This window comes from Hydrogenophaga sp., from assembly GCF_030651625.1.
Taxonomy (GTDB): domain Bacteria; phylum Pseudomonadota; class Gammaproteobacteria; order Burkholderiales; family Burkholderiaceae_C; genus Hydrogenophaga.
In genome coordinates this window covers 1-52,928 of the sequence record NZ_JAUSCF010000010.1, presented here as the reverse complement: position 1 = coordinate 52,928, position 52,928 = coordinate 1, and the positions used below count along the sequence as shown (strand labels likewise).

Sequence of the window (52,928 nt, the reverse complement as noted above, 5' to 3'; positions counted from 1 at the left end):
GCCAGCGCATGGCCGAGCTGGAGCGCATGGCCGGGGTGGCGCTGGTGCAGCGCACCACCCGCAGCGTGCGCCTGACCGAAGCCGGCCAGCGGCTGGTGGACGACACCCGAAGTTCGTTCGAACACATCGCACAGAGCTTCGAGCAGGTGCGCGACGCGGCCGGCGCCCCTCGCGGGCTGCTGCGGGTGACGGCCCCGGTGGCGCTGGCACGACAGCAGCTGGTACCGCACCTGTCCGGCTTCCTGCGCCAGTACCCTGAAGTGCGGCTGGAACTGGACCTGTCGGATCGCTTGTCGTCACTGGCCACCGAAGGTTTTGACCTGGCCATCCGCCACACCGCCCACCCGCCCGACACGCATGTGGCGTGGAAACTTTGCAGTACCCAATCGGTGCTGGTGGCCAGCCGCGCCTACCTGCGCAGGCACGGCACACCCACGGTGCCGGGCGATCTGGCGCAACACAATTGCCTGCACTACCCGCGTTCGCAGGACACGCCGGTGTGGACCCTGGAGCCGGTGGGCGCCACTGCGGCCAGCGAACGCATCACGGTGCGCGTGTCTGGCTCACTGGCGGCCAACAACAGCGAAGCGCTGCGCGACGCCGCTCTGACCGGACTGGGCATTGCCCTCCTGCCGGATTTCAGCGCTCAGGCCAGCCTGCAGGCCGGCAAGCTGGTGCGCGTGCTGCCCGGCTGGACGCCCGTGGGCTCCTTTGCCGACCAGCTCTACGCCATCCGCCCCTATTCCGCGCATGTGCCACGCGCGGTCACCGCGCTGGTGACCTACCTGCGGGAAGCACTGGCAAATGGTTTTGCCACCAGCTACGACCCGCAGGGCACCGAAGACGTGCTGGCGCACAGAGCACGCACCCAGAAACGGGGGGTCAGGCCGGGTCCTCCGGGCTGATCACATGCCCCTGGCGCGGATCCACCTGTCCGGCCACCAGCGCGTCGATGACCGTTGCCGCCGCCAGAAAGCCTTGTCCGTGAGCGAGCGTGAGCAAGGGTGATGGGCCTTCGGTCACCGTTCGCAGGAAGTCGATCTGGGCATGACCCAGGCGCTCCCTGAACACCGACGCACCCCATTCGGCCATGCGCTTCTGGCCCTGATCGGGCGCGAAGAAAAACGCCGGGCGGGGATCGGGCCACCGGGTGCCCTGGCTGGCCGGGCTGTTCTGGGTGGCGCCCACCACGCAGTCGTGAACCAGGGATGTGCCCAGGCGTTCGCGCACGGCTGTGCGCAGCGCCACGCTGCCGGCAAAGTCCAGGTAGAGGGTCGGTACGTCCGGGGCCAACTGATCAAGCGCGTCGTAACCCAGCACCTGGTGGTAGCAGCGGGTGGATTCGACGAAGGCGCGGTTCGCCTGCGAAGTCAGGCCCACCCGTTCGACCGCGCTGCCGACTTTCAGGCAATGCGCGGTGGCATAGGCGGTCTTGCTCGATGCGCTGCTGATCACGATCCGCCGGGCGCCAAAGCAGTCCTGCGCCTGCAGAAAGTCGGCACACAGAAAAGCCGTGGTGAACAGGGGCCGAACGATCAGTTGCGCATCTTCGAACACCAGCGGCATGGCCGGGTCGTCGGCGCTGCAGCGGCTGTAGAAGTTGTAGATGGGTGAAAGTCGCTGCCTGTGCTCGCTGCCGTCCATGAAGCCCTGGGGTTTGATCGACGCGGCTTTCACCTGCAGCTGGCTGGCGATGGGGAAAAAACCGTAGAAGCGTTCACCCAGCCCGACCCCCTCGGCGCGCGAAGCGATCACATCGCCATAGCCCCAGACGGGCATGTGGCCCCATTCGCTGTCGCCCGTGGGAAAGAAGTCCCAGTAGCGCATGCTGTCACCGAACACCGCGTAGGTGATGTTGTTGGTTGTGAGAGCGAACCGGTGCAGGCCGAACAGCACCTCGCCCGGCTCCAGGGCATTCGGCCCGGGGGTCTGAACGACCCGGCTCTGGGCAATGGCGCTCTTGCGGGTTTGCAGTTGGGCGATGGGGGGCAAATCACGCATGGCGGCCTCGAATCCGGAAGGCCTGCCAGTATCTGCGCGAGAGCCGAACGGTGGTGCCGCGTGCGCGACTGTAGCGCTCTCTGTGAGCCTCAGGAATTTGCGCGTCTGATCAACCCATCAGGCGCTTGAGCGCTTCCTGGTACTTGGCAGCGGTCTTCTCGATCACTTCCTTGGGCAGGCGCGGCGCCGGAGGGGTCTTGTCCCAGGCTTTGCCACCCACCTGTGCCGTCTCCAGCCAGTCGCGCAGGAACTGCTTGTCGTAACTGGGCGGGTTCTGGCCCACCACGTAGCTCTCCAGCGGCCAGTAGCGCGAGCTGTCGGGCGTGAGCACCTCATCCATCAGAACCAGGGTGCCCTTCGCGTCCAGGCCGAACTCGAACTTGGTGTCGGCGATGATGATGCCCTTTTCCAGGGCGATGGCGGCGGCCGCCTTGTAGAGCGCGATCGACACATCGCGGATCTGCACCGCCAGATCAGGTCCGATCATGGCGACCGTCTGTTCGAACGTGATGTTCTCGTCGTGCTCGCCCATGGCCGCCTTGGCCGCCGGCGTGTAAATGGGCTCGGGCAGCTTGGAGGCGTTCTGCAAGCCCTCCGGCAGCGGCACCCCACACACCGACTGGCTCTCCTGGTATTCCTTCCAGCCGCTGCCGGCCAGGTAGCCGCGCACAACCGCTTCCACCGGAATGGGCTTGAGCCGCTGCACCAGCATGGAACGGCCCACCACCTGAGGCACTTCGGCTGGTGTGACCACGCTCTCGGGCGATTCGCCGGTGAGGTGGATCGGGCAGATGTTCAAGCCGTGGGGGCCGAGCTTGTCGAACCAGAACAGCGAGAGCTGCGTGAGCAACTGGCCCTTGCCCGGAATCGGCTCGCCCATGATCACGTCGAACGCGCTGATGCGGTCGGAGGCGACCATCAGGATGCGGTCGTTGCCCACGGCATAGTTGTCGCGCACCTTGCCGCGCGCCAGCAGGTGCAGGGAGGTCAGTGCAGAGGTGTGCAGGGCGGAAGTCATGATCGGGCGCGGGTGAGTGACAGCCAATAAAAAAGCCCGGTGACCGAACAGTCAACGGGCTCCGAACCATTCCTGGGGATTATCGCAGGTTGGCACGAAGCGACTCAACCCGGAGGCCGGGCTGTTTCCCTTCAGCTCCGAAACTGCCGAGAGGCAAATGCCCAGGCCATGCGAGAGGCATCCGGCCCCTTCCCGTCGCTGTACGGCTCACGGGCCGCGCCACCACTCCAGGCATGTGCAAGCCGGTCCACCGCCACCAGCGTGGCGACCGTGCGGCCTTGTCGCTTGAAGTCCGTGACCTGCATCGGATGGCGCTGACCGCGCTGCACCCTGCGCACTTCCCCCGCCTGGGCGTCGGCCGCTTCGGCCCAGACACGCGCAGCCGCCCGACCGTTCTGCGGCGAGACCACGTGGTCGGCTGCACCATGGACCACCAGCAAGGGGGGCCAGCTGGCCGCCACCAGCGGCGGGGTTTCCCGGTGCCCATGCATGGCCCCCAGCGCCGACAGGCCGGAATGCGCCGTCCCCGGGGGAATGCCCGAATGCATCACCACTGCCTTGAAGCGTTCCGGATGCCGGGCCACGAGCAGCGCGGCCATGCTGGCGCCGGCAGACAGGCCAGCCACCGCCACACGGGTGCGGTCGCCCGGATAAAGAAGACAGGCCTGGTCAATCGCATTCATGATCAGTGCCGCCTCGCCATAGGCCCGCCCGTTGTCGGTGGCGAACCAGTTCCAGCAGCCCTGACCGTTGGCGATGCGGTCTTGCTCCGGGTACAGCACCAGAAAACGTTCCCTGGCTGCGAGCTGGTTCATTTTGGTGCTGAGCGCAAAGCGGTTCGCGTCCTGGCCGCACCCGTGAAGCATCACCATCAGAGGAAGGCGCTCGCCGAACGCTATGCCGGGTGGCCGGTAAATCCGGAAGCGCCGCATGCCGGTGGCGCCCATGGCCACACCTGGTGTCCAGGTGCCGCCACCTGGCGCAAGGGTGGATGGAGCCACCAGAGGCGAAGCCCGTCTCCGGGTGGACGCGGTGGACGTGGAGGCCATGCGCGTCATGGTCTTCAGATTGCGCTCAAAGAGCTTGGCCCAGCTGGTGGACCGCTTGCGGGATTTCATCCGGCCCATTCTGTGCCCTGCAGCGGCCATATCGCCTTGGAGGACCTGCACATCCGTGTCCAGGTGTAAGGGCGGCACGCACAAAAAAGGCCGCCTGGCGGCGGCCCTTTTTTTGTGCGGGTAGCGTCCGGGGACTCAGACCACCCGCTGTGCCAGTTCGCCCCTGGCGTATTTCTGCGCCATCACAGTCAGCGACTCGCCCTTGATCTTGCCGCCCTGGCCTTCACAGCCGAATTCCAGGTAGCGCTGCTTGCAGACCTGTTTGGCCGCTTCACGGGCCGGTTTGAGCCATTCGCGCGCATCGAACTTCTCCGGGTTTTCGGCCAGGAACTTGCGCACCGCGCCGGTCATGGCCATACGGATATCGGTGTCGATGTTGATCTTGCGCACACCGTGCTTGATGGCCTCCTGGATTTCAGACACCGGCACGCCGTAAGTCTGCTTCATTTTGCCGCCGTACTGGTTGATGATGTCCAGCAGATCCTGTGGCACGCTGCTGGAGCCATGCATCACCAGGTGGGTGTTGGGGATGCGGGCGTGGATTTCCTTGACGCGAGAAATGGCCAGGATGTCGCCAGTGGGCTTGCGGCTGAACTTGTATGCGCCGTGGCTGGTGCCAATGGCAATGGCCAGCGCGTCCAGTTGCGTGGCCTTCACGAACACGGCGGCTTCTTCAGGGTCGGTCAGCATCTGGGAATGATCCAGTTTGCCCTCGGCGCCAATGCCGTCTTCTTCACCAGCTTCTCCGGTTTCCAGATTGCCCAGGCAGCCGAGTTCGCCTTCCACGGTGACGCCGACCTTGTGCGCCATCTCGACCACCTTGCGGGTGACTTCCGTGTTGTATTCGAAGCTGGCGGGGGTCTTTCCGTCTTCCATCAGAGAACCGTCCATCATGACCGAGCCAAAGCCCAGATCGATGGCACCCTGGCAGATCTTGGGGCTGGTGCCATGGTCCTGGTGCATGACCAGCGGAATGTGCGGATAGGCTTCCATGGCGGCCTGGATCAGGTGCTTGATGAAGGGCTCTCCGGCGTATTTGCGGGCGCCGGCACTGGCCTGCAGGATCACGGGTGCGCCCACCTCGTCGGCAGCGGACATCACGGCCTGTACCTGTTCCAGGTTGTTGACGTTGAAAGCCGGAATGCCGTAGCCATTGGCTGCGGCGTGGTCGAGCAGTTCGCGCATGGAAACGAGTGCCATGGAAATCCCTTTAAAGCGTTGGTAACCCGGTTGTAACTAACCTTGGATTTTACCGCTCATGCTTCGGTGTGAATGGCGTCCGGCGTCAAACCGGGGGCTTTGGGAAAAACGGTCGCAGCTCCTTTCCACCGCGACGCGACAACGTGCTGCGTGAGGCAGCCCCTTCCAGGGGCACCGTGGAACTGGCTTTGCCAGGCCACGGGTGCCATCCCCCTCCAAGCCGAAGGCGCAAGAGAAGGATAGCCGCATCAGCGGTGCAGAGGGTGCACCCCCAGCCCTACACTGCGCGACAGATTTTCAGGGTGTTGGTGCCACCAGGCTGTCCCATGGGCTCGCCCACTGTGATGGCATAGACGTCGCCACTTTGCACAATGCCTTTGGCTTTCAGGTGCGCCTCGGCGTCGGCCAGCGCGGTGTCGCGGTCAGCGCTGGTGTCCATGAGCAGGGGGCGCACGTTGCGGTAGAGGGTCATGCGGCGCTGGGTCATCAGGTTGGAAGTGACGGCGTAGATCGGCATGCGCACGTTGTGCCGGCTCATCCACAGCGCAGTGGAGCCCGAATCGGTCAGGGCCACGATGGCCTTCGCGCCCAAGTGGTGCGCGGTGAACAGCGCGCCCATGGCGATGGACTGGTCGATGCGCTTGAAGGTCTTGCCGGTGAAGTCGGCAGAGAGTTCGCTGTATTCCGCCTTCTCGGCTTCCTGACAGATATTGGCCATTTCCATCACGGTTTCCAACGGATACCTGCCGGCGGCGGTTTCGGCACTGAGCATCACTGCGTCGGTGCCGTCAAGCACGGCGTTGGCCACATCGCTCACCTCGGCGCGGGTGGGCACGGGGTTGACGATCATCGACTCCATCATCTGCGTCGCGGTGATCACCAGCTTGTCCATCTCGCGCGCCATTTTGATCATGTGCTTCTGCAGGCCGGGCACGGCGGCGTTGCCCACTTCCACCGCCAGATCACCGCGCGCCACCATGATGCCGTCGGACACCTTGAGGATGTTGGCCAGTTCGGGAATGGCTTCGGCGCGCTCGATCTTGGCGATCAGCGCCGGCTTGTGGCCCATGCCGGCACCGGCCACGTTGCAAAGCTGGCGCGCCAGCTCCATGTCGGTGGCGTTCTTGGGGAAACTCACCGCCACGTAGTCGGCCATCAGGCCCATGGCGGTCTTGATGTCGTCCATGTCCTTGGCGGTCAGCGCGGGTGCGGTGAGGCCCCCGCCCTGCTTGTTGATGCCCTTGTTGTTGGACAGCTCGCCTCCGAGCTTCACCGTGGTGTGCACCGCCGAGCCGGCCACCCTGTCGATGGTGAGCACGATCAGACCGTCGTTGAGCAACAGGGTGTCGCCGGCTTTCACGTCGCGCGGCAGTTCCTTGTAGTCCAGCCCCACGCCTTCGATGTCGCCGGGTTCGGTGCGTGCAGCGTCCAGCACAAACTTCTGCCCGGGCTCCAGGAGCACCTTGCCTTCGGCAAACTTGCCGACGCGGATCTTGGGGCCCTGCAGGTCGGCCATGATGCCGACCTCTCGCCCGGCGCGCTGGGCCGCCGCACGAACCAGCGTGGCACGGTCGATGTGGTCCTGCGCCGTTCCGTGCGAAAAGTTGAGGCGAACCACGTTGACACCGGCGCGGATCATTTTCTCCAGCAGAGCGGGGTCACTGGAAGCAGGACCGAGAGTGGCAACGATCTTGGTGGCGCGCAATGGCATGAAATTGTCTCCGGGGATTGCACAGCGCCGATCCAGAAATGCCGGGCTGTAATTTGATTTCAATTATCTGTGGAACGGGTTACCAGGAGGTTACAGCCTGAATGGGCACAGGCTGCACGGCATGTTGACCCAGACGCAGGCTCCGCAAAGCACGCTTGTCGGCAGCCGCCCTGATCCATTGGGGAACCGCCTTCTCATCCATTCACAACGCCTGCAGCGAAATTTCGCCCGGCCGGGCAGAGTAACGCACCAGGCTGTGCAGGGCCTCCACTTCCACATGGGCATGACGCCGGCCATACACCGCCGTCTTCAGCCATTCGAGTTCTGCGCTCAACCGATCCTCGTCAGGCAAGGTGCAGAACCACACCCTGGCTTCGGCGTCCCACCGGTAGCCTCTGGCTTTGAGATGGTCTTTGGCTTCGAATGGCGCGCCAGTGGCCCGCAGTTTGAAGCTGGGCTTCAATGCGGCGCCGATCAGTTGCTCCAGGCCTGTGGCTGCCTGTGGACTCACCGGTCTGGACAACACCTGCAGCAATGCGTGACAGTCCACCAGGGCACGATGGGCATCGTAGAACCAGCCTTGGTCCAGCGCCAGGGCGCTCAGCTTGGAAGAGCCTGCGCCGGCCGCTTTCCAGTCGATGTCCGCAAACGAACAGGCCCAGGCCTTGTCCGCAAAGCAAGGGAAGCGGGCTTCCGCAAAGGGGCGGTCGAAGCCGGCGTTGTGCGCCACGATCAGGTTGGCCCGACCCGCCATGGCGGCGACCTGCAGGTCATCCAGCCTTCGGCCTTTGACCATGTCGTCGCTGATGCCCGTCACTTCCTGTGCGATGGCCGGTATGGGCATGCCGGGGTCTTCGAACCCCTCGAAGCATTCAACCGGGCCGAAGGGCATGCCGGACGCCCTGTCCACCTGCACCAGCAGCATGGCCAGCTCGATGATCTTGTCGGTCTGGTGTGAAAGGCCAGTGGTTTCGGTGTCAAGCACCAGCACGTTCTGCGAACCGTGCGCGCTTTGAGGGGTTGCCGACACAGAAGGCGCAGGGCCGTAGTCCGTGACGGGTACGAGTCGGCGCAGGACACGGTAGTTCGCGTCTCGCTCCAGAAGTTGCGCCATGTCTTCCGGGGTCAACGCCTTTGGCGTGGAAACGCGCCTGGCGCGTGCGCGTGCGGGCGCGGGTACGGGTGCCGGAGGGCCTGACGCATCAAACTCGAAACTCGACTGGTTCATCCGTTTAGGGCCTGTTAACACTATTTTTTCAAGATGCGTTGCGGATCAAAAAGGCCATGCGCAAGGCGCGAAACGCAGCCGGGGTCGCCCCCCGGCAAGGCTTCGCAACGCGGTGCATGGCCTTCTTGGCCGCAACCCGAAGGGAATGGGTTGAAAACAGCGCCAATCGTCGTTGCACTCCCAGGCCAGACGCCCAGTCTGGCCGTCGTCGCGCGCCTAGATTGGCGCTGTTTTCAATCCATTCGCACTTGGAAAAATAGTGTTCACAGGCCCTAGCCTACCCGACCCGCGAGGCGACCGTGCCTTTAGCCACGATCCATCATCGCTCACTGCCCGATTTTTGGGCACAGTCCGCCATCCCAGCAGATATGCGCCTTGGGCGCATTGCTCCACCGGTTATCCACACGGTAGGGCACCGCTGCTGTGGACGGATCAGGTTTTGGCTGGCGCCATCGACCGGTCGCCGCTTGATTGAAGACAACAGGGACGACGCCCATGGGTTGCCAGAAGTTGAACTGCGCCGGCTTGCTGCCGGTGCCGTTGGTCAACCCGGCGCGCATCAGCTTCTGCGAACAGTGGCTCGGCCGCCCACCGCCTTCACGCGGTCCCGACCCCTGCATGGGGTTTTTCCACAACGGCAAGTGCGCGCGGCACCTAGCGCTTAACCTGCGCGCAACATTTTCGACCGGAGCGTTCATCACATGCTGATTCGACTCATCTACGCCAGCCGGGCCCGCTCGATGGGGCCCATGGACATCAAGGACATCCTGGCGAGCTCGCGGCGCAACAACACGCGGCTGGGCGTAACAGGCGCGCTGTGCCTGTCCAACGGCATATTCCTGCAGTGCCTGGAAGGCGACCGGATGGTGGTGAACACGCTCTACCACCGCATCTTGCAGGACGCTCGCCACCACGACCCAGCCATTCTGGATTTCCAGGAAATCGTGTCCCGTCAATTCGGCGCCTGGTCGATGGGCCTGGTCAGCACGGTGGTCGACAATCAGGCACTCTTTCTCAAGTACGCCACCGGCGCGCAGTTCGACCCCTACGAGATGCGGCCTGAAACACTGCGTGCGTTCTTCACGGAGCTGATGAACAACACCCGCTGGCTCGCCTGAAACGAACCCCACACACATTTCGTTCGCCGCCCCCGATATGTCGCATCAGCGACTTCGGGCAGCCGGGCGCCACGGGGATGGTCGCTGTGCTGGGTCGATCGAGTCGCACCGCGGTAGCTGCCCGGTTCGGTCCAGCTGGGGACAACATAAACGCAACCAAGATGAGCGCCGTCACAACAACGTCATACATATGTGCAACAGTTCAAAAGTTCTTGAATAATTGCATCACTATCTGGACAGGATCAGACACATGAAAGTAGGCATCAACGGCATGGGCCGTATCGGGCGGCTGGCGTTGCGCGCGGCCATGGGCGCTGCGGAACGCCAGATGGACGACCCACTTGCCGGCAACCGGCTGGAAGTCGTGCACCTCAACGAGCTCAAGGGCGGTGCTGCCGCCACGGCCCATCTGCTCGCCTTTGACAGCGTGCAAGGCAAATGGCGGGCCGACATTGAAGCCGATGACGAAGACGGCATCCGCATCGACCAGCACCGCATGTCGTTCTCATCACACGCAGCACCCGGCGACATACCCTGGGGCGATCTGGGAGTGGACCTGGTACTCGAATGCACCGGCAAGTTCCTCACGCCGGAGACCATCCAGGGCCACCTGGACCGGGGTGCCAGGCGCGTGGTGGTGGCTGCGCCTGTGAAGGTGGGGAATGTGCTGAACATCGTGGTGGGTGTGAACCACACGCTGTACAACCCGGAACGCGACCGCATTGTCACCGCCGCTTCCTGCACCACCAACTGCCTGGCCCCTGTGGTGAAGGTGGTACACGAGGCCATCGGCATTCGCCATGGCCAGATCACCACCTTGCACAATCCCACCAACACCAACCTGGTGGTGGACGCACCACACAAGGACCTGCGCCGCGCCCGCAGCGCGCTCATGAGCCTGGCGCCCACCACCACGGGCAGCGCCACCGCCATCGCGCTGATCTACCCCGAACTCAAGGGCAAGCTCAACGGCCACGCGGTGCGCGTGCCGGCGCTCAATGCCTCGCTGACCGACTGCGTGTTCGAGCTGCAACGCGAGACCTCGGTGAACGAAGTGAATGATTTGTTTGCCACTGCGGCCAAAGGCCCGCTGGCCGGCATCCTGGGCTACGAGACCCGGCCACTGGTGAGCGTCGACTACGCGCGCGACACGCGCTCCAGCATTGTGGATGCGCTGTCCACCATGGTGACCGACGGCACACTGCTCAAGGTCTACGCCTGGTACGACAACGAAATGGGCTATGCCTGCCGCATGGTCGATCTGGCCTGCCACATGCAGGCCACCGGTATCTGATGTTGCCCACCCCCGCGCCGTGCCGGGCGGCACGTCACACCCTTAAAGGGGGCAACCCCTGCGGCCCGGCAAAGCCGGTTCCGCGGGATTCCTGGAGGAGTCACGTGTTACTCATACACCCATGAACGCAGCAGAACGCAACTACGCGATCGTCACCGCCTCTTACTGGGGCTTCACACTCACCGACGGCGCCTTGCGCATGCTGGTGCTGCTGCACTTCTACCAGCTGGGCTATTCGCCCTTCACGCTGGCCTTCCTGTTTCTGCTGTACGAAGCCGCAGGCGTCGCCGCCAACTTCATCGGCGGCTGGCTGGCCACGCGCTACGGCATCACGCGCATGCTTACGGTGGGCCTGGTCACGCAGATCACCGGCTTCACCATCCTGTCGTTCCTGGACCCTGGCTGGAGTGCCGCCCTGTCGGTGGCCTGGGTGGTGCTGGCGCAGGGCATTTGTGGCGTGGCCAAGGACCTCACAAAGACCGCCAGCAAATCGGCCATCAAGGTCACCGCCGACCAGGCGAAGAACCAGGGCGCAGGGCAACTGTTCAAGTGGGTGGCCTGGTTCACCGGCAGCAAGAACGCCATGAAGGGCGTGGGTTTCTTCATGGGCGGCCTGCTGCTGCAGACGCTGGGCTTCCAGCACGCGCTGTGGGCCATGGCCGCGCTGCTGGCGGTTGTGCTGGTGGGCGTGGTGACTTCGCTGCCGCAGATGATGGGCAAGAACAAGGCATCCAAATCGGCCAAGGAACTGTTCGCGAAGAACACCGGTGTGAACGTGCTGGCCGCTGCGCGGGTGGTGCTGTTTGGCGCGCGCGATGTGTGGTTCGTGGTGGGCGTACCGGTGTACCTGTATTCACAGGGCTGGACCTTCACCATGGTGGGCACCTTCCTGGCGGCCTGGACCATCGGCTATGGTGCGGTACAGGCGCTGGCGCCTGCTTTCGTGAAGCGCAGTGATGACGGGCTGAGCACTGAAGTGCCTGCGGCGCGGATGTGGTCGGCGCTGCTGGCGCTGGTGCCCATGGGTCTGGCGGTGGCCGTGGCCATGGAGGCACCGAATCTGCCGTGGATCGTGGTGGGTGGACTGGGGGTGTTTGGCTTTGCGTTCGCCATCAATTCTTCCGTGCATTCCTACCTGGTATTGGCCTATGCCGGTTCAGAGAAGGCCGCCGAAGACGTGGGCTTCTACTACGCAGCCAATGCCCTGGGTCGCTTCACCGGCACGCTGCTCTCAGGCCTTCTGTACCAGTGGGGCGGACTGCTTTACGCGTTGCTGGGCTCGGCCTTGATGCTGACGATCTGCTGGCTCACCACATTGAAGCTGCCGCAGAAGCGGGCGCTTCAAGCTACCGCAGCATAGGAGTCAGCCATGGATGAAGCACAAGCCGTCAAATCCCTCGGTGCACTGGCGCAAGACACGCGCCTGCGCATCTTCCGAGCCCTGGTGGCGCAAGGTCCGCAAGGCCTCACGCCCGGTGAGCTCACCGCGTCGCTGGACGTGGCCTCCACGGCACTGTCGTTCCACCTGAAAGAACTCAGCCACGCGGGCCTGGTTTCGCAAGAGCGCAACGGCCGTCACCTGATCTACCGCGCCGAATTCGCCGCAATGAACGATTTGCTTCAGTTTCTGACTGCGCACTGCTGCCAGGGAGAGCCCTGCGAAGTGACGACAGGTTCCACCGCTGTTCCCCACTGCACCACGTGCTGAAAGGCTCTTCATGAGTACCTCCATCTACAACGTCCTGTTCATCTGCACCGGCAACTCTGCTCGCAGCATCATGGCCGAAGCCATCCTCAACCAGCAGGGTGCGGGGCGCTTCCGCGCCTACAGCGCGGGCAGCCACCCCGCCGGTCAGGTCAACCCGCAGGCCATCGAACTGCTGGAACGCAACCGCTTCAAGACCGCCGGCCTGCGCAGCAAGAACTGGGAAGAGTTCGCTTTGCCAGACGCGCCCCGCATGGACTTTGTGCTGACCGTCTGCGACAAGGCGGCCGGCGAGGTGTGCCCGATCTGGCCAGGACAGCCCATGTCGGCCCACTGGGGCGTGGAAGACCCGGCAGCCGTGAAGGGAAGCGATGAAGCCATTCAGCGGGCCTTTGCCGATTGCTTCATGGTGATGAACCGCCGCATTGCCTTGCTGACGGTGCTGCCCATTGAGAAACTGGACAAGCTTGCGCTCAAGAAAGAGCTCGACAGCATGGGCAAGATCACGGCCTGAACATTCCGTTTTCTTCATCGAAGCCCGGGCGTTCACAGCGCCCGGGCCTTTGCGTTTTTTGATCTGGGGTTTCCCATGGGTTTGTTTGAACGGTATCTGTCGGTATGGGTGGCGCTGGGCATCGCCACGGGTGTGGGGCTGGGCCTGGTCGTGCCCCAGGTGTTTCAGGCCGTGGCGGCCGTGGAATACGCGCAGGTCAACCTGGTGGTGGCCGTGTTCATCTGGGTCATGATTTACCCGATGATGATCCAGATCGACTGGAGTTCGGTGCGAAACGTGGGCAAGAAGCCGCAAGGCCTGCTGCTCACGCTGGTGGTCAACTGGCTCATCAAGCCCTTCACCATGGCCGCACTCGGTGTGCTGTTCTTCCAGTACCTGTTTGCGCCCTGGGTGGACCCGCAATCGGCCAGCGAATACATCGCCGGGATGATCCTGCTGGGTGTGGCGCCCTGCACCGCCATGGTGTTCGTGTGGAGCCAGCTGGTGAAGGGGGACGCCAACTACACACTGGTTCAGGTGTCGGTGAACGACATCATCATGATCTTCGCCTTCGCCCCCATCGCGGCCTTTCTGCTGGGCGTGACCAATGTGACCGTGCCGTGGGAAACGCTGATGCTGGCCACTGTGCTGTACGTGGTGCTGCCGCTGATTGCCGGCATGCTCACGCGCCAGTGGTTGCTCAGGCGCTCCAGCGCTGCGCTGCCCGCCTTTGTGGCCGCGCTCAAACCGTGGTCGGTGATCGGGCTGATTGCCACTGTGGTGCTGCTGTTCGGCTTCCAGGCAGAGACCATCGTGCGACAGCCACTGGTGATCCTGCTCATTGCGGTGCCGCTGGTGCTGCAGACCTACGGGATTTTCTTCATCGCCTGGTGGGGGGCAAAGTGGCTCAAGCTGCCACACAACGTGGCCGGCCCGGCCTGCCTGATCGGCACCTCCAACTTCTTTGAATTGGCCGTGGCCGTGGCCATTTCACTGTTCGGCCTGAACAGCGGCGCGGCGCTGGCCACCGTGGTGGGCGTGCTGGTGGAAGTGCCGGTAATGCTCTCGCTGGTGGCGCTGGTCAACCGCTGGCGCCCTGTGGCTTGACCTCAGAGAGTCCCACATGGAACCCGTCAAGATTTTTCACAACCCGAAGTGCGGCAGCTCGCGCAACACCCTGGCCCTGATCCGCAACAGTGGGGTGGAACCCGTGGTCGTTGAATACCTGAAGACACCGCCCACACGCGACGAGCTGAAGCAGCTGATCAGCGACATGGGCAGCACCGTGCGCGAGGTGCTGCGGCAGAAAGAAGCACTTTACAAAGAGCTGGGGCTGGATGCGCCGCACTGGACAGACGAGCAACTGCTGGACTTCATCGGTGAACACCCCATCCTGATGCAGCGGCCCATCGTCGCGACTGCCCTGGGTACCCGCATGTGTCGGCCTTCCGAAGCGGTGCTGGACATCCTGCCGCAGCCCCAGACAGGCGCCTTCACCAAGGAAGACGGCGCGCGCGTGATCGACGAAAAAGGACAACGTGTCAAAACCGCTGAGTGAACTGCCTCAGGTGGAAGCACCCCATTTCAGGGTGCCCGATCCCGAACGACTCCGACCGACAACGGGCAGCAACCACCCGCCCCGCATCCTGCTGCTCTACGGATCGCTGCGGCCACGTTCGTTCAGTCGGCTGGTGGTGGAAGAATGCGCGCGCATGCTCCATGCCATGGGAGCAGAAGCCCGCGTGTTCAACCCCGGCGGCCTGCCCCTGGCCGACGACGCGCCGGAGGACCACCCCAAGGTGCTGGAACTGCGCGAACTGGCGGCCTGGTCCGAGGGCATGGTGTGGTGCTCGCCCGAGCGCCACGGCGCCATGACCGGCATCATGAAGACCCAGATCGACTGGATTCCGCTTTCATCAGGCGCGGTGCGGCCCACGCAGGGCAAGACGCTGGCGGTGATGCAGGTGAACGGCGGTTCGCAGTCGTTCAACGCCGTGAACCAGATGCGCGTGCTGGGTCGATGGATGCGCATGATCACCATCCCCAACCAATCGTCCGTGGCCAAGGCGTTCCTGGAGTTCGACGACAACGACCGCATGAAACCGTCGCCCTACTTCGACCGCATCGTGGACGTGATCGAAGAACTGGTGAAGTTCACGTTGCTCACGCGTGACGTTTCGCCCTACCTGGTGGACCGTTACAGCGAGCGCAAGGAAAGTGCGGAAGCGCTGATGAAGCGGGTGAATCAGTCGTCGATCTGATGCCTGCACACGGGGCTTGTCCCGGCCAAGCCGGCGGGCAGCGCTGGCGGCAATCACGGGTATACCCTGAGACGATTGCGTGAGCTGACTCCAGACTTACCGGGCAGCATTGACTAAGATCGGCGCACCAAAAAAAATCGAACGACCGTTCTCTTTTTCATCTCGACCGGAAGCCTTCATGAATGCATCACCAGCGCGCCCCTGGCTCGCCTCTTACAAGCAGGTTGGAATTGCTCCCGAGCTGGAGCCCTTGCCCTTTCGCAACCTGGCCGAGCTGGCCCACGAATCCTGCGAACGGTGGCAGGCCGAGAGCAAAGTCAAGGCCGCGTTCAGTTGTGTGGTGCCCAACGGCATGAACGGGCGGCTGAGCTTTGCGCAGGTGGACGAACTCTCGGACGCTTTTGCCGGCTACCTGCGGGCGGTGCTGGGGCTCAAGGCGGGCGAGCGCGTGGCGGTGCAGTTGCCCAACAGCCTGGGCTACCCGGTGGTGGCGCTCGGTGTGTTCAAGGCCGGCTGCGTGCTGGTCAACACCAACCCGCTCTACACCGAAACAGAGATGATCCACCAGTTCAACAACGCAGGCGCGCAGGTGCTGGTGATGGTGGACATGTTTGCCGACAAACTGCCCGCGGTGCTGGCCAAGACCGGCGTCAAGCAGGTGGTGCTGGCCTCGGTGCCGGAGTTCTTTCCAGCCGTTCCAGGTGCCATCGTGCGCGGCGTGCAGCGCTACTGGAACCGCGTGTTGCCACCGGTCACGGCACCGCACATCCGCCTGAATGACGCCCTGGCCCAGGGCCGCGTCTCGCTGGCCAAAACCCCGGCACGCGAATACTGGCAGGGCATTGACCGCCACCAGCTGGCGGTGTTGCAGTACACCGGCGGCACCACGGGCGTGAGCAAGGGCGCCATGCTCACGCACGACAACCTGCTCAACAACATCCAGCAAACGCGGGCCATGGGTCAAAGCCATATGGCGCTCGGCCAGGAATGTGTGCTCACGGCCCTGCCGCTGTATCACATCTTCGCCTTCACGACCAACCTGCTGGGCTTCCTGGCCATTGGCGGCCACAACGTGCTGATCCCCAGCCCGCGGCCGGTGCAGAACCTGCAGCGCGCAATCGAGAACTTCCCCATCACCTGGATGACCGGGGTCAACACGCTGTTCAACGGTCTGCTGAACGAAGAGTGGTTTGTGGCCTACCCGCCCAAGACGCTCAAGGCATCGATCTCCGGCGGCACAGCATTGCACAGTGCCGTGGCCAAGCGCTGGCGCGAGCTCACGAAAACCCCGATCGCCGAAGGCTATGGCCTGACCGAGACCTCGCCCGTGGTGAGCTTCAACCCGCTGACCGGCAACCCGCGCGATGGCAGCATCGGCATTCCGGCGCCTGGCACCGATGTGCGACTGGCAGGTGATGACGGGAACGATGTGGCGGCGGGAGCGCCGGGCGAACTCTGGGTACGTGGCCCGCAGGTGATGCGGGGCTACTGGAATGCCGAAGAAGAAACCGCGAAGGTGATGCACGACGGCTGGTTTGCCACCGGTGACGTCGCCGTGATGGACGAGGCCGGGTTCATGCGCATCGTCGACCGCAAGAAGGACATGGTCCTGGTGTCGGGCTTCAACGTCTATCCCAACGAAGTGGAAGACGTGATTGCGCAGATGGAGAACGTGCTGGAAGTGGCCGTGATCGGCGTGGCCGATGGCAAGACAGGCGAAGCGGTGCGAGCCTATGTGGTGCAGAACCCGGAGCACAGCAAGGAAGTGATGCCGGCCGATGTGCTGGCCCATTGCAAACAGCACCTGGCCGCCTACAAGGTGCCCAAGCTGGTGGTGGTGCGCGACGAGCTGCCCAAGAGCCCGATCGGCAAGGTGCTGCGCAAGGACTTGCGCAAGGCCGTGGCCGAAGAGTTGAACCGGACCTGAAGCTCGTCACATCACACATCACACATCACCTGACCCGAAGGACAACCACTCATGATCTCCGAATTCGAGACCAAGCTGCTGGGCATCATGATGATCGTCATCATGCTCGGCATGGGCGCGTCGCTGACCTGGCGCGACTTCCTCATTGCGTTCCGCAAACCCAAGGGCGTGCTGGTGGGCATTCTTTGCCAGTACGGCATCATGCCGCTGCTGGGCTTTCTGCTGGCGCAGGCGCTGGGCCTTTCGCCCGCCCTCACGGTGGGCCTGATCCTGATGGCCTGCATGCCGGGTGGCACCACCTCCAACATCTTCACCTACTTCAGCAAGGCGGTGCTGGCCTTGTCGATCATGATGACATCGGTGTCGTCGCTGGTGGCGCTGGGCATGGTACCGGCGCTGCTGGAGTTTTACTCACAGATGGCCGGCCTGGAAGGTGATTTCAAAATTCCGGCGGGTAACGTGGCACAGGTGCTGTTTGTGCTGCTGGTGCCGACCGTGCTGGGCATGGTGCTGCGCAAGCTCAGCCCCAACATCGGCGCCACGGTGGAACTGCTGGGCGGGTTCCTGGGCGTGGTGGTGATCCTCTTTCTGCTCCTGACCTGGGTGCCGCGCAACCACATGCTGCTGGCATCCACCCCCTGGTACGTTTTCTTCTCAGCCATCGGGCTGGGGGTGTTCGGCATCACGCTGGGATATGTGCTGGCCCGCCTGTTCAAGCAAGACCCCAACCGCAGCCGCACGATTGCGCTGGAGACGGGCATTCAGAACGGGCCGCTGGCGGTGCTGATCGTCACCCTGACCTTCACCGGCGTCATGCAGCAGGAAGTGCTGCTGATCCCGGTGCTGTATTCGCTGTTCATCGTGATCACCTCAAGCATCATCACGGTGTTCTTCCGCCGCAAGAGCATCCAGGAGGCCCTGGCCCGCGACCGCGCCAAAGACGGCTCAGTGATGGCGAGCTGAGGGCGGCGCGCTCAGGCCCAATTCGCAGGGGGGGGCGGGGTAAGTCCAGAATGCGGCGATTCGGCAACTGCGACTGGACACCAGCAAAGCCAGAACTGTCCTGTGTTCGCAAGTGTCTGGCGCTCTGACGGACCAGCCCCTGAGGGCAAGCCTGCTGCATGAGCACCAAGATAGGTGCCTGCGAGTCTGAGGTCATGGTGCGGCTGGCGGGGATCGAACCCACGACCCTTGGCTTCGGAGGCCAATACTCTATCCACTGAGCTACAGCCGCAACGGCACTGATTCTATCAGGCGAGGCTGTGCAGCAAGGCCGGCGAAGGGCCGGTCGCTATAATCAGAGGCTGTTTGCCGAAAGTGGCTCCGGCCAATCGAAGCACCCATCCAGGCCCCGAATCGCCACCCTTGAGGAAACCATGAGCGACCACGCGCACGAATCTCACACCGGCCCGATCAAGACGCCCGCACAGTTGCTGTGGACATCGTTCTTTTCCTTCGTGGCTCCCATTTTCATCATCATTGGCTTGGTGTACTTCGTCACATCGGGTGAAAAGCCGGCTGCGGGTGCGGTCAACATGGAACTGGCCATTGCCCAGCGCATACAGCCCGTCGGTACCGTGGAATTGCGCGATGCGAACCGCCCACTCCAGGCTGGCGACGCCGTCTACAAGGCGCAGTGCGCGGCCTGTCACGACGCAGGCTTGGCCGGCGCACCCAAGTTCGCCGACGCTGGCGCCTGGGCCGCTCGCATCGGCACCGGCTACGAGGCGCTGCTGAATTCGGTGCTCAAAGGCAAGGGCGCCATGGGTGCGCAGGCAGGCGGCGCCTTCAGCGATGTGGAGCTTGGCCGTGCCGTGGTTCATCTTGCCAATGCTGCGGGTGGCAATTTTGCTGAACCTCAGGCCCCTGAGGCGACTGGGGCCTCCGCAGCCGAACCGACCGCGGAGGCAGCACCAGCAGCAGCTCCTGAGGCCCCTGCACCTGCAACCGAAGTTGCGGCCGCTCCAGCAGCCGCTGCGGCGCCGGCAGTTGCACCGGCTGCATCAGCCACTGTGGCGGCTGCGGCTGGCGAAGCCCTGTACAAGCAAGCATGCGCCGTGTGCCACGTTGCCGGTGTGGCTGGAGCGCCCAAGCTGGGTGACAAGGCCGCATGGGCTGCGCGGCTGGGCCTTGGCGTTGATGGCCTCACCGCCAGTGTGATCAAGGGCAAAGGCGCCATGCCACCCAAAGGCGGGGCTGGAGCAGCATCAGACGCCGAGATCCAGGCGGCCGTGCAGTACATGTTGGCCACGGTGCAGTAACTCGTCAGCACGACGAAACCGTCGCACCCAAGGCCCGTTTGACGGGCCTTTTTTCATTGTGTGTCAGGCCAGATTGCCTTGAACAGCAGGACTTTGGCAACGGGCTGCCTCATGGCGTGTTTTGGGCTCTGCGTTGGGGGCTCAGTTCAAAGCCGTAGCGCTTGGGCAGATCGGCCATACGCACTGCCTCGGGCATCCAGCGACCTGCATCGACATGATCCGCCGCCAGCAACATGTCGGCGGTGTGCACCAGGCCAAATCCCACATCGGTTTCCAGGTAGAGGTGCCCTGCTTCGTCAACCGACACACCCTTCACCTGGGCAGGTTCTCCGGTGTGGGCGTGCACGCTTCCGTCGACGCTCAGTCGCCAGACGAAGGGCGCCGCTTCCAGTTCCACATAGACGCGTTGCGGCCCATTCTGGAAGAACCACAGTCCGCGGTCATCGGCCGCGTAGTTGCGGTGGATGAACTCCACCAGCTTGTCGTGCCTGAGCAGCGAACCCTTGCTGGCAACGACGTCTTCGCCTGGAAGCGCTGCGAAAGGGCCGATGGCCTGTATTCGATCGTCCCGCATGTACCACTGGCCACGCGCGTCCAGACCCAACCACCCGAAACAATGGGGCACGTTGGGCCATTTGGCCATGGCGGCCTTGACGATATCGTCCATGGGGCGTTGCTCCGCGTTCATAAGTGTTTCATCAGCCAGTCCCCGACTGCTTCCGGCATGGCGCGCACGTGTCCGGGCAAACCCAGCCAACCCCCTTCTGGCGCCGGAAAGCCAACATGGCCGCCTTGTGCCGGTTGCCACAAATGCACACTGTGGCTCACCTCGGTTTTTTTGGGAAGCGAATCGGCAGGAACAAAAGGGTCATTGCGCGCATTGAGCGCCAACGCCGGTAGGCGCACCTCGCTCAACACAGGCTTGGCCGATGCCCTCGCCCAGTAATCTTCAGTGCTCTTGAAGCCGTGGAGCGGCGCTGTGAATATGTTGTCGAATGCATACAGGTCCCGTGCGGCCAGCAAGGCGCCGCGGTCAAAAAGCCCCGGGTGCTGCTCCAGCTTCTTCAACGCCTTGGGCACCATGGAGGCCAGAAACATGCGCGTGTAGATCCACCGGTTGAACCCTTTGCCTATGGCATGCCCACCCGCAGCCAGGTCCAGCGGCGAACACACAGCCGCCACGGCCTTCACCTGCGAGGGCACCGATCGGCCCTGCTCGCCAGCCCAGCGCAGCAAGGCATTGCCACCGAGGGAGACACCCACCGCCAGCACGGATCGCTGTGGATTTTCACGGGCGAAACGGTTCAAAATCCAGTCCACCTCGGCGTGGTCGCCCGAATGGTAGGCCCTTGGCGCGTGATTCAGCTCCCCCGAACAACCCCGGAAGTGAGGCACAGCGAATGCCAGCCCCCTCCCCGCAGCAAAGTCGGCAAACGCGACAGCGTACTGGCTGGCCGATGAGCCCTCCAGCCCATGAAACAAGACCAGCAAAGGCGCTTCGTCGGCCACCGCATGGCGAGCCTGGTCGACATCAATGAAATCACCGTCCGGCGTGGTCCAACGCTCACGCATCCATACGGGTGGGGTTCCGGCGTGGCGCCGGGCATACAGCGCAGCCCAGATGGTCTGTGCATGTCCGCCCGGCAGCCACCACGGCGGGCTGTAGTCCCATGCCGGGGCTGGAAGACCTCCGTCCAGCCGATCAACAACTTCTGAAGACATGCTCCGCATGTTCAATGAATCGCCATGGCAACATCAATGCAGCACAGGCTGCGCCGTCATGATTTCAATAGGTTCGGTGCGCGATCCCGGGCTCGCGTGGTGTGCGATGAGGCGCCAGCCCTGTGCGGTCTTGGCGTAGACATTGGTGGCCACCACCCACGCGTGCTGCGGCCCATCGTCGCCCATGATCTCCACCCTTTCCACCACGCTGTGCACGCTGCTATGCCCCGCATCAAGGCGACGCACTTTCTCAGGGTGTGCCAGCACGGCACCGTTGGCGAACATGGCGTCGAAGGTGGCCCGGATGGCCGCATGACCGACCACCCGTGGCCCGCCCGGCTGCACACAGACAATTTCGTCGTCGTCCGCCCAGCAAGCCATGAGCCGATCGATATCGGCATGCTGGAGGGCGTCGTAAAAAGCAGCTTCGGTGTCGTCTGCCGTGCCTGGGGGCAATTTTGGTTTGCGCATGCGGTGTATTCTGCAGCCTGTGGGTCTGTGCCAGACAATCCGCCGGTTGTTCTTGAGTGTCTCGCCAATCTCCGGGGTGATGCTCGGCAAAGTGCCCACGCTGATCATTCGTCTTGAGAGGCCATCAGGCCAGGGAGGTTTCATGCGCATGTCTGTCCGTTCTTTCGGTGTCTGGGCAACTGCCCTTCTTCTGCTCACTGGCTTGAGTGGTTGCGGCTACAACGACTTTCAGCGACTGGACGAGCAGAGCAAGTCGGCCTGGTCCGAGGTCTTGAACCAGTATCAGCGCAGAGCCGACCTGATTCCCAACATCGTGGCCACTGTCAAAGGTGAAGCCAACTTCGAGCAGGAAACCCTGACCAGGGTGATCGAGGCACGCTCCAAGGCCACTTCCATCCAGATGACGCCCGAAATGCTGAACGACCCCGCTGCCATGCAGCAGTTCCAGGCGGCGCAGGGTGAAATCTCCAGCGCGCTGAGCCGGCTCATGGTGGTGGTGGAGCAGTACCCCAACCTGAGAGCCAACCAGGGCTTCAGCGATTTGCGCGTGCAACTTGAAGGCACCGAAAACCGCATCACCGTCGCTCGCAACCGTTACATCGAGGCCATACAGGCCTACAACGTGCTCTCTCGCAGCTTCCCCACCAACCTGACAGCCATGGTGCTCGGATACCAGCCCAAGGCCAACTTCCAGGTACAGAACGAGGCGGCGATTTCGACCCCGCCCACGGTTGACTTCAACAAGCAATGAACCGGCTGCAGATCGCTGGCACGCGCTGGCGCATCATCTGGTTGATCGGGTTGTGGCTGGGCCTGTGCGCCTGCACGGCCGCCGCGCAAGGCGTTCAACCGGTGCCGGAGCTTCGAGCCCGGATCATGGACCAGACCGGTACGCTGGATGCAGCCCGCCTTGACGCCATCGAGCGCAAGCTGGAAGCCTTCGAGCAGACCAGGGGCTCACAGGTGGTGGTGCTGATGGTGGAAAGCACGGCGCCCGAAGACATCACCGACTACACCCAGCGCCTGGGCGATGCCTGGAAGATCGGTCGCAAGGACATCGGCGACGGCGTGCTTTTCGTCATTGCCAAGAACGACCGCCGCCTCCGAATTGCCACCGCCAAGTCGCTGGAAGGCGCCATTCCCGATCTGATGGCCAGGCGCATCATTGACGAAGCGGTCACACCGGCCTTCCGGAACGGGGATTTTGCAGGGGGTATTGATGCCGGCGTTGATCACATCCTCGCCCGCATTGCTGGAGAGGATCTGCCACTCCCCCAGGCTTCGGGGCCGACCGTGGGGCCGGCATGGGCCGACCTGCTGATCTTCATGGTGTTCGCCGTGCCCATGGTGTCGGCCGTGCTGCGCAGCCTGTTTGGAAACAAGATCGGCACCTTGCTGACCGGATTCGGATCGGGCGGACTGGCCTGGCTGCTGACCTCTGTTTTCTGGATAGCCGCAGGCGCCGGACTGCTCGGCATGCTGGCAGCCCTCTTCCTTCAAAATCTGCCCGCACAGGGCACTGCCGGGGGCGGAAGGAGCGGCCGGGGTGGCGGCTGGGGTGGGCATGGCGGCGGCTTCGGTGGGGGCATGGGTGGCGGTCGGGGCGGCGGCTTTGGCTCAGGAGGCGGTGGCAATTTCGGGGGCGGCGGCGCCTCGGGTCGCTGGTGATCAGATTTCCGCCATGAACAAGTTTCTGCGTTTGCTCAGGCACCGCTGGTTTGACGCATCGGATGTTCTGCGTGCGGTCCCAGATGGGATGGCCGAGCGCCTGGCTCTGCGGGTCGCGGCCAGCGAGCAGCGCCACACAGGGGAGATTCGTCTTTGCGTGGAGGCCTCTCTGTCCATCGCTGACCTCTGGCGCATTTCGCCTGAGACCCCGCTATCCCAGGTGGTGCGCGATCGGGCGCTGGAATGGTTTGGGCGATTGGGCGTCTGGGACACCGAAGACAACAATGGTGTGCTGATCTACCTGCTGCTTGCCGAACACACCATCGAAATCGTGGCCGATCGCGGGCTCTCCCGGCGCGTGTCTGCAGGTGACTGGCAAGGCATGGTGACGCGCCTGGGTGAACAGCTGCGCAAGGGCGCATTCGAAGATGGTTTGACCCATGCCCTGTCGGAAGTGTCGGCCATGCTGGTCACGCACTTTCCTGTTGATCAGGACGATACCCACCGTGCCGATCGACCCAACCAACTGGCCAATTGCGTCGTGCGGGTGTGAGGGGAACTACTCCCGCTGCGCTATGCGCGCGGTATTCCGATGCCGTATCCGTTGCCCGCCGCGTGGCCGGGCTGAGCAGTTCGTGGGCGCCAAAAAGGGGGGCACGCACAAAAGGGCCGCGCATGATTGAGCCGAAGGCGAGGTTACGCGCATCCCGAGCGCAATGACCCGGATTTCAAATCGCCAAAGAAAGGCAGGTCGGGCCCCAGGGCGGGATCCGGCCGAGGCAAGCATGCGGAGACGGGCCAGCCATCATCCACAAGCCTTCATCCCACTCCTATGCCCAGAATGTCAAGGGAGTAAAGGTACTGCCTGCCAAGAGCGTGATGAGAACACTAAGGGATGTCGCGACGGCTGATTTTGGCGCGGCTGTTCATCACCACTTGCAACTCCTGCTGCAATGCCTTGTTCATCTGGGCGAAGGTCTTGAGTTTGCGAGTGGTCTCGCGCAAACGGTCGGCCATGCGCTTGGAAATGGCCAGCAGCAGCTTGGCCCCGACACGCGGCTGGTCTTTCAGAAGCCGCATCAGCGCTGTGCGCGACAGGACCGCCGCTGCAATGTCGGTGGTGGCGGTGCAGGTGGCAGAACGTGGTGCACCGTCCAGCACGCCCATTTCGCCGATCAGATGACCCGGACCAATGATGTTGACCACCACGCTTTCCTGCATGCCGGGAAGATCATTTTCCACAGCGATGTCACCTTCAAGCACCAGCAGCATGTAATCGTTGTGCTGGACTTCCCCTTCGCGAATGAACACGGTGCCGGCCTTGATGCGTTTAGGGCGCATGTAGCCCACCACCTTCATGGCATCGGCCAGGGTCAGGTCATCCAGCGCGGATGGCGTCACGAGCATGCGCGCTGCAACCTCCTCCGGTGCGAGTTCGGGGTTCTCAAAGATCGATGTCATGGATGCTCCGCGCCGCTACGCTCAGGGGTGGGCAGCTCCGCCGGTGGCTGCACGATGGGAATATGAGATCTCTATTGTCGCGGCTGGGCAAATTTCACAGTGCGGGCCGTTGCTTTTGCGTAGATTGACCACGGCATCAATAGATGAATTCACGCCGTCTTGTGAAGCGATGGCTGTGGATGCATACCCGGTCTGCCGCCTCAAAACGACTGACATGGGGACAAAAAAAGACCGGCATGCAGCCGGTCTTTTGACGTCCACGCGATGACATCGCTCACTTCTTCTGGCGGTATTTGCGCAGTGCGGCAATCTGGGCCGCCATGACCGCCAGTTCAGACGTGGCCTTGGCCAGATCGATGTCGCTCTTGGCGTTTTTCAAGGCTTCTTCTGCCTGCTTGCGTGCATCGGACGCCTTGGCTTCGTCGAGATCTTTGCCGCGGATGGCGGTGTCGGACAGCACGGTGATGTGATTGGGCTGCACCTCCAGGATGCCGCCCGCCACAAAAACAAACTCTTCGCCGCCCTCGGCCTTTTCGATGCGCACGGCACCGGGTTTGATGCGGGTGATGAGCGGAATGTGTCCGGGCAGAATGCCGAGCTCGCCCGCTTCACCCGGCAATGCCACGAACTTGGCCTCGCCGGAAAAGATGGAAGCTTCTGCGCTGACCACATCGACGCGGATGGTGCTCATATGTACTCCAATAAAAAAGGTGAGTGGAAAGCAAGCAGCGGGGTGGCTGGCCAGGCGGCGCGCGCAACCGTACTGTGGGGTACGGTGAGCACGGCAACAACGCCAGACGCCCCGGTGCGCCGCTTTACGCCACCTTTTTGGCCTTCTCGAAGGCTTCGTCGATCGTGCCGACCATGTAGAAGGACTGCTCTGGCAAGTGATCGCACTCTCCAGCGGTGATCATCTTGAAGCCGCGAATGGTTTCGGCCAGCGTCACATACTTGCCTGGCGAGCCCGTGAACACTTCGGCCACGTGGAACGGTTGCGACAGGAAACGCTGGATCTTGCGGGCACGTGCCACGGCCAGCTTGTCTTCCGGTGCCAGTTCGTCCATGCCCAGAATGGCGATGATGTCGCGCAGTTCCTTGTAGCGCTGCAGCGTGTTCTGCACGGCACGGGCGGTTTCGTAGTGCTCCTGGCCCACGACCAGCGGGTCCAGCTGACGGCTGGTGGAGTCCAGCGGATCCACAGCGGGGTAGATACCCAGCGATGCAATGTCACGGCTCAGCACCACGGTGGAGTCCAGGTGGGCAAAGGTCGTGGCGGGCGACGGGTCGGTCAAGTCATCGGCAGGCACGTACACGGCCTGGATGGAGGTGATCGAGCCAACCTTGGTGGAGGTGATGCGCTCTTGCAGACGGCCCATCTCTTCGGCCAGGGTTGGCTGGTAACCCACGGCAGAAGGCATGCGACCCAGCAGAGCAGACACTTCGGTACCGGCCAGGGTGTAGCGGTAGATGTTGTCCACGAAGAACAGCACGTCACGGCCTTCGTCGCGGAACGACTCAGCAATGGTCAGGCCGGTCAGGGCCACGCGCAGACGGTTGCCTGGGGGCTCGTTCATCTGGCCGTAAACCATGGCCACTTTGGACTCGCCCAGGTTCTCCAGGTTCACCACGCCGGAGTCGGCCATCTCGTGATAGAAGTCGTTGCCTTCGCGGGTGCGCTCACCCACACCAGCAAACACCGACAGACCGCTGTGGGCCTTGGCGATGTTGTTGATGAGTTCCATCATGTTCACGGTCTTGCCCACGCCGGCGCCACCGAAGAGGCCCACCTTGCCGCCCTTGGCGAACGGGCAGATCAGGTCGATCACCTTGATGCCGGTTTCCAGCAGTTCCTGCGAAGGGGACAGCTCGTCGTATGCAGGCGCCTTGCGGTGGATGGGAGCGGTCAGGCTCTGATCAACCGGGCCGCGCTCGTCAATGGGTGCACCCAGCACGTCCATGATGCGGCCCAGAGTGGCTTTGCCCACGGGCACAGTGATGTTGGCATGGGTGTTGGTCACCAGCATGCCGCGGCGCAAGCCGTCGGACGAACCCAGCGCAATGGTGCGCACCACGCCGTCGCCCAGCTGTTGCTGAACTTCCAGCGTCAGGGCAGAGCCTTCCATTTTCAGCGCGTCGTAAACGCGCGGCATTTCGTGGCGCGGAAACTCCACGTCCACGACGGCGCCGATGCACTGAACGATCTTGCCTTGTACTTGAGACATGATGGATACCTTTTAATTTCTCTGAATTCTGTTGAACGGCTGCTTCAGACCGCTGCGGCGCCGGCGACGATTTCCGAAAGTTCTTTCGTGATCGCTGCCTGACGGGTCTTGTTGTAGACCAGTTTGAGTTCGCTGATGACGCTACCAGCGTTGTCGGTGGCGGCCTTCATGGCCACCATGCGCGCAGACTGCTCGGACGCCATGTTTTCCGCCACGGCCTGGTAGACCTGGGCTTCCACGTAGCGCAACAGCAGCTCGTCGATCACGGCGGGTGCGTCCGGCTCGTAGACATAATCCCAGTCGCGGCCACCGGCGTTGTCCTGGAGCGTGCCGGCGTTGAGCGGCAGCAGCTGCTCAATCACAGACTCCTGCTTCATCGTGTTGATGAACTTCGTGTAGCACACATAGACGGCGTTCACGCGGCCATCGGTGTACGCGTCGAGCAACGTCTTGACCGGACCGATCAGCTTCTCCAGATGCGGCGTGTCGCCGAGGCTGGTCACGCTGGACACCACTTTGGCACCAATGCGGTTCATGAACCCCAGGCCCTTGTTGCCGATGGCAACGACTTCAGCGGTCTGTCCCTGTGCCTGCAGCTCCTTGAGCTGGGTCGTCACGGCACGCAGCACGTTGGTGTTCAAGCCGCCGCACAGACCCTTGTCGGTCGTGACCACCACAAATCCGGCGACTTTGGCGTCGTTGGTCTGCATGAAAGGGTGCGTGTACTCGGGGTTCGCACGGCTCAGGTTGCCCGTGATCTGGCGCACTTTTTCGGCGTAAGGCCGGGCCGCACGCATGCGGTCCTGCGCCTTTCGCATTTTGGAAGCGGCGACCATTTCCATGGCTTTGGTGATCTTCTTGGTGTTTTCCACCGATTTGATCTTGCCGCGTATTTCCTTGCCTGCTGCCATTGTGTTTCCTTTAAGAAGTCAATGGGCCGGATCAGTAGGTGCCGGTTTTCTTGAAGTCGGCGATGGCTGCTGCCAGTTGGGCTTCCGCGTCCTGGCATTCCTTTTTGAACGCCTTCTTTGCGTCGCTGTCATCTGCCTTGGCGGGCTTGACATCCCACTTGGCGCCGTTCTTCTCCATCGTGGCCAGCATGTCCGCGTGCTTGTCTTTCAAGAAAGCATGCATGCCGTTTTCAAACGAGAGCACCTTCTTGACTTCGATGTCGTCCAGGTACCCTTTGTTCACGGCGAACAGGGTCGATGCCATCAGACCGATCGACTGGGGGCTGTATTGCGCTTGCTTGAGCAACTCGGTCACGCGGGCACCGCGGTCGAGCTGCTTGCGGGTGGCTTCGTCAAGGTCGGAAGCGAACTGCGCGAAGGCGGCCAGTTCACGGTACTGGGCCAGGTCGGTACGGATACCACCGGACAGACCTTTGATCAGGTTGGTCTGGGCCGCACCACCCACACGCGACACCGAGATACCGGCATTGATGGCGGGACGGATACCGGCGTTGAACAGGTTGGTCTCCAGGAAGATCTGGCCGTCGGTGATCGAGATCACGTTGGTGGGCACGAAAGCGGACACGTCGCCGGCCTGCGTTTCGATGATGGGCAGTGCGGTCAGCGAACCGGTCTTGCCCTTGACTTCACCCTTGGTGAAGGCTTCGACGTAGTCGGCGTTCACACGGGCTGCACGCTCGAGCAGACGGCTGTGCAGATAGAACACGTCGCCAGGATAGGCTTCGCGGCCTGGTGGGCGACGCAGCAGCAGCGAGACCTGGCGGTAGGCCACGGCCTGCTTGGACAGGTCGTCGTACACGATGAGCGCGTCTTGACCGCGGTCGCGGAAGTACTCGCCCATGGTGCAGCCAGAGTAGGCAGACAGGTACTGCATGGCGGCGGATTCAGAGGCCGAAGCGGCCACGACGATGGTGTAGTCCATCGCACCGGCCTGCTCCAGCGCACGCACCACGTTCTTGATCGACGAGGCCTTCTGACCAATCGCGACATAAACGCAGGTCATGTTCTGACCCTTCTGGTTGATGATCGCATCAATGGCCACAGCGGTCTTGCCGGTCTGGCGGTCACCGATGATCAGCTCGCGCTGGCCACGGCCCACAGGCACCATGGAATCGATCGACTTCAAGCCGGTCTGCACCGGCTGGTCCACCGATTTGCGGGCAATCACGCCTGGAGCGACCTTTTCGATCACGTCGGTCATCTTGGCGTTGACTGGGCCTTTGCCATCAATGGGCTGACCCAGGGCGTTGACCACGCGGCCGATCAACTCGGGGCCCACCGGCACTTCCAGAATACGGCCCGTGCACTTGACGGTGTCGCCTTCGGAGATGTGCTCGTACTCGCCCAGAATCACGGAGCCGACGGAATCGCGCTCCAGGTTCAGGGCGAGGCCGAAGGATGGCACGCCATCCTTGTTGGCCGGGAACTCCAGCATTTCCCCCTGCATCACGTCCGACAGGCCGTGCACGCGAACGATACCGTCGGTCACCGAGACCACGGTACCCTGGTTGCGCACATCGCTCGCTGCGCCCAGCCCCTCGATGCGGGACTTGATCAATTCAGAGATTTCGGCGGGATTGAGTTGCATGACTCTTTCCTTCTTTCGTTAATTGGTAAGCAGGCGGACCCAGCGAATCAGCCGTCAGGCTGTCAGGGCCATCTTCATTTGTTCCAGCCGGGCCTTGACGGAGGTGTCGAGCACCTCGTCACCGACCACCACGCGAACGCCACCGATCAGATCGGGCTGCAGCTGGACCTGCAGGTTGAGCTTGCGACCGAATCGCTTTTCAAGCACGCCAGACAAATCGGCCAGCGAGGCGGCATCGATGTCGAATGCACTGAACACGGTGGCGTCAAAAGCGCCCAGTTGGGCGTTCTTGAGCACCTTGAACTGCTCGGCAATCTCAGGCAACACGTTCAGGCGGCCGTTGTCGATGACGGTGCGCAGGAAGTTTTGCGCCATCGCAGGCAGTGCGTTCTTGAGCACACCAGTGACGACGCCATACACCTGATCCGTGGTGGCATTGGGGTTGGCAGCGAACTGGCGCAGCTGTTCGTTGGAAGCAACAGCGGCCAATTCGTCGAGCCAGACGGCAGCGCCTGCAGCGTCTGAGCCCGCCGCCTTGAACAGCGCTTCCGCGTAGGGTCGGGCGATGGTTGCAATTTCAGCCATGGTCTACCTGTGGTTGCCTGCGAGGGTGAATGCGGAATGCGAAGGAAGAACCGGTCAGAGCTCGGTCTTCAAGCGACCCAGCAACTCGGCGTGAACGCCGGCGTTGACTTCGCGCTTGAGAATCTGCTCTGCGCCTTTGACGGCGAGCGCGGCGACTTCTTCGCGCAATGCCTCGCGTGCCTTGAGCACCTGGGCCTGGGCTTCCTGATGGGCAGCCGCCACGATCTTGGCGGCTTCATCGGTTGCTCTGGCCTTGGCCTCTTCGATCACGGTCTGGGCACGGCGTTCGGCATCTGCCAGGCGCGTCGCGGATTCGTTGCGCGACTGGCTCAACTCTTCCTCCACCCGTTTGTTGGCCACGGCCAGTTCGGCTTTGGCTTTCTCGGACGCGGCCAGACCTTCGGAAATCTTCAACGCACGCTCATCAAGTGCCTTGGCAATCGGGGGCCACACGAATTTCATCGTGAAGAGCACCAGAATCGCGAAAACGATGGCCTGCGCAAAGAGGGTTGCATTGATATTCATCGCAACGCCTTTCTGTGTTTTGACAAGAGTGGTGACGCACTTGCTGCCGCCAAACCGGGTGGTCGTGGTGACGGCGCATGGCCATCACCTTTACAAACCACCGCCGTATGGGGGGACAGCAAACCCGATTACAGCGTGAAGGGGTTGGCGAAGGCGAACAGCAGGGCAATGGCCACACCGATCAGGAAGGCCGCGTCAATCAGACCGGCCAGAATGAACATCTTGGTCTGCAGGTCGTTCATCAGTTCAGGCTGACGTGCAGACGATTCCAGAAATTTGCCGCCCATCAGCGCGATACCGATGGATGCGCCAACGGCGCCCAGACCGACGATGAGACCGCAAGCCAGTGCGACAAGACCCAGAACGTTTTCCATGATGACTCCTATGTGGTGGAAGTAAGTTGAGAAAGAAAAGAACGAAACGAAAACGGGAACGGCAGCGCCGAAAATCAGCGCGCGTTAGTGAGCGTCATGCGCCTGGCCGAGGTAAATCAGAGCCAGCATCATGAAGATGAACGCCTGCAAGGTGATGACCAGAATGTGAAAGATGGCCCACACTGTACCGGCGATGAGATGCCCGACGAAGAACAGGCCCCCGCTGAGCGACAGGGCGGCGTAACCACCCAGCAGCGCGATCAGCATGAACACCAGTTCACCCGCGAACATGTTGCCAAACAACCGCATGCCATGCGACACCGTCTTGGCAACGAACTCGATCATCTGCATCAGGAAGTTGACCACACCCAGCAGCAAGGCCCAGATCGGATTCTTGCTGGTGCCAAACGGTGCGCTCACAAGTTCATGCGCCCAGCCACCCAGGCCCTTGATCTTCACGTTGTAGTAAATGCACAGCAGCAGCACAGACACCGACAGACCCAGCGTGGTGGAAAGGTCAGCGGTGGGCACCACGCGCAAATAGTCGGGGTAACCCATGGCCGGGCCAGCAATGTGCCACGCGGAAGGCAGCAGATCCACTGGCAGCAGATCCATGAAGTTCATCATGAAGATCCAGCAGAACACCGTGAGAGCCAACGGCGCAATGACCTTGCGGCTGGTGGCATTGTGGATCACGGACTTGGCCTGGGTGTCGACCATCTCTACCAGAATTTCAACGGCTGCCTGGAAGCGCCCCGGCACGCCGGCAGTGGCCTTGCGCGCTGCCAGCCACAAAACAAAACACACCAGTGCACCCAGAATCACATTCACCACCACCGAATCGATGTTGATGACCGAGAAATCCACGATGGACTCCTGCTTCTTGTTGCTCAGGTGGACCAGGTGGTGACGGATGTACTCACCTGGGGTAGGACCGATTCCTTCAGTAGCCATGTTCGTTCGCGCCAATCAACCGTTATTTATCGTTTGAACGCCCGGTCTGGACCCAGAGCCCAAACCAGTACACCTTGAGAGCCAACACCAGGCCGATCAAAAGACCCACCCAACTGAGGTCCGGCACCACCATCGGGGCCGACCACAACATGCCGACCGCCAACAGAATCTTGACGCCTTCCCAAAGCAGAAAACCGGCAAAGGCGGCCTGCGCAAACCCCGCCAACATGCGGGCGATTGCACTCGACGTGATGCCGTAGACCATCAGGGCCGAAGGAATCACCACCGAGGCCGCACCGTACAGGACCGACCAGCCAACCGAGGCCGATTGCGTCAGCAACCAGGCCACCGCTCCCGCTGCCAGTCCCACCAGCAACTGCCATCCAACCAAGCGCCACAGGGACACTGCAGGCTGCCTGGCCCGCCACTGTCGCGCCTGTTCACGCGTCAGTGGCTTGAATTCGTCTTCTTGCGACCCATCTTCCCATTCGCGGTCCCTGTTGTCTTTCGCCTCTATCGGGGCTGTCTGTGCCCTCGGCATTCTGGTCATGGCGGATTACAAGCAGGTTACAAATGTGAACATCTTCGCAAAGCCGCTCATTATACGTAGAAACCCCAGCGTGCCGTCAAGCCGCCGGGCCGGAGCACTCCTGCGCCCTGATGCCGTCCGATAATTGCGCACATGATCGTTTCCGGCGCGACCGCACCCCCGTCCCTTCCTGAGAGCTTGTGCTACCTGAACGGGGCGTATACCCGTGTCTGCGATGCCAAGATCAGTGTTCTGGATCGCGGCTTCATTTTTGGCGACGGGATCTACGAGGTGTTGCCCGCTTACGAGGGCCGCATTTTCCGCTTTGATCAACACATGGCCCGCCTGGAGCGATCGCTTGCAGAACTGCGCATACCCAATCCGATGGGCAGCGAAGAATGGCTCGCCATCGCACGCAAGTTGATTCAGTCGCTCAGCGGCTCCGCGAACCAGATCATCTACATCCAGGTCACGCGGGGCGTGGCTCCGCGCGATCACGTCATGCCGCCAGGCCTGAGCCCCACGGTGTTCGTGATGATCAGCGAAATGAAGCTGGCCTCGCCCGCCCAGCGCGAACATGGTGTTGCCTGCGTGAGCGCCGACGACTTCCGCTGGCAAAAGGCGCACATCAAGAGCACCAGTCTGCTCGGCGCTGTGCTTGCCCGCCAGATCAGCGCCGATGTGGGTGCGGTGGAGACCGTGATGTACCGAGACGACTGCCTCAGCGAAGCTGCCGCCAGCAACGTCTGGGTGGTGAAAGATGGTGTGGTGATGGGGCCACCCAAGGACAACCTCGTGCTCGAAGGCATCCGGTTTTCACTGATTGAAGAGATCTGCCGCGAAGAGGCCATCCCTTATCAGCTGCGGCGCATTTCGCGCGAAGAGGTGCTCGGCGCCGATGAGCTCTTGCTGTCTTCGGCGACAAAAGAGGTCTTGCCCATCACCACACTCGACGGAAAGCCTGTGGGAAACGAAGGCACCCGCGGTCGCCCCGGGCCAGTGTATGAGCGCCTCTACGCGGGCTATCAGCGCGCCAAAGCCACGCAATGCATTTGAGGCCATCTGAGGAATGAGCATGGAACAGCCCCAAGAGATCCCGCCCGATCAGTCACTCATCGAGTACCCCGTGCACTTCCCTATCAAGGTGATGGGCGCGAACACCCCCGAATTCTTGGCCGCCATGGTGCACATTGCGCGGGCGTTCGACCCGGCGTTTGACGAAAGCAAGGTGGAGCAGCGGCCCAGCAGGGCGGGCAACTACCTGGGCCTCACCTTGACGGTTTTCGTGTCCAGCCGCGAACAGCTCGATGAGCTGTACCGCACACTCACCACACATCCCTTGGCGAAGTATGTGCTCTAGGGCATGTTGACGATCCGTCATCTCGGCCTCGCCGACTACCCGCCTGTCTTCGAAGCCATGCAGGCGTTCACCCTTGAGCGCAGGCCAGAGACCGCGGATGAACTCTGGGTCTGTGAGCACCCGCCTGTGTTCACCCAAGGCCTGGCAGGCAGCCAAGACCATCTGCTGTTTCCCGGTGACATCCCGGTGGTGAAAACCAATCGTGGGGGGCAAGTGACCTACCACGGGCCAGGACAGGTGGTGGTGTATCCGTTGATCGATCTTCAGCGCGCAGGCTATTACGTGAAGGAATTCGTCTACCGCGTCGAAGAAGCGGTGATCCGCTCGCTCGATCATTTCGGCGTGACGGGACATCGCGTGGCAGGCGCCCCCGGCATCTATGTGCGGCCGGACGACCCGGCCAGCCATGCCCTGCTGCCGCAGAGGCCACAGAAAACGCTGTCCGGTGCAGAGCGCAGCGAACCCGACTTCACCGGCCTGGGAAAGATTGCCGCCCTGGGCATCAAGGTGAGCCGGCATTGCACGTACCACGGTGTGGCGCTGAACGTGGCCATGGACCTGCGGCCCTTTGAGCGCATCAACCCTTGCGGGTATGCCGGTCTCAAAACCGTGGACCTTTCTACAATCGGGGTGACTGCTTCCTGGGATGAAGCGGCTCAGGTTCTGAGCCAGAAGCTTGCAGCCACCCTTGCCCCCTGATCCAACCAGCGCCACCGGCGCTCCTGCCATGACCCGCACAGACTCTTCTCTGGCCACCGACCACCCTGCGGCCGCAGACACCGTTCGCGCAGCCCAGCCGGCCGCAACCTACGACGCCTCTGCCAAACAGAAGAGCCAGGCCAAGACCTCGCGCATTCCGATCAAGATCGTGCCTGCCGAGACGCTGAAGAAACCGGACTGGATCCGCGTGAAGGCAGGCAGCCCCAGCACCCGCTTCTACGAAATCAAGGACATCCTGCGCGCCAACAAACTGGTCACGGTGTGTGAGGAGGCCAGTTGCCCCAACATCGGTGAATGTTTTGGCAAGGGCACGGCGACTTTCATGATCATGGGCGACAAGTGCACCCGCCGCTGCCCGTTCTGCGACGTGGGCCATGGCCGCCCGGACCCGCTGGACGTGAACGAACCCGAGAACCTGGCCAAGACCATTGCCGCGCTCAAGCTCAAGTACGTGGTGATCACCAGCGTTGACCGCGACGACCTGCGCGACGGCGGCGCGGGCCATTTCGTGGAATGCATTCGCAGGACGCGCGAGCTCTCACCCGGCACGCAGATCGAGGTGCTGGTGCCCGACTTCCGCGGCCGTGATGAACGCGCCCTGGAGATCCTGAAGGCCGCGCCACCCGACGTGATGAACCACAATCTGGAAACCGCGCCGCGCCTCTACAAGGAAGCGCGCCCGGGCTCCGACTACGCCTTCAGCCTGAACCTGCTCAAGAAATTCAAGGCCTTGTTCCCGAATGTGCCCACCAAAAGTGGCCTGATGGTGGGCCTGGGCGAGACCGACGAAGAGATCCTGCAGGTGATGCGGGACATGCGCGCGCATGGCATCGACATGCTCACCATTGGCCAGTATCTGGCTCCCAGCGGCCACCACCTCCCGGTGCGCCGCTATGTGCACCCGGACACCTTCAAGATGTTCGAGACCAAAGCCTACGAAATGGGATTCACCCACGCCGCCGTGGGCGCGATGGTACGAAGCAGCTACCACGCCGACCAGCAGGCGCACGGGGTGTTGGCGGCAGCGGGGAAAAGCTGATCTGGTTGACTCTCTTCAGTCTCTGTAGGGCCCGCACTGGCCCTCGGGGCTGGCGATCTCATTGCAGTGATCGAAGGCTTCCGGCTTGATGCCTCCCCCCACGGTTCGAAAAGGACCAAAACACGCCTCACTTTCGCGGTACAGGCGCCACCTGGTTGCGCAATCTGAAGAGGCGGTCACGCGTTCAACAGGTCGCTTGACCGGCGGCGTCGAAAGCGGAGGAGCTGGGGCCTCCTGCACTGCCGATGGCGCGACTTTGTCGTCCCGGGCGCGTGCCTTTTCAAGATCCACTCGCTGTTCGGCCTCTCGCTGCTGTTCTGGCGTCAATTCGTATTGCCGGGAATCAATGCGGGTGGCAGTGTCCTTGTATCTGTCTGGAACCACGTCGGACAGGTGCGTGCGACCGCTCTCATCGACCCAGCGGTAGATGTCGGAAGCTTGCGTTTGTCCAAGCCCCAAGAAGAGAACCAAGAGCAGGCAACTTCGTGTGCGCATGCGACTCCCCGTCAAAGAAACCCGGGTGGGATGCAGAAGACGACCGGTGCATCGGACGCTCCCAACCACATCCCTTTCTTCAGGCCAATGTAGCAAGAAGCCAGACCTTTCGGAAGGGGCCACAGCACCGTACAACGGTGCCGGGCCACCACCCATGCAGTCGCACACTGAGCGCCTGTCCTTCAACTCGGCCCGTGTACATTCCTGCCGATGCAGTACCGTGACGTGAAAACCCATGCAGCCCGGGCAGCGCTGCCCGACGCCGATGGCCATTGCGGGCGGCACTTTCTGCAGTGCAATGTGCACGCCGTCGGCGGCTGGCCCCCATGCCGTCCTTCCGGGTTTGTTGAGATGTTGCCCAGGGTTTCATTGAGGCACGGGATCTGCCCACCTCTTCCGTAGCAAATCTGCAGCCTCATGCTTCGTCAATCCATGTTTCCGATGGCTCTTTCATGAACGCCAACCTCTTCGCCCTGAGCGCCATCGTGCTCTGGGCATCGCTCGCCGCGCTTGGCGTGTCCCTGTCGCATGTTCCCGCCTTTCTGCTCACGGGACTGGCGCTGCTCGCGGGCAGCCTGATCGCTCTGCCCCTGTCCCGGTTCGACCTGCGCCAGTGGCGAGTGCCGTTGCCCACGCTCGCTCTTGGCATCTATGGCCTGTTTGGTTTTCACTTCCTGCTGTTCATCGCGCTGCGCCATGCGCCACCGGTACAGGCGAACCTGGTCAACTACCTCTGGCCACTGGGCATCGTGGTGATGGCACCGCTGTTTCTGCCCGGCGTGTCCCTCACCGCGCGACACCTGCTGGCGGCCTTGATGGGTTTTGCCGGGGCCGCGCTGGCCATTCTGGGTGGACGCTCGGACGGCGGTTATGGGGTGGTCTGGGCCTGGGGCTATCTGCCCGCGCTGGGTTCGGCCTTCATCTGGGCCAGCTATTCACTGCTGACCCAGCGCGTACGGCGCTTTCCCACGGCCGCCATCGGCAGCTTTGCGCTGGCATCGGGCCTGTTGTCGCTGCTGTGCCATGCCTGGCTGGAACCCGCCACCACGCTGTCAATGCGGGACGGTGTCCTCATCGCCTTGCTGGGGCTGGGTCCGCTGGGCGGTGCGTTTTTTCTTTGGGACGCGGCGCTCAAGCGAGGCGACGCGCGACAGATCGGCGTTTTGAGCTTTCTGACGCCGCTGCTGTCCACGCTCACGCTGTTGTGGATGCGGGAAGAAACGCCCAGTGTGTCGGTGGTGCTGGGTGCGGTGATGATCATCGCCGCTGCGGTGATGGCGACCTTCAAGGGTCGCTCGGTTTCTGCCTGAAGTCACGCTCAACTGACCTGGATTGAGAGGGCGCTTGTCAAAACCGCTCAGGCCACCTCGAGATCAGTCTGTCATCAGGGCGGCAGGGTCATCCGCAGACAACACATTCTGCGCCCACGCCTGCAGCCTAGACGTGTCGCAACGCAGAATCTGCTGCTTGACGGCCAGAATCTGCGAGGGGTGCATGGAAAAACTCCGCAGGCCCAGCCCCAGCAGCAGGCGCGTCATCGTGACGTCGCCCGCCATCTCGCCGCACACACTCACGCTCTTGTCCCACGCTTGGCATTGCGCAATGGTGCCGGCGATGAGTTGCAACACGGCCGGATGCACCGGGTCATAGAGATGGGAGACCGCTTCGTCGGCGCGATCGATGGCCAGCGTGTACTGGATCAGATCGTTGGTGCCGATGGACAGGAAGTCGAAATGTCTCAGAAACAAGGGGACGGTGAGCGCGGCGGCGGGCACCTCGATCATGGCACCCATGCGCAACGGGCCATAAACCATGCCACGCGCGTCCAGCTGTTCGCGGGCCTTGTCCACCAGGGCCAGGGTCTGGCGAATCTCACCGGCGTGCGCCAGCATGGGTATCAGCAGGTTGACCGAACCGTGTGCCGCTGCCCGGAGGATGGCGCGCAACTGCACCAGGAACATGGCGGGTTCGGCCAGGCTCCAGCGAATGGCACGCAACCCCAGTGACGGATTGAGGTGATCGTCAGCGGGCCTTGTGCTTCGGTCCAGCGGTTTGTCGGCGCCCACGTCCACGGTCCGGATGGTCACGGGCAGCCCCTGCATGCCCTCGGCCGCGCGGCGGTAGGCCTGGTACTGCTCTTCTTCGTCGGGCAGCTTGCCATTGCGACCCATGAACAGGAATTCGCTGCGAAAAAGGCCCACGCCCACAGCGCCGGCCTTGAGTGCGCCCACGGCGTCTTCGGGTTGTTCGATGTTGGCCAGCAGTTCGATTTTTTGCCCGTCCAGCGTGACGGCCGGTGTGTTCTTCAATCGAGAAAGTCGTTCACGCTCGACCTCGCCCTGACGCTGTTTGGCACCATACTCTGCCAGCAGCACGGGGGATGGATCGATCACAACGACACCCGCGTCGCCATCAATGATGACCCAGTCATCCTGCCGGATCACCTGGCTGGCCGACCGCGCACCGACCACGGCGGGTATGTCCATGCTGCGGGCGACGATGGCGGTGTGGCTGGTCTTGCCACCGACATCGGTCACGAAACCGGTGAACACGCTTTGCTTGAACTGCAGCATGTCGGCAGGAGAAAGGTCGTGTGCGATCAGCACAAGGGGAATGTCGTCCACTGCGTCCGCAAGAGCCTGCGGGCCGGCACCTTTCACAGGCGGAGCGACCACCGGTGATGCCACGCCGCGCATGGTCCGCAGCATGCGCTCCACCACCTGCTCGAGATCGGCCTTGCGCTCCCTCAGGTAGGGGTCTTCCATTTCGTCGAACTGGCGGGCAATGATCTCCAGTTGCGCGGTCAGTGCCCACTCGGCGTTGTAGTGGCGCTCCAGAATCCAGTGCTTGACGCCGCTGATCAGCTGTTCGTCCTGCAGCAGCATCAGGTGCACGTCAAGCAAGGCAGTGAGTTCGGGATGGGCGTCGTTCGACCCCAGTTCATGAAGACCCTGCTGCACACGCCCGATCTCTTCGGCCACGGCATTGCGCGCAGCCCGCAGGCGTTCAATCTCGACCAGGCACTGGTCGGCCGGCACGAAGTAGTGCGCCACATCCAGGCGACTGGACGAGACGATGACCGCGCGCCCGATCGCCACGCCACGCGATACCGCGAGTCCGTGAACGACAAACGTCATGGCCTGACCTCTGGTGCGTAACGGCACCCGCTCAGCACACGACCAGGAATGGTGGCGCGTGTGGCGCCTTCGGAAAAGGTCGGCGCGATCACACTCACTCTCCTTCGCCGAACCTGTCGTTGATGAGTGCGATCAGTGCGTCCATGGCGACCTGCTCGTCAGGACCCGTGGTCTCCACTTCGACCGTGCTGCCCATACCGGCAGCGAGCATCATGACGCCCATGATGCTCTTGGCGTTGACGCGGCGATCGCCGCGCGACATCCAGACCTCGCTGGCGAAGCTGCCAGCGAGTTTGGTGAGTTTGGCCGAGGCGCGTGCATGCAGCCCCAGCTTATTGCTGATGGTCACGGTGGTCTTGATCATGGGTGGCTCGTCGGGCCTGGTTCTGAGGTGCGGTAACGGCCACCTGGATCACGCCCTGGGTGGCACCAATCATCGCGCGCGAAACCAGCGCGTCCAGCGATTCGTGACGGTACGACACCGTGCGCAGCAACATGGGCAGGTTCACCCCTGCAATGAGCTTGGATCGCACCCCATCGACCAGCTTCTGCGCCACATTGCAGGGCGTGGCACCGAACACGTCGGTCACGACCAGGGCTTGCGGCGAGGTGGACTGGCGCATCATGGCGCGCGCCTGAGCCAGCGTTTCTTCGGGGGGCATGTTGGGTTGAACATCGAGTGCGATCACCGCATCGGTCGCGTCCGGAAACACATGCAGCACGCATTGGCGCAAGGCCGAAGCCAGCGGCGCGTGGGCAATGATGAAGATGCCGTTCATGGGCGTGAGTTTAGGGCAAGGGATGCTCTTCAACACCCCGGCCGTACACGCAGCTGTCGCAGACCAACTCAATACTTTCGCCAGACCGGCATTTCCTCACTGAAGCACGACCAGGAATGCAGCCAATGGCGTGAGGACCGATGCAATGGAAGGGCATTTTTTTGCCTATGCGTGCGCACGCTGCCGGTAGGCGCGAAGAAAACCCAGGTAAGCAAGCACACAACAGAACCCAAAGATGGCCACGGCCCCCCGATACTGCGCTGGCTCGCTCCAGCCCAGGAGTGCGAGCGCATCGATCAGCAGACCGATGCCCCACTGCACCACAAAAACACCGGCAAAGATCGCGAGGTTGAAAGCCGAGAGCGCCCGCCCGGCCGCTTCGGCCGGCAAAGCCAAGGCCACGGCGGGCTGCGACAGCGCCACAAATGTGCTGCTGACGCAAAACAGCGCCCACAAGAGCCACCCCGCTCCCTCGCCCAACCACACGATGGACAAGAGCACGCCGAAGCTCAAGGGCAGACCCCAGGCGATCAGGCGCTCCGGCGCCAGCCCTCGCCGCGCCAGTCGGGGATTGATCACGCCCCACAGCCAGAAGGCCGTGAGCATGGACAGGTTGATGCCGAACAGTCCCGCTGCCGCCTGCTGGGCCGAGTAGCCGGCCACGTTCACCATCCAGGGGCCTGCCCAGAGGGTCTGCACCGCCACCATGCCCCCGTAATTGACAAAACCGATGGGCAGCATCTGGCGGAAATAGGGATGGCGCCAGATCAGGCCATATCCCTTCGATGACGCAGCAGGAGGCTCAGTGTCGGAGCCGGGCGTGGCGCCGGAGGTGCGCCACGCAGGCACAGCGACGGCAATGGCCACCATGGAAAAACCGATCAACACGGCCAGTGCCCAGAACAGACCGCGCCACCCGGTCATGGGCATGAGCCACTGCACCGGCAGCGTCGCCGCCACCATGCCCAGCGAACCGGTCATCAGCATCCAGGAGTTGGCGCGCAACTGCGTGGCCGGGTTCAACCAGCGCCGGTAGCCGGTCAGTGGTGCCATGAGACAGGCGCTGACCCCCATGCCGGTGAGCACGCGTGCTGCCAACAGCCCCGCGAAACTGTTGGCCATGGCGAAGGCTGCGCAACCCAATACAGCGACCGAAAGAAAACCGAGAATCACCTTGCGCGGTCCGTGCCGGTCCAGCCAGTTGCCCAGTGGCAACTGGGTCAGCGCAAATCCAAAAAAATAGCCCCCTGCCAGCAAGCCCAGATCGCTGGCATTGAGCGAGAGCTCAACACTGAGCGTGGGCGACAGGGTGGCGGTGATGGCACGGACCAGCGCCGACAGGAAATAGGCGAGCGCAAAAGCCAGGAACACAATGACGGCGGCATTGGGTGCAAGCTGTTCACCACTGGCCGGTGTGGCCATGGGTGTTGAGGCACCCACTGTTCGTCGCTCTGGGGCTGGTGCGCCCTGACGTACGCTGCGCTGGTCGTCTGTCTTGTCATCCGACTTCATGGCAGCCGAAGCCCCTCAAAGAACGGGGTCAACGCCTCATCCGGAAGCGTCGGGCCGTAAACCGCAGCCTGAAAGACCTGTGTGCCTTTGGCGAAATAGGCACCCCGTATTTGCGTGGTCTTGCCCTGCGGGTCTTGTCCTGTGGCTTGAAGGCCCAGCAGATGCTGTGCACCTTTCACTTGTACAGGCCACTCGGTGTTCACGTCGCTTGCGGTGGCCGGGTCCACCCGGATCGCCGCCAGGGACCCGGCACGCCAACCTGCGAGTATCTCGGGCACGCGTGCTTCCCCGGTCACATCTGCCCAGGCCACAACGAACGTTCGCCCTCCCGCTTCGCAGTTGTGCATGTGCATCCGGGTGGGCGCTCCGGCCAGCGGTACTGTGCGCTCTACCAGTTCAGGCTTGCACGGCATGAGCGCCTGCAGGGGTGTTCCGTTCGGGCGCAGGTCACGCCAGTTGAAGGTGGGGCTGCAGGCTCCGAGCAACAACAAACCCATGACGACAGGAAAAGTGGCGGCAAGCGCGCGTGAAGGACGGACCGGACCAAAGGATCTGGAATGCATAGGGCTCGGGGATGCAACGGGCAAGCGACTCGGCATGGGCGACCACCATTTGGGGCCACGTCGAGCACAATCGGGGGATGAACGCTCTGGATGGTATCCGCATACTCGATTTGTCGCGCGTCCTGGCCGGCCCGTGGTGCACGCAAACTCTGGCCGATCTCGGCGCCGACGTGGTCAAGGTTGAGCGCCCGCCTGGCCCCAGCCATCCCGGTGGTGACGATACGCGCGGCTGGGGGCCGCCCTTTTTGCGCGGTCGCGATGGCGACGACACCGCTGAAGCCGCCTATTACCTGGGCGCCAACCGCAACAAACGCTCCATCACCTGTGACATCGCCAACCCGGAGGGCCAGGCGCTGATCCGTGAAATGGTCCGGCACGCACAGGTGTTCGTCGAGAACTACAAGGTGGGCGACATGGCCCGGTACGGCCTCGACTACGCCACACTGAGTGCCATCAACCCCAGCCTGGTGTACTGTTCGATCACCGGCTTCGGGCAGACCGGCCCCTACAAGGACCGCGCCGGCTACGACTTCGCCATCCAGGCCATGGGTGGTCTGATGAGCGTGACTGGCGAGCGCGACGACTTGCCCGGGGGTGGTCCTCAGAAAGTGGGCGTGGCCGTGGCGGATCTGTTCACCGGCCTTTACGCCACCGTGGCGATTCAGGCTGCTCTGCGGCACGCTGAACGCACAGGCCAAGGGCAGCACATCGACATGGCCCTGCTCGACACCCAGGTCGCGATGCTCGCCAACCTCGGCGCCAACTACCTCGTGCGCGGCAAGGAAGACGGCAAGGTGCCCGGCCGGGCCGGCAATGCCCACGCCAACATCGTGCCCTACCAGGTGTTTGAGGTGGCACCCGACGCCGCTGGGCAGGCCCAGCACATCATCCTGGCAGTGGGCAACGACAGCCAGTTTGCGAAGTTCTGTGAAGTGGCAGGGCACACCGAACTGGCCATGGATGAGCGCTTCGCGCGCAACCAGAACCGGGTGCGAAACCGGACTGTGCTCGTACCGCTGCTGGAGGCCATTCTGAAAAAGACGACCAAGGCCGACTGGCTGTCCGCGCTGGAAGCTGCAAAAGTACCCTGTGGACCCATCAACAACCTGGCCGAAGTTTTTGCCGACCAACACGTCGTGTCACGGGAGATGGTGCAGCGTTGGACCCACCCCCTGGCCGATACCGTGGATCTGGTCGCCAGTCCGATGAAGCTCAGCGGCACGCCCGTGCGTTCCGACCTTCCGCCGCCGCTGCTGGGTCAGCATACCGGTGAAGTGCTGGCCGACTGGCTCGACGCGTCTGAGGCGCGATGTTCGGAGCTTCGCAAGCGCGGCGCGATCTGACCGGATTGCACCGCAGTTTCACACCCGACACACCACCCATACCCGCCATGACAGAACAAGCATCCACCGTAGCCAGGCCCAAGCCATCGGCCTTGCCCTTGCCTACTTCGTTGAAAGCTGCAGCGAGTCGCGCCGCTGGCAAGGGGCAGCCGCTGGTGGTGATGACAACGCTCGAGGGCTGCCCCTACTGCGAAGTGGTGCGCAACCACTACCTCTTGCCCATGTTTATCTCGGGTGAGATTGAGGCAGTGCAGATCGATGTATTGGACAAGCGCCGCAATCTCCAGAATTTCGAAGGTGAGCTCACTTCCCCGGCCGAACAGGCACGCACATGGAAAGCACGATTCACTCCGACCGTGCTGTTTTTTGATGCCCGGGGTCAAGAGGTTGCCGAGCGCCTGGTGGGGATGGCCCTGCCCGATTTCTACGGCGCTTACCTTGACGCGCGACTCCGTGAAGCACGTGCCAAATTCAAGTGAACAGGATCTGATTCGTTCAGCGTTGGTATGTTCAGCAGGATTTCCGACTGCACCAGAACTTTGATGGTGCAGCGCACTCAACCAGAATAACCATCCCCGGAACAGCGGGTGTCACTCAGAACCTTCGGCTTGGGGTCCGCTGGCCCAGGCCCCCAGCCTCATGGAAGTGCCAATGCCTTTGTTTTCTTCACTTGCATCCCATCGACGCTCTTCGCTGCGCCTTTTGGCTGGCATCGGCATCGCCGCAGCGTTGGGGCTGGTCGGCTGCGCAGGCAAAGAAGCCGCGCCAGCGTCCACTTTTGTTCTTCTCGATGGTTCATCCACCACGACCGCCGACCTCAAGGGCAAGGTCATGCTGGTGAATTTTTGGGCCACCACTTGCGTCACGTGCGTCAAGGAAATGCCCGCACTCGCGTCCACGTACAACAAATACCAGAGCCAGGGGTTTGAAACGCTGGCCGTCGCCATGGACTACGACCCACCAGCATGGGTCGTGAACTTCGCTCAGACCCGCCAGCTCCCGTTCAAGGTGGCCATCGACAACACGGGTGAGATCGCGCGCGCCTGGGGCGACGTGAGACTCACCCCCACCACCTTCCTGATCGATCGCCAGGGTCGGATTGTCAAACGCTATGTGGGTGAGCCCGATTTCACCGCACTGCACCAATTGATCGAAAAATTGCTGGCTCAGACCTGAGGCTGTGTGCAGCCCCTCTTCGTGAAAGAGCCGAACCCTTTCGAGTCCGGCTCGTTTATGAACACCAGGGAGATCGATTCGCTGTTGTTCAATCCTTGCGGTAGACGTCGTGACAGGCCTTGCACGATTGACCTACGGCACCGAACGCCGCCTTCACCGCGTCAAGGTTTCCGGTCTTTGCCGCAGCTGACAGCTTGGCTGTCTCGACCTGCAGCTTCTCGGCGCCCTCTTTGAACTTGACCTGTTCGGTCCAGATTTCTGGCTTCGCACGGGTATCGCCCTTGTCTGTGCCCGCCAGAAAGCCCTCCCATGGAAGTGCGCTCATGGTTTCCACGATGGCCGCGCTGTTGGCCGCTGCCGTGGCGTCGAAAGGAACCCTGCCATTGGCCATGGCTCCGATGCGGCTGAAGTGGGTCCCCATGACTGTGAACGCGGCTTTTCGGTATTTGACGGCGTCGTCCGGTCTCTGAAACTGCGCGACTGCGGGCGCTGCCAGCGACGCGATGAGGGCGCCTGCGGCAAGGGATGCGAAGACTTTCATGGTTTCTCCTGATGGGGGTTGGAGGTTTCGGGCGGCTGGTTTCCCATCGCCGTGATCCCCGTTTTCTCTTCAAAGTTCCACGGGAACCCTTTTCCTGTGTATCTTCTCGGACATGTTTCTTGGTTTCTCAGCGCCCAGTTGGACATGAACATGCACGCCATCCGAGTCTGGGATCTTCCCACCCGCTTGTTTCATTGGTCGCTGGCGGCCTGTGTCATCGGCCTCGTGGTCAGCGGCAGTGTCGGTGGCAACTGGATGAACTGGCATTTGCGACTGGGCTACGCCGTCTTGACGCTGCTGCTGTTTCGCCTGGTGTGGGGCTTTGTCGGCGGCCATTGGTCCCGTTTTTCGAGTTTTCTTTTTGGCCCTGGGGTCTTGATCGCCTACCTTCGGGGTCGGTCAGAGCCGGTCCACCGGGTCGGTCATACGCCCCTGGGAGCACTTTCGGTTTTTGCGCTGCTTGCTGTGCTGCTGGTGCAGGTGGGTTCTGGCCTGATCAGCGACGACGAGATCGCTTTCTTCGGACCGCTGGTGGGATGGGTCTCAGGCGACACGGTGCGCTCTGCCACCAGCTACCACAAGAACGTTGGCAAGTTCCTCATTCTCGGTCTGGTGCTTCTGCATCTGCTGGCCATCGCGTTCTACAAGGTCGTCAAGAAACAAGGTCTTGTGCAGCCCATGCTCCTGGGTGACAAGAAGGTCGATGAAGCCGTCCCTGCGGCAAAAGACACCCTGGGCACCCGCCTGCTCGCTCTCGTGGTTCTGGTTGGCTGTGGCCTCGTGGTCAACTGGGTGGTCGGGCAAGGCGGTGGTTTCTGAGACTGGGACGGATTCCTGGGTGGCGTTGTGTGGGGTAGACTGCATTCCCGCTGCGCAAGCACCTCAGCACCGACTGTGAACGCGACACCTCAACTCATCCTGAAGCCGGCCCTTTCCACCGACGAGACCGAGGCGGCCCGCGCGCTGTTCATCGACTACCAGGCCGATCTGGGTATCGATCTCTGTTTCCAGGGCTTCGCCTCAGAGTTGGAAAATCTTCCAGGCGAATATTCGGAACCCTCGGGTGCGCTGGTGCTGGCGTTTGTGGACGGCATGCCGGCAGGCTGCTGCGCGCTGAGACCTCTGGTGCACAGCGATCATTTGAATGCCTGCGAAATGAAACGACTCTTTGTGCGCCGGGCGTTTCGCGGCTTTGGACTGGGGCGGCTGCTCGTGGAGGAGGTCATCTCGCGCGCCCGTCTGGCGGGCTACACCACCATGCTGCTTGACACGCTCAGCGACATGGAGTCGGCCCGTGCGCTGTACCAGGAAGCAGGCTTCTACGAGGTGGCGCCGTACTATCACAACCCCATCGCAGGAGCGCATTACCTCAAGGTCGACCTGTAGCAAGGCCAGATCGAGGGAGGTCAAGCAAGCAGGCTCGGGCCTCCGAAAGCCTGCTTGAAGGTCAGAGGGCCTTGACCTGGGCCAGCAACGTGGCGGCGTCACTCACTTCGAATTTGCCGGGCGCCTCGATGTTCAATGTCTTGACGACACCGTCGCGCACCAGCATGGAATAACGGTTGCTGCGCAAACCCATGCCACGCCCGGTCAGGTCCAGGGTCAGGCCGGTGGCCTTGGCGAAGTCGGCACTGCCATCCGCAAGCATGCGGACTTTTTCACCGGTTTTCTGGTCACGCGCCCATGCACCCATCACGAAAGCATCGTTGACGCTCAGGCACCAGATTTCGTCCACCCCCGCCGCTTTCAGTTCATTGAAGGCTTCCATGTACCCTGGAACATGCTTGGCCGAACAGGTCGGTGTGAATGCGCCAGGCAGGGCGAACACTGCGATGGTCTTTCCTGCACTCGCCGCTTTGGTGTCCACGGGGTTCGGGCCGATGCTGCAGCCGTTGCCCTCGACTTCGCTGTACTCCATCAACGTGGTTGCCGGAATCTGTTCACCAATCTGAATCATCTGCTGCTCCTCTGGGTTCGGTTGGCCTGCAAGGCCTGTAGAAAGGACCTGACCCATACGGGTCCGGAAAAAGAAAAAGCGACCGAGATTGTCGGTCGCTTTTCGGTATCGCGCTGAGGTCAGCGCAACAGCACTTAAACCAGCGCTGCCTTTTGCACCAGTCGGCTGGCCACCCAGTTCTTGGTCTTCGACAACGGACGGCTTTCAGTGATCTCGATCAAGTCGCCCATCTTGTACTCGCCGTTTTCGTCGTGCGCGTGATACTTGCTCGACTTGGCCACGATCTTGTCATAGAGCTCGTGCTTGACGCGGCGCTCCACCAGCACCGTCACGGTCTTGGCACGCTTGTCACTGACCACCTTGCCAACCAAGGTGCGCTTGAGGGATGTTTTAGCTTCCGTCATGGTTTCGCTCCTTATTTGCCGGCTGCCGCAGCACGCTGCTGCTCGGCCAGAATGGTCTTGGCACGGGCAATGGCGCGACGCGTCTCGCCCAGCGTGGCATTGTTGTTGAGTTGTTGCGTGGCTTTCTGCATGCGAAGGCCGAAATGGGCCTTCTGCAGTGACTTCACCTCGGCCTCAAGGCCAGCAACATCCTTTTTGCGCAATTCAGCAGTTTTCATCTTGAGTTCTCCTGAATCACTGGCCCAGCAAGCGCGTCACAAACGTGGTGCGCAGGGGGAGTTTGGCCGCAGCCAGGGTGAAAGCTTCACGGGCCAGCTGTTCGGGCACGCCAACGATTTCATAGAGCACCTTGCCGGGCTGGATTTCGGCCACGTAGTACTCGACCGAACCTTTGCCGTTGCCCATACGGACTTCGGCAGGCTTGTTCGAAATTGGCTTGTCCGGGAACACGCGAATCCAGATTCGGCCGCCACGCTTGACATGGCGGGAGATCGCACGGCGTGCGGCCTCGATCTGACGGGCTGTGAGGCGGCCGCGGTCGGTGGATTTCAGACCGAAATCGCCAAAGGCCACGGTCGCGCCACTGGTGGCGACACCCGTGTTACGGCCTTTTTGCTCTTTACGGTACTTGCGACGAGCAGGTTGCAACATGTTTATTCTCCTTTGCCGTCCGCAGCTGCAGGTGCGGGTGCGTCTTTGCGAACGCGCTTAACGGCGGGTTTGGTATCGGCGCCATCGGTGGCAATGGCGGGCTTGTCGCTGCCATCGGCCGGAGCGGCATTGGCGCCAGGGCGGCGAACTGCGGCGCGGGCAGGAGGACCTGCTGGACGCTCGCGGCGCGGACCACGTGGACGGCGATCTTCTTCGGAGCGAGGGGCTTCAGCGGCCACAGGCGCATCATTGCGACCCAGGGTATCGCCCTTGTAGACCCAGACCTTGACACCAATGATGCCGTAGGTGGTCTTGGCTTCGGACGTGCCGTAATCGATGTCGGCGCGCAGGGTGTGAAGCGGCACGCGACCTTCGCGGTACCACTCACAACGAGCAATTTCAATGCCGTTCAAGCGACCCGACGACATGATCTTGATGCCTTGTGCACCCAGACGCATGGCGTTTTGCATCGCACGCTTCATGGCGCGACGGAACATGATGCGCTTTTCCAGCTGCTGCGTGATGCTGTCGGCAATCAGTTTGGCATCGATTTCGGGCTTGCGCACTTCTTCGATGTTGACCGCAACCGGCACGCCCAACTTGGCGGCCAGTTCTTTCTTCAGCTTCTCGATGTCCTCGCCTTTCTTGCCGATCACCACGCCCGGACGTGCCGAGTAGATGGTGATGCGTGCGTTCTTGGCGGGGCGCTCGATCACGACGCGCGAAACGGCGGCGTTCTTCAGCTTGCCCTTGAGGTACTCGCGAACCTTGATGTCTTCGGCCAGCATGCCGGCGAAATCGCGGTTGCTTGCGTACCAGCGGCTGGCCCAGTTGCGCGAAACTGCGAGGCGGAACCCGGTAGGGTTGATTTTCTGTCCCATATTCCTGTGACCTCTTCAGTTGCCAACCGTCACGTAGATGTGACACGTGGGTTTGCTGATGCGGTTGCCGCGGCCTTTGGCGCGGGCCGAGAAGCGCTTGAGCGTGGTGCCTTGTTCGACGTAGATGGTTGTCACCTTCAGTTCGTCGATGTCGGCGCCATCGTTGTGTTCAGCGTTGGCGATGGCCGATTCGAGCGCCTTCTTGACGATGCCAGCGGCTTTCTTCTGCGTGAACGCCAGAATGTTCAGTGCCTGGTCGACCTTCTTGCCACGAATCAGGTCGGCAACCAGTCGGCCCTTGTCCACCGACAGGCGCACGCCTCGAACGACAGAGCGGGTTTCTGTTGTCATGGTTAATCCTTACTTCTTGGCTTTTTTGTCGCCCGGATGACCCTTGAACGTGCGGGTCAGCGAAAACTCGCCGAGCTTGTGGCCGACCATCTGGTCGGTGATGTACACGGGTACGTGCTGCTTGCCGTTGTGCACGGCAATGGTCAGGCCGATGAAGTCGGGCAGGATCATGGAGCGGCGCGACCAGGTCTTGACCGGCTTTTTGTCCTTGGTGGACTGGGCCTTTTCAACCTTGGCCATCAGGTGATGGTCAACGAAGGGGCCTTTTTTGAGTGAACGAGTCATGATGTCAACCCTTACTTCTTGCTCTTGCGACGCGACACGATCATGGACTGCGTACGGCGGTTGTTGCGGGTACGGTAGCCCTTGGTCAGGTTGCCCCACGGATCCACCGGCGCGCGACCTTCACCGGTCTTGCCTTCACCACCACCGTGCGGGTGGTCGATCGGGTTCATCGCGGTACCGCGAACGGTCGGGCGAATGCCCATGTGACGCTTCACACCGGCCTTGCCCAACTGGCGCAGGCTGTGTTCCTGGTTGGACACTTCGCCGATGGTGGCGCGGCAGTCCACGTGGACCTTGCGGACCTCGCCGGAGCGCATGCGAACCTGGGCGTAGATGCCTTCGCGGGCCAGCAGCACGGCAGAAGCACCAGCAGAACGGGCGATTTGTGCGCCCTTGCCGATTTGCAGCTCGATGCAGTGGATGGTGGAGCCCACCGGGATGTTGCGGATCGGCAGGGTATTGCCCACACGAATCGGCGACTCCGAGCCGGACAGCAGGGTGGCACCCACTTCAACGCCACGTGGGGCGATGATGTAGCGGCGCTCGCCGTCGGCGTAGCACATCAGCGCAATGTGCGCCGTGCGGTTCGGGTCGTATTCGATGCGCTCAACCTTGGCCGGGATGCCATCTTTGTCACGACGGAAGTCGACGACGCGGTAGTGGTGCTTGTGACCACCGCCCTTGTGGCGAACCGTGATGTGACCGTTGTTGTTGCGGCCGGCTTTCTGGAACTGAGGCTCCAGCAGCGGCGCAAAACCTTCACCTTTGTGGAGGTGGTCACGCGTGACCTTCACCATGCCGCGACGGCCTGGTGAGGTGGGTTTCATCTTGATGACAGCCATGATTAAACGCCCTCCCCGCCGAAGTTCAGTTCCTGACCCGGCTTGAGGGTCACATAGGCTTTGCGCACGTGGTCACGGCGACCCATAGTCTTGCCGAAACGCTTCGCTTTGCCCTTCTGGTTGAGCACGGACACACCCGCGACTTCCACCTTGAACATCATTTCCACTGCGGCCTTGATCTCTGGCTTGCTGGCATCGCGCAGCACCTTGAACAACACAGCGTTGGATTTTTCAGCGACCATGGTGGCCTTTTCCGACACGATGGGCGCAACCAGCACCTGCATCAGTCGGCCTTCGTCGTATTTCGTGACGCTCATGCGAACATCTCCTTGAGCTGGTCGATGGCGCCCTTGGTGACGATCACCTTCTTGTAGTGCACCAGCGACACCGGATCGGCGTAGCGTGGCTCGACGATCAGAATGTTGGGCAGATTGCGCGAAGCCAGGTACAGGTTTTCGTCGACTTCTTCGGCGATCACCAGAACCGACTGCAGGTTCATGGTCTTGAACTTGTCGGCCAGCTGCTTGGTCTTGGGCGAGTCCACCTTCATGGAATCCACCACGGCCAGACGGCCTTCACGCACCAGTTGCGAGAAGATGGAGGCCATGCCGGCGCGATACATCTTCTTGTTGATCTTCTGGGTGAAATTTTCGTCCGGGCTGTTCGGGAAAATGCGACCGCCTCCGCGCCAGATGGGCGAGGAAGTCATACCGGCGCGCGCGCGGCCGGTGCCTTTTTGCTTGAACGGCTTCTTGGTCGAGTGCTTGACCATCTGACGGTCTTTTTGCGCACGCGTACCTTGGCGGGCGTTGGCCTGATAAGCCACCACCAGTTGGTGAATCAGCGATTCGTTGTAGTCGCGACCAAACACGGTTTCGGGCACGTCCACATTTGAAGATGCCTGACCCTGGTCATTGAGGAGTTCAACTTGCATCAGTTTGCTCCCTTGTTGACTTTGGCTTTGATGGCGGGACGCACGGTCACGAAGCCACCGGGGGCGCCAGGCACGGCACCGCGGATCATCAGCAGCTGACGGCTTTCGTCAACACGGAAGATGTCCAGGTTCTGGATGGTCTTGGTGACATCACCCATGTGGCCGGTCATTTTCTTGCCAGGGAACACGCGACCTGGATCCTGCGCCATCGAGATCGAGCCGGGCACGTTGTGCGAACGGCTGTTGCCGTGCGAAGCGCGCTGGGACTTGAAATTGTGGCGCTTGATGGTGCCGGCGAAGCCTTTACCGATCGAGGTACCTTGCACATCCACCTTCTGGCCAGCCGCGAAGATCGCGTTGGCAGCCACCACGGCACCGGGCTGGTACTGTGAAGCCACATCGGAAGCGACGCGAAATTCCTGGATGATTTCGCCCGCTTCGACACCGGCCTTGGCCAGATGTCCCGCTGCGGGCTTGGTGACGCGGGATGCGCGACGCGACCCGAAGGTCACCTGCAGCGCGTCATAGCCATCGTTGGCTTGAGTTTTGACTTGTGTCACACGGTTGTTCGACACGTCGACCACCGTGACAGGAACTGCGTCCCCGTCATCGGTGAACAGGCGCATCATGCCCACCTTGCGACCCAACAACCCGAGGGAGTTGCTAAGACTCATTGTTTTCTCCGTTCCCGACTTCAATTGGCCGGGGCTGATGGTGCATCGATTTCCCCGAAGGGCACCGACACGTTTTAGACACACGGCCCGCATCATTGACAGACCGCATCGGCAAAGCCGAACTCACCGGACCGAAATCCGGAAAAGCCTGCCAGTATAACCAGCAGGCTCTGTTTTGGCAAGCAAGCTCCCAAAAACCGCCGGCGCGTGTGGCCTCAAAGACCTTGCGCCGGGCCGCCCCAGGCAAGGTCAGCCCCCTCGGGGGGCAGCGACCCGCGCAAGCGGCGGTGCGTGGGGGCCACAGACCTTGCGCCGGGCCGCCCCAAGCAAGGTCAGCCCCCTCGGGGGGCAGCGACCCGCGCAGTGGCGGAGCGTGGGGGCTGCTGCTTACTGAAGCTTGATCTCTACGTCCACACCGGCTGGCAGATCGAGCTTCATCAGGGCGTCCACCGTTTTGTCGGTCGGGTCCACGATGTCCATCAGACGCTGGTGCGTGCGGATTTCCAACTGATCGCGGCTCGTCTTGTTGACGTGGGGCGAACGCAGGATGTCGAAACGCTTCATGCGCGTCGGCAGGGGCACGGGGCCCTTGACGATGGCGCCGGTGCGCTTGGCGGTGTCGACGATCTCAGCGGCAGAGGTATCGATCAGCTTGTAATCGAAGGCCTTGAGGCGAATGCGGATTTTTTGCTTGGAAGACATGTGGATGCTCCTTAAGCAAGAATCTTGGCCACGACGCCGGCGCCAACGGTACGACCACCTTCGCGGATGGCGAAGCGCAGGCCTTCTTCCATGGCGATGGGGTTGATCAGCTTCACAGTGATCGACACGTTGTCACCCGGCATGACCATTTCCTTGCCTTCTGGCAGCTCGATCGAG

Annotated in this window: 64 protein-coding genes, 1 tRNA gene and 1 pseudogene (1 of these 66 running past the window's edge); 25 read left to right on the top strand and 41 right to left on the bottom strand. The window is 62.3% G+C overall.

Translation table 11 applies throughout. From position 1 onward, the window contains the following. Positions 1–905, top strand: partial view of a LysR family transcriptional regulator gene (locus Q7V46_RS04480; protein WP_304912314.1) — the 3' portion only. 130 nt of this gene lie to the left of the window's left edge; the window shows 905 of its 1,035 coding nt (coding positions 131–1,035); its start codon lies beyond the left edge, outside the window; the stop codon is at positions 903–905. On the opposite strand, the gene Q7V46_RS04475 is transcribed toward Q7V46_RS04480, so the two are convergent. The 7 genes from Q7V46_RS04475 to Q7V46_RS04445 all read right to left on the bottom strand — a co-directional run bounded on the left by Q7V46_RS04475 (position 883) and on the right by Q7V46_RS04445 (position 8,824). After that, positions 883–2,001 (bottom strand): DUF2855 family protein, encoded by a 1,119-nt coding sequence (locus Q7V46_RS04475; protein WP_304912313.1) that lies wholly within the window; start codon positions 1,999–2,001, stop codon positions 883–885. The genes Q7V46_RS04480 and Q7V46_RS04475 overlap by 23 nt on opposite strands. A 109-nt stretch (positions 2,002–2,110) precedes the next feature. Beyond that, a complete protein-coding gene (locus Q7V46_RS04470) occupies positions 2,111–3,019 on the bottom strand; it encodes a phosphoribosylaminoimidazolesuccinocarboxamide synthase (RefSeq protein ID WP_304912312.1) in 909 nt (302 codons plus the stop codon). Positions 3,020–3,150: 131 nt separating this feature from the next. Next, positions 3,151–4,137: a PHB depolymerase family esterase gene (locus Q7V46_RS04465; protein ID WP_304912311.1), complete on the bottom strand. Its 987-nt coding sequence runs from the start codon at positions 4,135–4,137 to the stop codon at positions 3,151–3,153. Between the two features lie 135 nt (positions 4,138–4,272). Further along, positions 4,273–5,337, bottom strand: coding sequence for a class II fructose-bisphosphate aldolase (gene fba, locus Q7V46_RS04460; protein WP_304912310.1), 1,065 nt, complete (start codon positions 5,335–5,337; stop codon positions 4,273–4,275). A gap of 277 nt (positions 5,338–5,614) precedes the next feature. After that, positions 5,615–7,048: a pyruvate kinase gene (pyk, locus tag Q7V46_RS04455; protein WP_304912309.1), complete on the bottom strand. Its 1,434-nt coding sequence runs from the start codon at positions 7,046–7,048 to the stop codon at positions 5,615–5,617. 202 nt (positions 7,049–7,250) lie between these two features. Next, positions 7,251–8,276, bottom strand: coding sequence for a 3'-5' exonuclease (locus Q7V46_RS04450; RefSeq protein WP_304912308.1), 1,026 nt, complete (start codon positions 8,274–8,276; stop codon positions 7,251–7,253). Positions 8,277–8,602: 326 nt separating this feature from the next. Then, on the bottom strand, positions 8,603–8,824 hold the full coding sequence (locus Q7V46_RS04445) for a hypothetical protein (RefSeq protein WP_304912307.1): 222 nt from the start codon (positions 8,822–8,824) through the stop codon (positions 8,603–8,605). Between the two features lie 153 nt (positions 8,825–8,977). Here Q7V46_RS04445 and Q7V46_RS04440 point away from each other — a divergent pair, with 153 nt between their 5' ends. The 10 genes from Q7V46_RS04440 (at position 8,978) to Q7V46_RS04395 (ending at position 18,037) form a co-directional block, all read left to right on the top strand. Next, positions 8,978–9,394, top strand: a complete 417-nt coding sequence (locus Q7V46_RS04440; protein WP_304912306.1) for a BLUF domain-containing protein — start codon at positions 8,978–8,980, stop codon at positions 9,392–9,394. Positions 9,395–9,644: 250 nt separating this feature from the next. Next, positions 9,645–10,688 (top strand): ArsJ-associated glyceraldehyde-3-phosphate dehydrogenase, encoded by a 1,044-nt coding sequence (locus tag Q7V46_RS04435; RefSeq protein ID WP_304912305.1) that lies wholly within the window; start codon positions 9,645–9,647, stop codon positions 10,686–10,688. A gap of 121 nt (positions 10,689–10,809) precedes the next feature. Further along, on the top strand, positions 10,810–12,048 hold the full coding sequence (gene arsJ, locus Q7V46_RS04430) for an organoarsenical effux MFS transporter ArsJ (protein WP_304912304.1): 1,239 nt from the start codon (positions 10,810–10,812) through the stop codon (positions 12,046–12,048). Positions 12,049–12,057: 9 nt separating this feature from the next. Beyond that, positions 12,058–12,396 carry a helix-turn-helix transcriptional regulator gene (locus Q7V46_RS04425; RefSeq protein ID WP_304912303.1) on the top strand — a complete coding sequence of 113 codons (339 nt, stop codon included), beginning with the start codon at positions 12,058–12,060 and terminating at the stop codon, positions 12,394–12,396. Between the two features lie 10 nt (positions 12,397–12,406). After that, the gene (locus Q7V46_RS04420) at positions 12,407–12,907 is read left to right on the top strand and encodes an arsenate reductase ArsC (protein WP_304912302.1); all 501 of its coding nucleotides are present in this window, start codon (positions 12,407–12,409) and stop codon (positions 12,905–12,907) included. Positions 12,908–12,982: 75 nt separating this feature from the next. Continuing rightward, a complete protein-coding gene (gene arsB / locus Q7V46_RS04415) occupies positions 12,983–13,993 on the top strand; it encodes an ACR3 family arsenite efflux transporter (RefSeq protein ID WP_304912301.1) in 1,011 nt (336 codons plus the stop codon). 16 nt (positions 13,994–14,009) lie between these two features. Continuing rightward, complete coding sequence (gene arsC, locus Q7V46_RS04410) at positions 14,010–14,444, top strand: arsenate reductase (glutaredoxin) (protein WP_304912300.1); 435 nt, start codon at positions 14,010–14,012, stop codon at positions 14,442–14,444. After that, on the top strand, positions 14,425–15,147 hold the full coding sequence (gene arsH / locus Q7V46_RS04405; protein ID WP_304912299.1) for an arsenical resistance protein ArsH: 723 nt from the start codon (positions 14,425–14,427) through the stop codon (positions 15,145–15,147). Before arsC ends, arsH begins: the two co-directional genes overlap by 20 nt. 178 nt (positions 15,148–15,325) lie before the next feature. Continuing rightward, a complete protein-coding gene (locus tag Q7V46_RS04400; protein WP_304912298.1) occupies positions 15,326–17,074 on the top strand; it encodes an AMP-binding protein in 1,749 nt (582 codons plus the stop codon). A 51-nt stretch (positions 17,075–17,125) separates the two neighbouring features. Next, positions 17,126–18,037, top strand: a complete 912-nt coding sequence (locus Q7V46_RS04395) for a bile acid:sodium symporter (RefSeq protein ID WP_304912297.1) — start codon at positions 17,126–17,128, stop codon at positions 18,035–18,037. A gap of 195 nt (positions 18,038–18,232) precedes the next feature. On the opposite strand, the gene Q7V46_RS04390 is transcribed toward Q7V46_RS04395, so the two are convergent. After that, positions 18,233–18,308 (bottom strand) — tRNA-Arg (locus Q7V46_RS04390). 142 nt (positions 18,309–18,450) lie between these two features. Here Q7V46_RS04390 and Q7V46_RS04385 point away from each other — a divergent pair. Further along, positions 18,451–19,335 carry a cytochrome c5 family protein gene (locus Q7V46_RS04385; protein WP_304912296.1) on the top strand — a complete coding sequence of 295 codons (885 nt, stop codon included), beginning with the start codon at positions 18,451–18,453 and terminating at the stop codon, positions 19,333–19,335. 109 nt (positions 19,336–19,444) lie between these two features. On the opposite strand, the gene Q7V46_RS04380 is transcribed toward Q7V46_RS04385, so the two are convergent. Genes Q7V46_RS04380 through Q7V46_RS04370 form a run of 3 tightly spaced genes read right to left on the bottom strand, consistent with a single transcriptional unit; the run spans position 19,445 to position 21,528 of the window. Continuing rightward, complete coding sequence (locus Q7V46_RS04380) at positions 19,445–20,002, bottom strand: DUF2946 family protein (protein ID WP_304912325.1); 558 nt, start codon at positions 20,000–20,002, stop codon at positions 19,445–19,447. Between the two features lie 17 nt (positions 20,003–20,019). Then, complete coding sequence (locus Q7V46_RS04375) at positions 20,020–21,057, bottom strand: YheT family hydrolase (RefSeq protein ID WP_304912295.1); 1,038 nt, start codon at positions 21,055–21,057, stop codon at positions 20,020–20,022. 33 nt (positions 21,058–21,090) lie between these two features. Continuing rightward, on the bottom strand, positions 21,091–21,528 hold the full coding sequence (locus Q7V46_RS04370) for a nuclear transport factor 2 family protein (RefSeq protein WP_304912294.1): 438 nt from the start codon (positions 21,526–21,528) through the stop codon (positions 21,091–21,093). Positions 21,529–21,670: 142 nt separating this feature from the next. On the opposite strand from Q7V46_RS04370, the gene Q7V46_RS04365 reads away from it, so the two are divergent. The 3 genes from Q7V46_RS04365 to Q7V46_RS04355 are packed head-to-tail and all read left to right on the top strand — an operon-like array spanning position 21,671 to position 23,749. After that, positions 21,671–22,279 carry a LemA family protein gene (locus Q7V46_RS04365; protein WP_370690279.1) on the top strand — a complete coding sequence of 203 codons (609 nt, stop codon included), beginning with the start codon at positions 21,671–21,673 and terminating at the stop codon, positions 22,277–22,279. Further along, a complete protein-coding gene (locus tag Q7V46_RS04360; protein ID WP_304912292.1) occupies positions 22,276–23,196 on the top strand; it encodes a YgcG family protein in 921 nt (306 codons plus the stop codon). Before Q7V46_RS04365 ends, Q7V46_RS04360 begins: the two co-directional genes overlap by 4 nt. 13 nt (positions 23,197–23,209) lie before the next feature. Next, the gene (locus Q7V46_RS04355; RefSeq protein WP_304912291.1) at positions 23,210–23,749 is read left to right on the top strand and encodes a TPM domain-containing protein; all 540 of its coding nucleotides are present in this window, start codon (positions 23,210–23,212) and stop codon (positions 23,747–23,749) included. 335 nt (positions 23,750–24,084) lie between these two features. Here Q7V46_RS04355 and Q7V46_RS04350 read toward each other — a convergent pair whose 3' ends face one another. From Q7V46_RS04350 to Q7V46_RS04305, 10 genes are all read right to left on the bottom strand, one after another. Next, on the bottom strand, positions 24,085–24,657 hold the full coding sequence (locus Q7V46_RS04350) for a cyclic nucleotide-binding domain-containing protein (protein ID WP_304912290.1): 573 nt from the start codon (positions 24,655–24,657) through the stop codon (positions 24,085–24,087). A 274-nt stretch (positions 24,658–24,931) separates the two neighbouring features. Next, positions 24,932–25,348: a F0F1 ATP synthase subunit epsilon gene (locus tag Q7V46_RS04345; RefSeq protein ID WP_304912289.1), complete on the bottom strand. Its 417-nt coding sequence runs from the start codon at positions 25,346–25,348 to the stop codon at positions 24,932–24,934. A gap of 124 nt (positions 25,349–25,472) precedes the next feature. Then, positions 25,473–26,879, bottom strand: coding sequence for a F0F1 ATP synthase subunit beta (atpD, locus tag Q7V46_RS04340; protein WP_304912288.1), 1,407 nt, complete (start codon positions 26,877–26,879; stop codon positions 25,473–25,475). 44 nt (positions 26,880–26,923) lie between these two features. Then, positions 26,924–27,790: a F0F1 ATP synthase subunit gamma gene (gene atpG / locus Q7V46_RS04335; protein WP_304912287.1), complete on the bottom strand. Its 867-nt coding sequence runs from the start codon at positions 27,788–27,790 to the stop codon at positions 26,924–26,926. 31 nt (positions 27,791–27,821) lie between these two features. Next, positions 27,822–29,438, bottom strand: a complete 1,617-nt coding sequence (gene atpA, locus Q7V46_RS04330; protein ID WP_304912286.1) for a F0F1 ATP synthase subunit alpha — start codon at positions 29,436–29,438, stop codon at positions 27,822–27,824. A 54-nt stretch (positions 29,439–29,492) separates the two neighbouring features. After that, the gene (locus Q7V46_RS04325) at positions 29,493–30,023 is read right to left on the bottom strand and encodes a F0F1 ATP synthase subunit delta (protein ID WP_304912285.1); all 531 of its coding nucleotides are present in this window, start codon (positions 30,021–30,023) and stop codon (positions 29,493–29,495) included. A 54-nt stretch (positions 30,024–30,077) separates the two neighbouring features. Beyond that, positions 30,078–30,548 carry a F0F1 ATP synthase subunit B gene (locus tag Q7V46_RS04320; RefSeq protein WP_304912284.1) on the bottom strand — a complete coding sequence of 157 codons (471 nt, stop codon included), beginning with the start codon at positions 30,546–30,548 and terminating at the stop codon, positions 30,078–30,080. Between the two features lie 128 nt (positions 30,549–30,676). Further along, a complete protein-coding gene (gene atpE, locus Q7V46_RS04315; RefSeq protein ID WP_304912283.1) occupies positions 30,677–30,922 on the bottom strand; it encodes a F0F1 ATP synthase subunit C in 246 nt (81 codons plus the stop codon). Positions 30,923–31,006: 84 nt separating this feature from the next. Further along, positions 31,007–31,876: a F0F1 ATP synthase subunit A gene (gene atpB, locus Q7V46_RS04310; RefSeq protein WP_304912282.1), complete on the bottom strand. Its 870-nt coding sequence runs from the start codon at positions 31,874–31,876 to the stop codon at positions 31,007–31,009. Positions 31,877–31,898: 22 nt separating this feature from the next. Next, positions 31,899–32,426, bottom strand: coding sequence for an ATP synthase subunit I (locus tag Q7V46_RS04305; protein WP_304912281.1), 528 nt, complete (start codon positions 32,424–32,426; stop codon positions 31,899–31,901). Positions 32,427–32,558: 132 nt separating this feature from the next. On the opposite strand from Q7V46_RS04305, the gene Q7V46_RS04300 reads away from it, so the two are divergent. From Q7V46_RS04300 to lipA, 4 genes are read left to right on the top strand one after another with little or no spacing between them, the layout of a single operon-like run. Further along, the gene (locus Q7V46_RS04300; protein ID WP_304912280.1) at positions 32,559–33,461 is read left to right on the top strand and encodes an aminotransferase class IV; all 903 of its coding nucleotides are present in this window, start codon (positions 32,559–32,561) and stop codon (positions 33,459–33,461) included. 19 nt (positions 33,462–33,480) lie between these two features. After that, positions 33,481–33,765, top strand: coding sequence for a DUF493 family protein (locus Q7V46_RS04295; RefSeq protein WP_304912279.1), 285 nt, complete (start codon positions 33,481–33,483; stop codon positions 33,763–33,765). A 3-nt stretch (positions 33,766–33,768) separates the two neighbouring features. Continuing rightward, a complete protein-coding gene (gene lipB / locus Q7V46_RS04290) occupies positions 33,769–34,464 on the top strand; it encodes a lipoyl(octanoyl) transferase LipB (RefSeq protein ID WP_304912278.1) in 696 nt (231 codons plus the stop codon). A gap of 28 nt (positions 34,465–34,492) precedes the next feature. Next, positions 34,493–35,524 carry a lipoyl synthase gene (gene lipA, locus Q7V46_RS04285; RefSeq protein ID WP_304912277.1) on the top strand — a complete coding sequence of 344 codons (1,032 nt, stop codon included), beginning with the start codon at positions 34,493–34,495 and terminating at the stop codon, positions 35,522–35,524. 15 nt (positions 35,525–35,539) lie between these two features. Here the strand turns inward: lipA and Q7V46_RS04280 are convergent, their stop codons facing one another. Beyond that, on the bottom strand, positions 35,540–36,019 hold the full coding sequence (locus Q7V46_RS04280) for a DUF4124 domain-containing protein (protein ID WP_304912276.1): 480 nt from the start codon (positions 36,017–36,019) through the stop codon (positions 35,540–35,542). A gap of 452 nt (positions 36,020–36,471) precedes the next feature. Here Q7V46_RS04280 and Q7V46_RS04275 point away from each other — a divergent pair, with 452 nt between their 5' ends. Continuing rightward, positions 36,472–37,329, top strand: a complete 858-nt coding sequence (locus Q7V46_RS04275) for a DMT family transporter (RefSeq protein ID WP_304912275.1) — start codon at positions 36,472–36,474, stop codon at positions 37,327–37,329. 63 nt (positions 37,330–37,392) lie between these two features. On the opposite strand, the gene ptsP is transcribed toward Q7V46_RS04275, so the two are convergent. From ptsP to Q7V46_RS04250, 5 genes are all read right to left on the bottom strand, one after another. Further along, on the bottom strand, positions 37,393–39,156 hold the full coding sequence (ptsP, locus tag Q7V46_RS04270) for a phosphoenolpyruvate--protein phosphotransferase (RefSeq protein ID WP_304912274.1): 1,764 nt from the start codon (positions 39,154–39,156) through the stop codon (positions 37,393–37,395). A 94-nt stretch (positions 39,157–39,250) separates the two neighbouring features. Then, the gene (locus tag Q7V46_RS04265; RefSeq protein ID WP_304912273.1) at positions 39,251–39,520 is read right to left on the bottom strand and encodes an HPr family phosphocarrier protein; all 270 of its coding nucleotides are present in this window, start codon (positions 39,518–39,520) and stop codon (positions 39,251–39,253) included. Then, positions 39,489–39,935, bottom strand: a complete 447-nt coding sequence (locus Q7V46_RS04260) for a PTS sugar transporter subunit IIA (RefSeq protein ID WP_304912272.1) — start codon at positions 39,933–39,935, stop codon at positions 39,489–39,491. The genes Q7V46_RS04265 and Q7V46_RS04260 overlap by 32 nt, the downstream gene beginning before the upstream one ends. Before the next feature lie 165 nt (positions 39,936–40,100). Further along, positions 40,101–41,357: a nitrate/nitrite transporter gene (locus Q7V46_RS04255; protein WP_304912324.1), complete on the bottom strand. Its 1,257-nt coding sequence runs from the start codon at positions 41,355–41,357 to the stop codon at positions 40,101–40,103. Between the two features lie 86 nt (positions 41,358–41,443). Then, positions 41,444–41,944: a hypothetical protein gene (locus tag Q7V46_RS04250; RefSeq protein WP_304912271.1), complete on the bottom strand. Its 501-nt coding sequence runs from the start codon at positions 41,942–41,944 to the stop codon at positions 41,444–41,446. 143 nt (positions 41,945–42,087) lie between these two features. Between Q7V46_RS04250 and Q7V46_RS04245 the strand changes: the two genes are divergently transcribed. From Q7V46_RS04245 to Q7V46_RS04235, 3 genes are all read left to right on the top strand, one after another. Beyond that, on the top strand, positions 42,088–43,353 hold the full coding sequence (locus Q7V46_RS04245; protein ID WP_304912270.1) for a CaiB/BaiF CoA-transferase family protein: 1,266 nt from the start codon (positions 42,088–42,090) through the stop codon (positions 43,351–43,353). Positions 43,354–43,400: 47 nt separating this feature from the next. Further along, entirely contained in the window at positions 43,401–43,832 is a 432-nt protein-coding gene (locus Q7V46_RS04240; protein WP_304912269.1) for a thioredoxin fold domain-containing protein, read from the top strand. A 172-nt stretch (positions 43,833–44,004) separates the two neighbouring features. Next, positions 44,005–44,529: a TlpA disulfide reductase family protein gene (locus tag Q7V46_RS04235; RefSeq protein ID WP_304912268.1), complete on the top strand. Its 525-nt coding sequence runs from the start codon at positions 44,005–44,007 to the stop codon at positions 44,527–44,529. A gap of 88 nt (positions 44,530–44,617) precedes the next feature. Here Q7V46_RS04235 and Q7V46_RS04230 read toward each other — a convergent pair whose 3' ends face one another. Further along, complete coding sequence (locus Q7V46_RS04230; RefSeq protein WP_304912267.1) at positions 44,618–45,070, bottom strand: cytochrome c; 453 nt, start codon at positions 45,068–45,070, stop codon at positions 44,618–44,620. A gap of 150 nt (positions 45,071–45,220) precedes the next feature. Between Q7V46_RS04230 and Q7V46_RS04225 the strand changes: the two genes are divergently transcribed. Continuing rightward, complete coding sequence (locus tag Q7V46_RS04225) at positions 45,221–45,889, top strand: cytochrome b/b6 domain-containing protein (RefSeq protein ID WP_370690278.1); 669 nt, start codon at positions 45,221–45,223, stop codon at positions 45,887–45,889. Between the two features lie 75 nt (positions 45,890–45,964). Beyond that, on the top strand, positions 45,965–46,456 hold the full coding sequence (locus Q7V46_RS04220; protein WP_304912265.1) for a GNAT family N-acetyltransferase: 492 nt from the start codon (positions 45,965–45,967) through the stop codon (positions 46,454–46,456). 61 nt (positions 46,457–46,517) lie between these two features. On the opposite strand, the gene Q7V46_RS04215 is transcribed toward Q7V46_RS04220, so the two are convergent. The 13 genes and pseudogenes from Q7V46_RS04215 to Q7V46_RS04155 all read right to left on the bottom strand — a co-directional run. Beyond that, positions 46,518–47,027, bottom strand: coding sequence for a peroxiredoxin (locus tag Q7V46_RS04215; protein WP_304912264.1), 510 nt, complete (start codon positions 47,025–47,027; stop codon positions 46,518–46,520). 134 nt (positions 47,028–47,161) lie between these two features. After that, positions 47,162–47,431: a 30S ribosomal protein S17 gene (gene rpsQ / locus Q7V46_RS04210; RefSeq protein WP_304912263.1), complete on the bottom strand. Its 270-nt coding sequence runs from the start codon at positions 47,429–47,431 to the stop codon at positions 47,162–47,164. Between the two features lie 11 nt (positions 47,432–47,442). Further along, a complete protein-coding gene (rpmC, locus tag Q7V46_RS04205; RefSeq protein ID WP_304912262.1) occupies positions 47,443–47,649 on the bottom strand; it encodes a 50S ribosomal protein L29 in 207 nt (68 codons plus the stop codon). Between the two features lie 16 nt (positions 47,650–47,665). Further along, positions 47,666–48,082: a 50S ribosomal protein L16 gene (gene rplP, locus Q7V46_RS04200; RefSeq protein WP_304835037.1), complete on the bottom strand. Its 417-nt coding sequence runs from the start codon at positions 48,080–48,082 to the stop codon at positions 47,666–47,668. A 2-nt stretch (positions 48,083–48,084) separates the two neighbouring features. Then, entirely contained in the window at positions 48,085–48,963 is an 879-nt protein-coding gene (gene rpsC / locus Q7V46_RS04195; protein WP_304912261.1) for a 30S ribosomal protein S3, read from the bottom strand. A gap of 15 nt (positions 48,964–48,978) precedes the next feature. After that, positions 48,979–49,314 (bottom strand): 50S ribosomal protein L22, encoded by a 336-nt coding sequence (gene rplV, locus Q7V46_RS04190; RefSeq protein ID WP_304912260.1) that lies wholly within the window; start codon positions 49,312–49,314, stop codon positions 48,979–48,981. Between the two features lie 9 nt (positions 49,315–49,323). After that, a complete protein-coding gene (rpsS, locus tag Q7V46_RS04185; protein WP_304912259.1) occupies positions 49,324–49,599 on the bottom strand; it encodes a 30S ribosomal protein S19 in 276 nt (91 codons plus the stop codon). 11 nt (positions 49,600–49,610) lie between these two features. Further along, positions 49,611–50,441, bottom strand: coding sequence for a 50S ribosomal protein L2 (gene rplB / locus Q7V46_RS04180; protein ID WP_304912258.1), 831 nt, complete (start codon positions 50,439–50,441; stop codon positions 49,611–49,613). 2 nt (positions 50,442–50,443) lie between these two features. Then, the gene (rplW, locus tag Q7V46_RS04175; protein ID WP_304912257.1) at positions 50,444–50,758 is read right to left on the bottom strand and encodes a 50S ribosomal protein L23; all 315 of its coding nucleotides are present in this window, start codon (positions 50,756–50,758) and stop codon (positions 50,444–50,446) included. Then, entirely contained in the window at positions 50,755–51,375 is a 621-nt protein-coding gene (rplD, locus tag Q7V46_RS04170) for a 50S ribosomal protein L4 (RefSeq protein WP_304912256.1), read from the bottom strand. Before rplD ends, rplW begins: the two co-directional genes overlap by 4 nt. After that, positions 51,375–52,049, bottom strand: a complete 675-nt coding sequence (gene rplC, locus Q7V46_RS04165) for a 50S ribosomal protein L3 (RefSeq protein WP_304912255.1) — start codon at positions 52,047–52,049, stop codon at positions 51,375–51,377. The genes rplD and rplC overlap by 1 nt, the downstream gene beginning before the upstream one ends. A gap of 387 nt (positions 52,050–52,436) precedes the next feature. Further along, positions 52,437–52,751, bottom strand: coding sequence for a 30S ribosomal protein S10 (gene rpsJ, locus Q7V46_RS04160; protein WP_068174613.1), 315 nt, complete (start codon positions 52,749–52,751; stop codon positions 52,437–52,439). An 11-nt stretch (positions 52,752–52,762) separates the two neighbouring features. Beyond that, positions 52,763–52,928, bottom strand: a pseudogene (locus Q7V46_RS04155) (elongation factor Tu); the annotation flags it as partial.

Bases quoted from the DNA above. Each gene is read 5' to 3' on its own strand.
- rpmC (WP_304912262.1), bottom strand. From the start codon at position 47,649: ATGAAAACTGCTGAATTGCGCAAAAAGGATGTTGCTGGCCTTGAGGCC.
- atpD (WP_304912288.1), bottom strand. From the start codon at position 26,879: ATGTCTCAAGTACAAGGCAAGATCGTTCAGTGCATCGGCGCCGTCGTG.
- Q7V46_RS04325 (WP_304912285.1), bottom strand. From the start codon at position 30,023: ATGGCTGAAATTGCAACCATCGCCCGACCCTACGCGGAAGCGCTGTTC.
- rplC (WP_304912255.1), bottom strand. From the start codon at position 52,049: ATGAGTCTTAGCAACTCCCTCGGGTTGTTGGGTCGCAAGGTGGGCATG.
- Q7V46_RS04280 (WP_304912276.1), bottom strand. From the start codon at position 36,019: ATGCGCACACGAAGTTGCCTGCTCTTGGTTCTCTTCTTGGGGCTTGGA.
- Q7V46_RS04250 (WP_304912271.1), bottom strand. From the start codon at position 41,944: ATGGGTTTGTTGTTGCTCGGAGCCTGCAGCCCCACCTTCAACTGGCGT.
- arsC (WP_304912300.1), top strand. From the start codon at position 14,010: ATGGAACCCGTCAAGATTTTTCACAACCCGAAGTGCGGCAGCTCGCGC.
- atpE (WP_304912283.1), bottom strand. From the start codon at position 30,922: ATGGAAAACGTTCTGGGTCTTGTCGCACTGGCTTGCGGTCTCATCGTC.
- Q7V46_RS04215 (WP_304912264.1), bottom strand. From the start codon at position 47,027: ATGATTCAGATTGGTGAACAGATTCCGGCAACCACGTTGATGGAGTAC.
- Q7V46_RS04395 (WP_304912297.1), top strand. From the start codon at position 17,126: ATGATCTCCGAATTCGAGACCAAGCTGCTGGGCATCATGATGATCGTC.
- Q7V46_RS04440 (WP_304912306.1), top strand. From the start codon at position 8,978: ATGCTGATTCGACTCATCTACGCCAGCCGGGCCCGCTCGATGGGGCCC.
- Q7V46_RS04225 (WP_370690278.1), top strand. From the start codon at position 45,221: ATGCACGCCATCCGAGTCTGGGATCTTCCCACCCGCTTGTTTCATTGG.
- arsB (WP_304912301.1), top strand. From the start codon at position 12,983: ATGGGTTTGTTTGAACGGTATCTGTCGGTATGGGTGGCGCTGGGCATC.
- atpG (WP_304912287.1), bottom strand. From the start codon at position 27,790: ATGGCAGCAGGCAAGGAAATACGCGGCAAGATCAAATCGGTGGAAAAC.
- Q7V46_RS04380 (WP_304912325.1), bottom strand. From the start codon at position 20,002: ATGGACGATATCGTCAAGGCCGCCATGGCCAAATGGCCCAACGTGCCC.
- Q7V46_RS04305 (WP_304912281.1), bottom strand. From the start codon at position 32,426: ATGACCAGAATGCCGAGGGCACAGACAGCCCCGATAGAGGCGAAAGAC.
- Q7V46_RS04275 (WP_304912275.1), top strand. From the start codon at position 36,472: ATGAACGCCAACCTCTTCGCCCTGAGCGCCATCGTGCTCTGGGCATCG.
- rplD (WP_304912256.1), bottom strand. From the start codon at position 51,375: ATGCAAGTTGAACTCCTCAATGACCAGGGTCAGGCATCTTCAAATGTG.
- rplB (WP_304912258.1), bottom strand. From the start codon at position 50,441: ATGGCTGTCATCAAGATGAAACCCACCTCACCAGGCCGTCGCGGCATG.
- Q7V46_RS04370 (WP_304912294.1), bottom strand. From the start codon at position 21,528: ATGCGCAAACCAAAATTGCCCCCAGGCACGGCAGACGACACCGAAGCT.
- Q7V46_RS04420 (WP_304912302.1), top strand. From the start codon at position 12,407: ATGAGTACCTCCATCTACAACGTCCTGTTCATCTGCACCGGCAACTCT.
- Q7V46_RS04235 (WP_304912268.1), top strand. From the start codon at position 44,005: ATGCCTTTGTTTTCTTCACTTGCATCCCATCGACGCTCTTCGCTGCGC.
- rpsS (WP_304912259.1), bottom strand. From the start codon at position 49,599: ATGACTCGTTCACTCAAAAAAGGCCCCTTCGTTGACCATCACCTGATG.
- Q7V46_RS04375 (WP_304912295.1), bottom strand. From the start codon at position 21,057: ATGTCTTCAGAAGTTGTTGATCGGCTGGACGGAGGTCTTCCAGCCCCG.
- ptsP (WP_304912274.1), bottom strand. From the start codon at position 39,156: ATGACGTTTGTCGTTCACGGACTCGCGGTATCGCGTGGCGTGGCGATC.
- Q7V46_RS04470 (WP_304912312.1), bottom strand. From the start codon at position 3,019: ATGACTTCCGCCCTGCACACCTCTGCACTGACCTCCCTGCACCTGCTG.
- Q7V46_RS04300 (WP_304912280.1), top strand. From the start codon at position 32,559: ATGATCGTTTCCGGCGCGACCGCACCCCCGTCCCTTCCTGAGAGCTTG.
- rpsC (WP_304912261.1), bottom strand. From the start codon at position 48,963: ATGGGACAGAAAATCAACCCTACCGGGTTCCGCCTCGCAGTTTCGCGC.
- Q7V46_RS04265 (WP_304912273.1), bottom strand. From the start codon at position 39,520: ATGATCAAGACCACCGTGACCATCAGCAATAAGCTGGGGCTGCATGCA.
- fba (WP_304912310.1), bottom strand. From the start codon at position 5,337: ATGGCACTCGTTTCCATGCGCGAACTGCTCGACCACGCCGCAGCCAAT.
- Q7V46_RS04345 (WP_304912289.1), bottom strand. From the start codon at position 25,348: ATGAGCACCATCCGCGTCGATGTGGTCAGCGCAGAAGCTTCCATCTTT.
- Q7V46_RS04230 (WP_304912267.1), bottom strand. From the start codon at position 45,070: ATGAAAGTCTTCGCATCCCTTGCCGCAGGCGCCCTCATCGCGTCGCTG.
- rpsQ (WP_304912263.1), bottom strand. From the start codon at position 47,431: ATGACGGAAGCTAAAACATCCCTCAAGCGCACCTTGGTTGGCAAGGTG.
- Q7V46_RS04260 (WP_304912272.1), bottom strand. From the start codon at position 39,935: ATGAACGGCATCTTCATCATTGCCCACGCGCCGCTGGCTTCGGCCTTG.
- Q7V46_RS04425 (WP_304912303.1), top strand. From the start codon at position 12,058: ATGGATGAAGCACAAGCCGTCAAATCCCTCGGTGCACTGGCGCAAGAC.
- rplW (WP_304912257.1), bottom strand. From the start codon at position 50,758: ATGAGCGTCACGAAATACGACGAAGGCCGACTGATGCAGGTGCTGGTT.
- lipB (WP_304912278.1), top strand. From the start codon at position 33,769: ATGTTGACGATCCGTCATCTCGGCCTCGCCGACTACCCGCCTGTCTTC.
- rplV (WP_304912260.1), bottom strand. From the start codon at position 49,314: ATGACAACAGAAACCCGCTCTGTCGTTCGAGGCGTGCGCCTGTCGGTG.
- Q7V46_RS04355 (WP_304912291.1), top strand. From the start codon at position 23,210: ATGAACAAGTTTCTGCGTTTGCTCAGGCACCGCTGGTTTGACGCATCG.
- rpsJ (WP_068174613.1), bottom strand. From the start codon at position 52,751: ATGTCTTCCAAGCAAAAAATCCGCATTCGCCTCAAGGCCTTCGATTAC.
- Q7V46_RS04240 (WP_304912269.1), top strand. From the start codon at position 43,401: ATGACAGAACAAGCATCCACCGTAGCCAGGCCCAAGCCATCGGCCTTG.
- lipA (WP_304912277.1), top strand. From the start codon at position 34,493: ATGACCCGCACAGACTCTTCTCTGGCCACCGACCACCCTGCGGCCGCA.
- Q7V46_RS04360 (WP_304912292.1), top strand. From the start codon at position 22,276: ATGAACCGGCTGCAGATCGCTGGCACGCGCTGGCGCATCATCTGGTTG.
- Q7V46_RS04475 (WP_304912313.1), bottom strand. From the start codon at position 2,001: ATGCGTGATTTGCCCCCCATCGCCCAACTGCAAACCCGCAAGAGCGCC.
- Q7V46_RS04435 (WP_304912305.1), top strand. From the start codon at position 9,645: ATGAAAGTAGGCATCAACGGCATGGGCCGTATCGGGCGGCTGGCGTTG.
- pyk (WP_304912309.1), bottom strand. From the start codon at position 7,048: ATGCCATTGCGCGCCACCAAGATCGTTGCCACTCTCGGTCCTGCTTCC.
- Q7V46_RS04295 (WP_304912279.1), top strand. From the start codon at position 33,481: ATGGAACAGCCCCAAGAGATCCCGCCCGATCAGTCACTCATCGAGTAC.
- rplP (WP_304835037.1), bottom strand. From the start codon at position 48,082: ATGTTGCAACCTGCTCGTCGCAAGTACCGTAAAGAGCAAAAAGGCCGT.
- atpA (WP_304912286.1), bottom strand. From the start codon at position 29,438: ATGCAACTCAATCCCGCCGAAATCTCTGAATTGATCAAGTCCCGCATC.
- Q7V46_RS04465 (WP_304912311.1), bottom strand. From the start codon at position 4,137: ATGAAATCCCGCAAGCGGTCCACCAGCTGGGCCAAGCTCTTTGAGCGC.
- atpB (WP_304912282.1), bottom strand. From the start codon at position 31,876: ATGGCTACTGAAGGAATCGGTCCTACCCCAGGTGAGTACATCCGTCAC.
- Q7V46_RS04400 (WP_304912298.1), top strand. From the start codon at position 15,326: ATGAATGCATCACCAGCGCGCCCCTGGCTCGCCTCTTACAAGCAGGTT.
- Q7V46_RS04365 (WP_370690279.1), top strand. From the start codon at position 21,671: ATGCGCATGTCTGTCCGTTCTTTCGGTGTCTGGGCAACTGCCCTTCTT.
- Q7V46_RS04255 (WP_304912324.1), bottom strand. From the start codon at position 41,357: ATGGCCACACCGGCCAGTGGTGAACAGCTTGCACCCAATGCCGCCGTC.
- arsJ (WP_304912304.1), top strand. From the start codon at position 10,810: ATGAACGCAGCAGAACGCAACTACGCGATCGTCACCGCCTCTTACTGG.
- Q7V46_RS04320 (WP_304912284.1), bottom strand. From the start codon at position 30,548: ATGAATATCAATGCAACCCTCTTTGCGCAGGCCATCGTTTTCGCGATT.
- Q7V46_RS04450 (WP_304912308.1), bottom strand. From the start codon at position 8,276: ATGAACCAGTCGAGTTTCGAGTTTGATGCGTCAGGCCCTCCGGCACCC.
- Q7V46_RS04245 (WP_304912270.1), top strand. From the start codon at position 42,088: ATGAACGCTCTGGATGGTATCCGCATACTCGATTTGTCGCGCGTCCTG.
- Q7V46_RS04385 (WP_304912296.1), top strand. From the start codon at position 18,451: ATGAGCGACCACGCGCACGAATCTCACACCGGCCCGATCAAGACGCCC.
- Q7V46_RS04350 (WP_304912290.1), bottom strand. From the start codon at position 24,657: ATGACATCGATCTTTGAGAACCCCGAACTCGCACCGGAGGAGGTTGCA.